Here is a 57,671-nt window from a genome sequence, read left to right as displayed (position 1 = left end):
GGCACTCTGTCAACAATTCCGTCAACGATTTACCGATGAGCTCTTGTCTGAAAATCCCGAGCATATTTTGGCCGGTCTGGTTAATATCAATGATCTCAAAATGATTATTCCATAATATAATTCCTTCAAGTGCACCTTCAAAAATCTTCCGGAACTTCAACTCGCTCTCGCGAAGCTCTTTTTCCATACGATGGCGTTCACTGGCGTTGCGAACAATGGTTATATTAGATCCATCAATATGGAGCTTGGACGTAAATTCAAGTAATTTTTTTTGTCCGTTTGGCATTAGAAAACACAACTCATCACGGATGGCACCCGTTTTCTTTAACAAATCCATTGTTTTATGGAAATGATCATCTTTTGAATAAACAAAATCCGTTAGCTTTCTCCCCAGCAAATTCTCCAATGGACATTCAAATATTTTGCATGCAGCCTGATTGGCCCGGGTCACTATTCCACAGCCATTCCAAAATATGATCCCATCAAGCGCTTCTTCAAATAGATCCTGGTATAAATCTTCATTTTTCCTAATTTTCTTTTCGATGATTTGTTTCTCGGTTACATCCCTCATTATACTAATATACTGATCCTGCCCAACAGGGAGTTGGCTTGTATTAATTTCAAAATAAGTTAATTTTTCATCATAGGCAATCGGCAAAATTCCTCTTGCGCTTCCCTTTTCCTCCAATAGCGCCCAAATCTTCACCAGCTTAAATTGATATTTTTTAGGAATTAAAGATTTCAACGGCATTCCGATTAAAAGGTTGCTGTCAATATTAATATGCTTACAGAAAGCAGAATTCCCAGCCGTTATGTTTCCCTCTCTGTTAAATATAATCATTCCATCTGGAGCATGGTTAAACTGTTCTGTCAACAATCGATTTGCGTGTTCGAGGGCAGCAACTTTTTCTTTCAGGAATTGATGTTCTTCGTGTGATATTGCTCCATTCACTGTCTTGCCTCCTTGCCAATCTTCAATAGATAAATATTTCGACATTTAACAGGGAAAATCCTGTCTTTTCCATCAAGCATTTGCCATTCGCAAACCTTTTATCTTAACTTGAACATAAGCATTTCGTTTGCCTGTACACCGTATCGACGAACTAATTTTCAGAAGTAAATGAAGAAAAGCGATGCCGTTATCTGCATCGCTTCTCCTGATTTTTTTACAGTAAAATATTCTCATGCTTTGCTGATAAACGCTGCCAGCGCTTTTCTACTTCTTCTTCAAAGTCTGCCAACAATTGCTTGTTTTCTTCCTTCAATAAATGCTTCGTTTTCCCCATTAATTTTAACCATTCTGACAGAGGAATGCGTTTATTTTTCTTGTCAGGGTCGTAAGTAATAGCTGTGATTCCCTGTTCGACTTCATATAGTGGAAAGAAACAGGAATTAACGGCAGCCTCGACAATTTTTTCGCCAAGGCGGTCATCAGACTTCCAATTTAATGGACAGGTTATTAATATTTTCCCGTAAACTGTGCCAACATTTTGGGCATACCACTGTGCTTTTGCAGCCTTTTTAATCAAGTCCTGCGGAAATGCTTCTGTTCCGGTAAAAACATACGGGATGTTCGCTGCTGCCATAATTTGTGCTGTATCTTTATGATGAAATGCCTTTCCCTTTTGGCTCTTCCCGACATTGGAAGTGCTTGTCATGTGTCCCAGCGGTGTCGAATAAGACATTTGCGAGCCCGTATTCATGTACCCTTCATTATCATACTCAAGTATGATCAGTTTATGGTTTCGCAAAGCAGTTCCAATCGCTGATCCCATCCCGATATCCATTCCTCCGTCACCGGTAATCATCACAAAGGTCGCATCATCCGATACTTGAATTTCTCCCCTTCGCTTCAACTCCAGAAAAGCTTCAACTGTTCCTGACAAGGTGGCAGCGCCGTTTTGGAAAAGGTTGTGGATCATCGTTTGTTTGTGGGAAGTATGTGGATATGCGGTCGTCACCACATAAGCACAACCAGTTTGGAATAAAACGACCACATCTCCCTCAATTCCTTTAAAAAACAGTTCAAGACCTCCGAAAATTCCACAGCCAGGACATGCCCCGTGCCCGGAAGCAAGCCGCTTCGGTTTGGCTGTTAACGCTCTTAACGGCGGTATTTTCACTCTCAGTTTATTGGTGGCCTCATCTTTTTTCACTTCAATCAATCCGGATTTATAAGCATCGCTGTGCTGCGGGCTAATAACTGGCTGGAGAATTTTATTCGGATCGCCGGGTACATGCCCGTAGTAATCAAAAGGTTTTTCGGCTTTTCCTTTCTCGATTGCATCGATTGCAAATTTGAAAAACTGTTCGGCATCATCCGGATAAAAATCCTTTCCGCCAAGGCCAAAAACTCTGCTTAACACAATCGTACTGTTATCTTTATCTTCCTGCAGAGCCGACTTAACCTCATGAGTCAGATTAGGACCATTTGCACCATAGGAATCTGCTCTTTCGCCAACAAGCAGAGCTTTTACTCCTTTCAATGCGTGGCGGATTTCTTCTGCAGGAAAAGGGCGAATGATATTGGGGCTGATCACTCCTGCTTTGATTCCTTGCTTGCGAAGCCTGTCAACCGTATCCTTCGCCGATTCAGCAGCTGAATTCAGCAAAAATAGCGCTACCTCTGCATCTTCCATTTCGTATAAATCGAGAACAGAATATTTTCTGCCGGACAATTGGGCATACTCAGCTGCTACTTCTTCATAAACTGCTCCAGCCCGGTACATCGCTTCTGACTGCTGGAAATGGTTATTGAGCAGATCATCGCCGTTCATATGGGCACCGATTGTAACCGGTTTTTTCGGATCCCTTGCAAAATGATAGCTGTCAGGGCACTCCCCGACAAACTGCTGGACTGTTTTCCGATCCTTAAAGTATTTGACCTTCCTTTTTTGGTGGGATGTAAAAAATCCATCATAGGCCACGATGACAGGAAGGCGGACTTCTGAATGTTCAGCAATTTTCAAAGCCATGATGTTCATATCATAGACCGCCTGGGGTGTTCTTGCTGTAAGAATGACCCAGCCTGTATTTAAAGCGAAGTACAAATCGGAATGGTCGCCGCGAATATCAAGCGGCCCGCTTATTGAGCGCGTCACCAAGTTCATGACCATTGGGAAACGGGTCCCCGATTGGACCGGCAGCTGCTCAAGCATATACATGAATCCGTTCGCACTCGTCGCATTAAAGACGCGGGCTCCCATTACAGCTGCACCATAGCAAATACCTGCCGAGCCATGTTCACCGTCGGCAGCGATTAATTGGATATCGTGCTCACCGCGGGCTTTCATTTGATCTAAATATTGGGCTACCTCTGTCGAAGGTGTAATCGGAAAATAACCCATGATATGATAGTTAATTTGCGCCGCTGCCATTGCTGCCATTTCATTGCCGGATTCAAACGTAGTTAGCTGCTCTGCCGTTCCGTTCTGTTTTAAGTTTTGTTCCATGATGGCCATTAGACGATTCCTCCATTCACATAAGGAAAGTTTTGTTTAACCCGGTTTATTTGAGCGTATTGGGCCGTCTCACGCAGCTCGCTTAATGCCGTTGTTGGACATGCCTCCACACATTTCAGGCAGCCTTTGCAATATTGATAGTCAATACCCGTTAAAATCATTTGCGGCCTGCCCCGCTTGTCAGTCTCAGACGACCAGACAAAGCAAAAATCAGGACAAACAGTATCACAGGCTGCGCAATTTATGCATTCCTCTCGTACAAACTTCGGAAGAAATCCCTGCCGTGAGCCGCTTAAATCCTTCACAATGCTATTGGCCTGGGCAGTAACAATACCGCCCATTTCCTGAGTTTGATATCCCAATAAAGGAGCAGCCCTTGAGAAAGCTTTCGATTCGGCATTGGCCGGCGCTGGAATCGTTTTGAATTGAACTTCTTCATAGCCTCTGTTAAAAGTACGGATATTTGGCTCAACAAGCTGCGGGTATTTTTTTTCAAACGTTTTGCGTATCACATTTCGCATCGCATTTGCGTCGAGAAAATCACAAACTTTGAATAAGGCTCCGAGCATTGCCGTGTTTACTTTTGTTTTTTCTTCAACCGCAATCCTGAGCGCATCGACAATCGCCAATGTACCGTGTTCAAGCTGAAGATCTTCCTTTATTTCCTCGAATGACCGTACCGAGTTGACTAAAACAATCCCTTCCGGCCCTAAACCGCTGACAACATCGACGGTTTTGTAGAGCGCTTCATGGAAGACGCCAATCACATGTGGCTGTTCAATCGGGCTGTGATCGCGAATTTCAACATGCGGTTCACAGAAGCGGATAAAGCTTTTCACAGGCGATCCTTTCTTCTCTGAGCCATACGAAGAAAAGTTTGCCCCATTTAGCCCGAGGCCCAGCACTCCTGCTTCGGCCAACATTTTTCCGGCAAGATTTGCCCCCAGACCGCCAATCGATTCAAGCCTGATTTCAAAAAAACCCAGTTCATTTTGTTTCGGTAATGTAGCCATGTTTCCCCTCCCCATTCTTTCAAAAGATCTTGATTGTGAATTTCACACTGCTCTTTTGTCATTTTAATGGACTTTTCAGCTTATCGCTGTGACAAATATCAAACATCTTCATATTTTTTATGAAACAGATTTTTTAAAAACGAAATAAATCCAACTCTGTTAATTATGTAAGCGTAATCTCCAGTTGTATAACAGACTTAATATTGTATTAATACAGAAACTACTTGGAAAGATCCATAAATTAACACGCTTTTTTTAGTTTGTTTTATAGTAAGGTGGGTAAATAAATTTAGATGCTTTCGGGGGGTCAAAAATTCGGGAGGATCTTATGAATAAAAGAAATTATTATTTTGACAACGCGAAATTTATCTTAATCTTTTTCGTCGTTTTCGGGCATTTGCTTCAATCATTCATTGCAGATAACGAAACCATTCATGCGTTATATAAAGCAATCTACACTTTCCATATGCCGGCATTTATTTTGGTTTCCGGTTTTTTTGCAAAAGGCTTCTATCAAAAAGGTTATTAGCGGAAAATCACTAAAAAATTAATTTTGCCCTATTTAATTTTCCAGTTGATTTATTCAGTCTATTACTACTATTTATATGGCCAGTCGCATTTAACCGTTGATCCACTTGATCCGCACTGGTCTTTATGGTTTTTGGTCAGCCTGTTTTTCTGGAATATTATGCTGCTTGGTTTTTCGAAAGTGAAAGCAGCAGCAGCGATTTCAGTTTCCCTGGCAATTGCGCTTGCAATCGGCTATATCGATTTCATTTCCAACTATTTAAGCCTGTCGAGAACTTTTGTGTTTTTTCCGCTTTTTTTACTCGGCTACTATTTAAAGAAAGAGCATCTTTCATCTCTTTTTAATGTGAAGATGAGAAGTGTTGCAGCTCTTTCCTTTGTGATTGTGTTTGTCTGGTTTTATTTAAATCCGGACATTAACTATCAGTGGCTCCTCGGCTCAAAGCCTTACGGGGAAATGGGGGCTGCTTCCCTTGCTGCGATGGGGAAAAGGTTTGGGTTTTATTTGTTAAGTTTGGTAATGGTTTTCAGCTTTTTAGCTTTCGTGCCAAGGAAGCAATACTTTTTTACAAATCTAGGCAAAAATACATTATACGTTTATTTGCTGCATGGTTTTTTTGTCAAAACGTTCAGAGAAAGTTCCGTACAAGATTACTTTACAGAACCGGAAAGTTATTTGCTGCTAGCTGCAGTTTCGTTACTGCTTACTTTGTTACTATCAAGTAAAATAGCCACATCCTTTGCCCAGCCTTTCATTGAATTAAGGCTTTCCAGCCTGAAGAGGCTGTCGGTTAGATTTTTTTCCGCGTTGAGATTTTACAAAAAAAAGCTTCAGAACGGATAAGCCGCCTGCAAAAAATTGCAGGCGGCTTGTTTTTACAAATCATCAATCACAATATAAGCTGCTTTAACAGGGCCATGCACGCCGACTACTAGATTCATTTCAATATCGGCGGAATTGCTTGGACCAGTAATAAAGTTCACGCATGACGGAATCAGTTCCCTGTTCGCCACTTTTTCGCGCATCTTTCGCGCTGCTTGAGTCATCCGCGGCACGAGGCTGCTTTTTGGGATAAGAATCACCGAGCACGTTGGCAAAAAGCTTACTGTCCTCCCTTTATCTTTGCTGCTGAACAATACGGCCGTGCCGGATTCTGCGAGGGTTATATCGCTGATCGTTAAACCGATATTGGCTTTTTCGGCAAATTGAATATTTTGCGCACCGATTTCTGAATCCCATATATGGACCGGGACACCTTCTGAAGGCCATTCCGCCTCTAATAAAGATGACACACCATATTCATTAAAGCGCTCGTCCTTCCAGGCGATGATCGGTCCGCCGCCATAATTTGAAACAATATCCTTCAGCGTTTCTTGTAACCTATCTGAGCTCGTCACAACCAGATCGGTATGAATAACCATGCATTGCGTTTTAAGGACCTCAAGCAGCTCATCCGCGTCGGCTTCTTTTAAAACGGCGTCCTGGGGCTGCCATGACCATTTCGGCCTGGCCACTTCTTTCGTATTTGGTGCCCGACCGTGCCGCTCGGCAACTGCAGCAAGAAATGAATCGCGGTTATGAATCAATCCCTTCATCGATGGTTCCCCCCTTTGTCACGATTTTTAAACCAGTCACGGAACCGCTCCTTGTTAGGTGCCGGAAATTCACGGGCCTCTGTCCATGCTTTTAAAGGGCCCGGTCCTTTTGAAATTTTATCTCCTGCTGTAAAAGGATTCATGGCAACAGGAGCCATTTTCGAGCCGATTTTATACAAGGAAGGCGACGCTGCCCCAAGGCCGAATGCTTTCATGGCAAGCTTCTCAGAAATTGGTGCGCGCCCTTCCCGCTCCACAATGATCTGGCGGTGTTTGTGAAGCAGCTCATGCAGCGGAATTTTCACCGGGCAGGCGTCCGTACAAGCGGCGCATAGCGTGGATGCATATGGGAGCTCTTTGTATTCGTCATAGCCGCCAAGCAGCGGTGACAATACAGCACCGATCGGCCCCGAGTAAATTGAGCCATACGAATGACCGCCGACATGACGGTAGACCGGGCAGGCGTTCACACAAGCTGCACAGCGAATGCATTGCAGCACGGATTGGAACTCACCGCCCAAAATTTTTGATCTGCCATTATCGACAATGACGAGGTGAAATTCTTCAGGACCGTCAACGTCCAATTCTTCTTTTGGACCAGTGAGAACCGTGATATAGCTTGTCAACTTTTGTCCGACAGCACTTCTTGTCAGCAAGCTGACAAGCACTTCCATTTCTTCAAATGTAGGAACGAGCCGTTCCATTCCCATTACCGTGATTTGTGTTTTCGGAAGTGCCGTTACAAGGTCAGCGTTGCCTTCATTGGTGACAAGGCTGATTGAACCTGTTTCGGCAACGGCAAAATTACAGCCTGTTATCCCTAAATCGGCACTTAAGTATTCCTGGCGCAGCATTTCTCTGGCGTGCAGGGCAAGCTCTTCAGGTTTTTCCGTATTTTTATAGTTTAGCTTTTCTGCAAAAACATCCCTGATCTGCTCCTTATTCTTATGTAGTGCAGGCGTGACGATATGGGAAGGAGGATCGTGATCGTCGATCTGGAGAATATACTCGCCAAGATCCGTTTCGATGACCTGGCAGCCTGCATCCTCAAGACAGGCGTTTAAACTGATTTCTTCAGTTACCATCGATTTCGATTTAACAACTTTCCTTGCCTTTTTTTCAATAACAACATCTTTAATATATTGGTTTGCTTCTTCCGCAGTCCGGGCGAAAAAGACATGTCCGCCCCTTTTTGCGACATTTTCACTCAATTCATATAAATAATAATCTAAATTTTCAAGAACATGCTGGCGAATTTCTTCACCGAGTGACCGCCACTCCTGCCAATTTCCGAGCTCCTCTGCTGCTGCAAGCCGCCTTGTCTGAAACCGTTCCTGGGCAGCTGCCACCGCGCCGCGCATGAACGAATTATTTATTCCTGTTTCGACGCGCTCTTTAAATTTATCTGTACCGATTTTCATTGCCATTTTCTTTACCCCTCCATTCGAAGCTAATCTCAGGTCAGATTCTCTTAAAATCTTCTATCTGCTGTTCAGTACTTCGGCAATATGCAGAACCTTGACCGGTACCCCTTTTCTGTCAATCCGTCCCCCGATATTCATTAAACAGCCAGCATCTGCACCAATTAAGTATTCTGCTCCAGTTTCTTCAACATGGCATACTTTTTCATCTACCATCTGCTCAGAAATTTGCGCCATTTTCACGGAAAACGTTCCGCCGAACCCGCAACAGTTTTCCTTGCCTGGCAGCTCCGTAAATTCCAACCCTTCCACATTTTTTAATAGTTTGATAGGGGCCTCTTTTACGCCCAACAGTCTTGTCATATGACAGGAGGTATGGAAGGTTCCTTTCCCGCTTAGCCGTGCCCCGACATTCTCCACCTGCAAAACATCAACGATAAATTCCGTCAATTCATACGTTTTATCAGAAAGCGCCTGTGCTTTTGGCCCCCAAACTGGATCATCTTTAAAGATATGCGGATATTCCTTAAACATCGCAGCGCATGATCCTGAAGGCGAAACAACATATTCTGCATCCTGAAACGATGCGATCATTCGTTTCATCGCTTCCTTTGATTCCTTCACATAGCCGCTATTATAGGCAGGCTGGCCGCAGCACACTTGAGATTCGGGAAAATCAATCTTACAGCCAAGCCGTTCCAACACTTCTACTGTCGCTTTCCCGACATCGCCCTGAAACATATCAACCAGGCAAGTAGCAAATAGGGTAACCTTCATTCTTCCATCTCCTCATATAGTAAACTTCCATTCTACTCTCATTCTTTTAATGAACTAATCAGCCGGTCATCTGATGACTAGCTTGAAATAAACTATTAATCGTATAGTACTACAAAACGAAATAATCATGAAAGGGTTTTATTTAATGATTTTTAAAAAACTGCAAATAATCAGAAAAAACGAGACCGATTAATAAATGTATAGTGTGTTGGGCCATTAATTTTTTCCCTTATGTAATTTTTTTTAGGCGATGAAAAACTTCGTTGCATTAGATCACGTCATCCCTTTCCATCGTGCCGGTTTCTTGCCAGTATTTGCTCAGAATCGTTTCGACATTGTTTAAATGGGCTAGAATCGTACTCCTTGCTGCTTCCTCCTCCTGGTTTTTAACTGCTTCGAAGATAGCGAGGTGCTCATTGTACAGCAGTTCAGTGGTCGTTTGCCTGGAAAAGAGCCAGAGCCTGCGTGTTTCTTTCATCGTTTCCACCATCAAACCGGAAACATGACTCATCAGGCTTGCCAATAGCGGATTTTGTGAAGCTGCCGCCAGTGCAAGGTGAAATTCGAGGTCGGCTTTTTCACCTAACTCTTCGTTGCCATGGGCTTGTTTCATTTCGTCCAGTGCATGTGATAACGCAGCCAGATCTTCATTCGTTCTTTGAACAGCGGCTGCGGCTGCGGCCCCGGCTTCCAATATCTTTCGCACTCCCAACAAGTGGGCAACATCTTTTTTGTTCATCAAAATCGCTGTAGATAGCGGAAAGTTTATTTGAGCCGCCTCGAATTCTTTTACATAAGTTCCTTCCCCCTGCCTCATTTCAACAAGACCAATCGCCCTTAAGGCCGATAAAGCTTCACGGATTGCCGAACGTCCGACTTGGAAATTTTCTGACAGTTGTTGAACAGAATCAAGTCTGTCTCCCGGTTTTAATTGTCCCTGGCGAATCATTTCATGAATTGCTTCAGCCACTTCTTCATAAATCTTCTTCGGCTTTATTTTCTTGTAATTAATATTGCTCATTTTCCCTTGTCCCCGTTTCACCGTTTCCTTTTAACTTTTATTATACATTTATGTCTCTATTGTGACATTCTTAAACAAAAAAAATACGAATCTATTAATCAAATTTTAAAATTCAAAAAAATGAAAAAACATATTGTTTTTTTATAGATTCAACTCTATAATTTGTCTCAATAGGTTTCGCTTTCTGGTCATCAGATGACCTAATCACTTGCTAACCGTATTATTGAAAGCGATTTCTTCAAGGAAATTTTTATGGGAGAATTAATTGTTAAAGACTGAAAATGATCAACATGGGGGTAATGCTATGACATTTGTACAAAATTTCACACCGGTAAGGGATAGTCTCGCCCTTTCCGCCGTAGTCGCTTTAATTCCAATCGTCTATTTCTTTTGGGCGCTTGCCATTAAACGTATGAAGGGGTATGTGGCTGGGCTGACGACATTGCTCGTTGCGCTGGCAGTGGCGGTCATTGCATTTAAAATGCCGGCCGGAATGGCTTTTATGTCAGCTACACAGGGTGCAGCATATGGGATTCTGCCAATTGGCTGGATCATCATTACATCAGTATTTCTTTATAAATTAACTGTGAAGACTGGACAGTTTGAAATTATCCGCAATTCAGTCCTGTCGATTACGGAAGACAGGCGTTTACAGGCACTTTTGGTAGCGTTCTCATTCGGGGCATTTCTGGAAGGTGCTGCAGGCTTTGGTGCACCAGTAGCGATATCGGCAGCTTTGCTTGTCGGACTTGGATTTAACCCGCTTTATGCCGCCGGGCTGTGTTTAATTGCCAATATAGCGCCTGTTGCATTTGGTGCGATCGGAATTCCAATTATTGCTGTAGAAGGTCCAACAGGAATTCCGGCGATGGAAATTTCAAAGATGGTTGGCAGACAATTACCATTCTTGTCTGTTTTTATACCTTTCTATTTAGTAGTTATTATGGCAGGATTTAAAAAAGCATTGGAAATTATGCCTGCCATTCTCGTATCCGGCGTTTCTTTTGCTGTTACCCAGTATTTGTCTTCTAACTTTTTAGGACCTGAACTTCCGGATATTTTATCTGCATTGGTGTCATTGTTTGCATTAGCTATTTTCTTAAAGTTTTGGAAACCAAAAACGATTTTCAGATTTTCTGCCGAGCAGGAAATGGCTGCTGCTTCTGCGGTGAGGAAGCCTGTGGAAAAGCAGATTTCTTATACTGGCGGACAAATTTTCAAAGCATGGTCTCCTTTCCTTGTTTTAACAGGGGTTATTTCATTGTGGGGAATTCCAACGCTGAAACTGTCGTTAACGGGCCATTATGAGGGGCCGAACGCAGTTTTAAAAGCCATAAATTCAGTTGGAAACGCGTTAACTGTAATGCCTGAAGTGCCATTGCTCCATAATCGCATTTTAACTGGAGCCGGGACAGAAATTGCCGCTCTCTACAAGCTGGAAATTTTGGGTGCGGCCGGTACAGCGATTCTCATCGCAACGATTATTACTAAATATATAGTGGGGATTGCCTGGAAGGATTGGATCAGAACTTTTGCTGAAACGTTAAATGAACTTAAATTTCCGGTTATTACAATTGGTTCAGTTGTTGGTTTTGCTTATGTAACGAATGCTTCAGGAATGAGTACGACGTTAGGAATGACGTTAGCTAAAACTGGCTTTTTATTCCCATTCTTCTCGCCATTCCTCGGTTGGCTCGGGGTATTCATAACCGGTTCCGATACATCCGCGAACCTGCTGTTTGGAAATCTCCAAAAGGTGACAGCGACTTCAGTTGGCATGGATCCAATCCTCGCGGTTGCCGCAAACTCGTCGGGTGGCGTTACCGGTAAGATGATTTCCCCGCAGTCGATCGCAGTTGCATGCGCGGCAGTTGGTCTGGCCGGAAAGGAATCAGATTTATTCCGCTTCACAATCAAGCACAGTCTTTTCCTAGTCATGTTAATTGGAATATTGACGTTCTTGCAAAATGGCATCCTTTCCTGGATGATCCCTTAAATGATTGTAAAACTGTAAATCACAAATGCGAAAGCCCTCCGATTAGGAGGGCTTTTTGCATGCGGGCTGCTATGTTTTTGCTATACCTTTTTTGTGAACAATACTATATAATAAACAGTTGTTTCAACTAAATAGCCTTAACTCTGAAAAGGAGTCTGAAAACCGAGCATGAATATTGTCTGTACAACTTTAAACGCGAAATATATTCACACAAATATTGCGATTCGTTATTTAAAAGCTTACGCCCGTCCTGAGTTTGACGTGCAACTAACTGAATACACGATCAAAGACCCGATTATGAACATTGTTACGGACCTTATTCGCAAAGAGCCTGATCTTATCGGGTTTAGCTGTTATATTTGGAATATAGAAGAAACTATCAAAGTGATCAAAATGATCAAGAAAATCAATCCATATATCCAGATCGTTGTCGGCGGTCCGGAGGTAACCTATGATGTGCATGAATGGATGAACGAAAACGCTGAATTTGACTTTATTGTCGTTGGCGAAGGGGAAGAAACATTCAAACAATTGTTAACTGAGCTTAACGGCTCTGGGGATTTTTCAAAGGTTCCCGCTCTTGCATACAGGAATGGTGGCAAAACGGTCATCAACCCGCAGCGAAACAAATTAGACCTGCGGGAGCTGCCGTCCCCGTTCCGGTTTGAAGAGGATATTCGCCATTTCTCAAAAAGGGTAACTTATATTGAAACGAGCCGAGGCTGCCCGTTCAGTTGCCAATTTTGCCTTTCTTCAATTGAAGTCGGTGTCCGTTATTTTGACCGTGAAAAAGTCAAAGACGATATCCGTTATTTAATGAAGCATGGAGCGAAAACGATTAAATTTGTTGACCGGACTTTTAATATCAGCCGCAGCTATGCAATGGACATGTTTCAATTCTTAATTGATGAGCATCTGCCTGGGACTGTCTTTCAATTTGAAATTACCGCGGATATCATGCGCCCTGAGGTGATTGATTTTCTAAACCGCGAAGCGCCGCCAGGTTTATTCCGCTTCGAGATAGGTGTCCAGTCAACCAATGACTACACGAACGAGCTCGTCATGAGAAAGCAAAATTTCGAAAAGCTGTCCCGAACTGTCACAATGGTAAAAGATGGCCGGAAAATCGACCAGCATCTCGATTTAATTGCCGGGCTTCCGGAAGAAGATTACGCTACTTTCTCAACTACCTTTAATGATGTGTTCGCCCTCAGACCGGAAGAGCTTCAGCTCGGCTTTTTAAAAATGCTGCGCGGAACCGGTCTGCGATTGCGGGCTGATCAGCATCAATATGTATATATGGACCATTCTCCATATGAAATTTTGGGAAATAATGTCCTGTCCTTTAACGATATTATTCGCATCAAGCAAGTCGAAGATGTACTTGAAAAATTTTGGAATGACCACCGGATGGACGAGACAATTGAATATCTCGTTTCAAAGGTATTTTCGTCTCCTTTTGAGTTCTTCCAGCAATTCGGTTCGTATTGGGAAGAACAAGGCTGGGAACGGATCGGGCATCAGCTCGAGGATCTTTTTAACAGGCTCAGGCAGTTTTTGCAATATAAAAACTTGAGCCAACTCGAAATTATTGAAGGTTTAATGAAATATGACTATTTATCAAATCACAAATATAAGCCAAGGAAACCGTGGTGGCAGGCTTCATTTGAAAAGGCGGAACGAACCGCCATTTACAAGGAATTGCTGCAAAAGCCCGGCTTGCTTGGAAAGGGCTATCTGGAGCTCGGTCTTCAGGAAAAAGAGCTTTATAAGCATACGATGCTTGAAGAAATCCCATTTAACCTTGAAAAATATTTAATAACCGCCGAGATCGAGCTTGAGCCCAGCATGCTGCTGGTCTACTTTTCAGCAACTGAAGAGAGAGCATCTGTCTTCACCTGTAAAAAAAAGCTTCTAAATGGTTCCAATTAAAACGTCCTGAAGGTCTTGAGTGCTAATATCGGCTCAAGACCTTTTTATTATTAGTTCCTCTTCTTGTTTTCCTTCGTGCTTTTCTTATCATTCATAAAAGGAATTTCGTATATTTTGCTTGCATTTATATCCCCAAATTCGCTTCCGAATTCAACATTGGCTTGTTGTGCTTGTTTATCGCTGCTTTTTTTCATTTACTCCCGCCCTCCTCTGTTTGACCATATATTTTTGCCTGCAATGTAACGAAGAAATCCCTGAACATTCATGCGGATATTTACACGCATTGCTCTACCAGCACTACACTCGGCGTTTTGGATTCGCGATATTCATTCAACCTTGTCAGTCCTATTTTTAGCTTCCGTGGAAAAGATATGTATCATCTTTTACCATAGAAAAAATAAAAAAGAAATCCCGGGTACTCGCCCAGAATTTCTTTATTAACCGAGTAAATTTTCGCAATGTAATAAGCTAAACCTCAATTGTCTAAAATAAACAGGAGTATTCTGTACGGAAACGAATAATACTATATCAATTTTGAATAACTTTCGTTTATCAATTAATGCATTGCTTATGAAATTCATTTAACCAATAATTACTTTTTCCTTTGGAAAATGGTATTTTGCCTTTTTTTCTGTACCGCCAAGTAAAAATAAAGATGAAATTAAGCCAATTCTGCCAATGAACATCAGCGCCATAATAATGCATTTTCCCAGTGTCGATAAATCCGGAGTAATTCCCATTGATAAGCCTGTTGTCCCAAACGCTGAGCAAATTTCGAACAAAATTTCAAGCAGGCTATGGTGCTGTTCGGTAATCGATAAAATAACGAGTGACATTAAACATAGAATCATTGCCAGCATCGTAACGGCCAATGATTTGATAATGTCTTCCTCGAAAATCTCACGTTTGAAAATTTTAATGCTGCGGTTGCCTTTCGCAAAGTGGTAAACAAATAAGATATTCAAGGCAAAGGTGGTCGTTCTTATTCCTCCACCGACGGAGCTTGGCGAAGCACCGATAAACATTAAAAGAGACATAATCAGCAAGGTCGGGACCGCAAATTCACTGACATCCATGGTGGCGAGTCCCCCGCTCCGCGTCGAAGCCGACTGGAAGAAGGCATAAAAGAACGATTTATGCCAGGAGACACCCTCAAAGTAATGTTGGCTTTCAATGATTAAGATCAGCAATGTACCGCCGAACAGTAGAGCTGCAAAAGTGACCGTTGTCAGCTTTGTGAACAGGGAAAACCGGAAGTTGCCCCCATTGTTTTTCGGAAATAAATAGGCCTTCACTTCGATTAAAACAGGAAACCCAATTGCCCCCAATGTAATCAAGATAATGTTGATGATTTGAACAAAATAATCGTCCGCAAATGGCTGTAGCGAAGCGCCGGTAATGTCAAAACCGCCATTTGTTGTCGCGCTGACCGCTGCAAAAAGGCCGTGTAGAAAAGCCTCCCCCCACGTCGGGTAATATTTTAAAAAATATAATCCCAAAACTAAAGTGCCGATCAATTCGATTAAAAGAATAATCGTTAAAATTTCCTTTATTAAGTTAACAACACCTGCCAGGTTGGCTTGATTATGATCGGTCATAATTAATCTGCGTTCCCTCAGCCCTATCTTCTTCCCAAGCAGCAGCCAGAAGAATGTTCCGAGTGTCATCACTCCAATACCACCGAATTGGAGGACAAACATCAACATAAAAATACCGAAAACGCTATACGTTTCCGAAATATCAAAAACGGCAAGCCCTGTTACACTCACCGCGCTGACTGCTGTAAAAACTGTGTCAACAAAGCTGATGGAAACACCCGGCTGAAAGACTGCCGGTATGCTTAACAACAGGACAGAGACGCTGACCGCCAGAAAATAATAGCTGACAATTGCCCGAGCAGGTGTGATTTTGTCAAGTCTTTTTTGTACCTTATTCCACATTTCACGTTTGTCCTTTCGACATTTTCCCAACCCTTATCATAAAGAAAATACCCGAATTTGAAAAGCAATATCAGGACAATAGCATGATTTTCTTATAATCTTTATAATAGTTTTAAGAACACTGGGAGGATATGCTATGTTATTGCCGGGGCTTGCCGAAAAAATTATCATCGAAGTAAGAAAGCTATTAAATGAGGATATCATTGTGGCCAATCCAGATGGAACGATTATTGCAAGCACCGATCCTGTAAGGGTCGGAACGTTTCACGAAGGAGCGTTTTTGGTTTTTAAACGGAAAGCAAAGCGGATCATTACAAAAGAAGATGAAACAAGGTTAACGGGGGTTAAAGCCGGAATCAACCTGCCGATATTTTTCAAAAAAGAAGTCATCGGCATCATTGGCATTACCGGTAATCCCGACAAAGTTTCCCCATTTGGAGAAATTATCCGCAAGATGACCGAGCTGCTAATCAGTGAAAACTACTATGCAGAACAACTGGAAATTCAATCAAGGGCGATGGAAGCATTCGTATTTGACTGGATGCAGATTCACGAATGGGATTCATCCTTTTTGGACCGGGCGAAGCTTTTACATATAGACGTCACGATTCCAAGGAGAGTGCTGCTCGGAGAAATCCGCCTGCCGGAATCGATCAGCCAGCGGGAGCTCGGGCAGTCACTTAAAAGCCTCAACGAAGATATCGCAGACGACATCATCATCAGATGGGGCAATGAACGGATTTTGTGGCTGTCGGCGGAAAGCTCAAACCACTCCTTAAAACAAAAGATTTCTAAGGCGGAGCATTTTTGGAAAAAACAATATGGTGCTTCTATTTTAATTGGTGTCGGCCAGCGGGCAGCTCCCGGCCAGATTCATCACTCGTACCGGCAGGCGCTTAGAGCGTTAAAATCGGCACTGGTGAAGGAAACGGTCGTTTTTGATGAGGATTTAACTTTTGAAATGATCCTGGATGACATAAAAAGCGAGACAAAGTCAGCGTTTTTGCAGCGAACAATAAATCCGCTCCTGGATGAGGAAGAACTTTTGCTAACCCTGAAAGAGTTGTTTCGACAAAACCACTCCTTGAAAAATACTGCTGCGGCCCTGCATATTCATATCAATACGCTGCACTACCGGCTTAAAAAAATCAATGATTTAACCGGGCTTGATCCTTCATCGATTGAGGATTTATTGTCGCTGTTTTTGGCGATCGTGATTTTGGACGAACATACAAAAATATAAAAAAATTCACCATAATATTCAGATATAAATCCATAGCGGGACTTTCCCGCTTTTTTTATACTTAAAATTGAGAATATTGGTTAAACAGCTAAGTAAAATTGAAAGCGTTTTAATGTTTTTTTGGGGGGAGAGAGATCAGTGATTACAACTGAAACAAAAAACCAGCTGCTCGACATTGTCGGATCAGAAAATTACGATGATTCCAAAGCAGGCCGCTTAGTTTATTCTTACGATGCAACGCCCAATTTTCAGTCGATGCCGGATGCTGTCATAAGCCCGCGGAACACAAGCGAAGTTGCCGAGATCGTAAAAATATGCAATTCAGCCCGGATTCCTATCGTACCGCGGGGATCGGGCACAAACCTGTGCGCCGGAACCTGCCCGACAGAAGGAGGAATTGTTCTTCTTTTTAAACATTTAAACAAAATTATCGAGATTGATGAAGAAAACTTGACCGTTACGGTTGAACCGGGAGTTATCACCCTGGATTTAATCAATGCTGTTGAGGCAAAAGGTTTATTTTACCCGCCTGATCCGAGTTCAATGAAAATCTCGACGATCGGCGGAAATATAAACGAAAACTCAGGCGGGCTGCGCGGGTTAAAATACGGTGTCACAAGAGACTACGTGATTGCCCTGGAAATCGTGCTTGCAAGTGGGGAAATTATCCGGACCGGAGGAAAATTGGCAAAGGATGTTGCCGGCTATGATTTCACCCGTCTTTTTGTTGGTTCTGAAGGGACGCTTGGCATCATTACGCAAGCGACACTCAAGCTTGTCCCAATGCCGGAAACGAAAAAGACGATGCTGGCACTGTACCAGGATATTGAAGCGGCTGCCAAAACAGTGTCAAAGATTATCGCCAACAAAATTATTCCAACGACGCTTGAATTTCTTGACCAGCCTACACTGGAGGTAGTTGAAGCCCACGCCCAAGTCGGCTTGCCGACTGACGTGAAAGCCGTGCTTCTCATTGAACAGGATGGCCCCGCAGAAGTCGTCGACCGCGATATTTTGCGGATGACCGAAATTTGCAAGCAGGAGCATGCCGTCTCAGTTGAAGTGGCAGAAACAGAGTTTGAGGCTGAGGCGCTTCGCACTGCCCGGCGCGCCGCCCTGTCCGCTTTAGCCCGCCTGAAGCCGACAACGATCCTCGAAGATGCGACTGTTCCGCGTTCCGAAATCGCCAATATGGTTAAGGCCATTAATGACATTGCGTTAAAATATAACGTTAAAATTTGTACATTTGGCCATGCCGGAGACGGCAACCTCCATCCAACCTGCCCGACAGACGCAAGAAACCATGAGGAAATGGAAAGAGTCGAAAAAGCATTTGAAGAAATTTTTATGAAAGCAATCGAACTGGGCGGAACGATTACCGGGGAGCACGGCGTCGGGATGATGAAAGCCCCATATTTAGAGTTGAAGCTTGGCAAAGAAGGGATTTCTGCGATGAAAGCGGTCAAATCCGCACTTGACCCAAATAACATATTAAATCCCGGAAAAGTATTTGCTAAAGACAGCAGGAAGCGTGTGGTGGTAACAAAATGACAACAAGAACTGAACAGGAAGCGATTCAGCAGCAATTCCGGCAACGAATGGATGAAGATGAACTATTAAACTGTATGCGATGCGGGTTCTGCCTGCCATCGTGCCCCACCTACATTGAATCCGGTTATAAGGAATCCCATTCGCCGCGCGGCAGAATTGCCTTGATGAAGGCGGTTGTCGATGGATTGATCGAACCTGATGAGGATGTCGAAAGATCTTTGGATATGTGCCTTGGCTGCCGGGCATGTGAGCCGGTTTGCCCATCGGGTGTCAAATACGGCCATTTGCTTGAAGAAGCCCGGGATATCATCAACCAAAATAAAAAACATTCATTACCGGTTCGGGCGGTCCGAAAGGCAGTCTTTGACGGGCTTTTTCCGCATCAAAACCGGATGAGAACGTTAACGGGCCTGCTTGGATTTTATCAAAGATCAGGATTGCAGAAGGCCGCTCGAAGAACGGGTGTATTAAAACTGCTCCCAGAAAATCTCTCAACGATGGAAAAAGTACTGCCGGACGTTCCGCGCTTAGCGGAAATGAAAAACAGGCCTGAGCATCTGCCGGCTAAAGGCGATACGAAAAGCCGTGTTGCCTTCTTTTCCGGATGCTTAATGGACACGATGTTTTTGGAAACAAATAATGCGACAATGAAGCTTTTGCAGATTGCCGGCTGTGAAATCGTCATTCCAAAGGAACAAGCCTGCTGCGGGGCCCTTCACGGCCACAGTGGTGAAAAGGCGTCTGCCAGGGAGCTTGCAAAAAGAAATATTAAAGCCTTTGAAGACTTAAACGTTGATTATATCATCACAAATGCTGGCGGATGCGGAGCGTTCCTCGTCGATTACGGCCATTTGTTAAAAGACGACCCCGACTGGGAGGAACGGGCCCGCGATTTCTCAATGAAGCTAAAGGATGTGACTGAAATACTTGCTGAATTGGAGTTTCACAAAAAAGTGAAGCTCGAATTGCCACATCAAGTGATTACGTATCAAGACTCCTGTCATTTGCGCAACGTCATGAAAACTGCGTCCGCCCCGCGCAAGCTGATCCAGGCAATTAAAGGGACAGAATACCGGGAAATGAAAGATGCGGATCGCTGCTGTGGATCGGCTGGCATCTATAATATTGTCGAATCAGAAATGTCGATGCAAATACTCGATTATAAAATGAAACAAGCAAAAGAAACGCATGCGGCAACCATTGTCACAGCTAATCCCGGCTGCCTGCTGCAAATGAAGCTCGGGATTGAACGGGAAAACCTGGCAGGACAAGTTCGTGCCGTCCATATAGTCGATCTGCTGCTTGAAGCAGCCGGGGAGACATCTTCCTTACAGTGATTTGTAAATATCGGCGGGCCGGATTTTGGCCCGTCTTTTTTTTATCTTTCATTCCGTGCATTCAAATAAATAGCTAAATCCTTGCTTCCTTCACCGGCTATCTCATCTCTTAAAATCCGGGCAGAAATGATGCTGGAAACCGTTCCGTTTCCCCCATAGCCCATCACAAAGTATGTATTGGGAAACCGTTCATAACGGGCAATGATCGGCAATCCATCATGGGTGTTGCCAAAAAAGCCTGTCCAATAATAATCCGGGTAAACCTTGCCTTTCAGATGCGGAAAAAGCTTGACCAGTTCAGCAACAAGCAAGTCCCGCTTATGATAGAGCATCGTATCACGCTGATCTGATTTTGCTGCTCGTTCATCCAGTCCGCCAATAATAATTCTGTTATCAACCGTCGTTCTCATATACAAATATGGCCTCGCTGTTTCCCAGATTAAAACATGATCTTTCCAGAGATCTTCTTTAACGAGACGGTTTGTTGCAATCGCATATGAGCTGTCGAGCACAGCGTTTTTTTCAGACACTTCTTCCAGTGCCTCGTGGCCTGTTGCCATAATGATATACCTCGCTTTGATCTCCCGATGGTTTGATGTGAACACAGACATATAGCCGTCTTTAAACGTTCGCCCAGTCATTTCTGTATGTTCAAAAATCCGGACACCTTTTGCTTGTGCATATTGGAGCAAGCCATGGGCAAATTTAAAGGTATTAATCTCAGCATCTCCTGTTGTCAAAAGCGCAGCCGGTTTAGAAATCCCGAAGCTGTCTTTCAAATCCGCCGAATTTAAAAACCGAACAGGAAAGTCAAACTTTCGCAAAGTCGCAAATTCTTTTTCCAATCCCGCAACATCTTTTTCAGAGCTGGCAAAATATAAGCTGTCCCGCTGCCTGAAATCCGGATCAAATGGCAGGCTCCGAATAATTGTTTGGCCAAGCTCTGCAAGTGCTTGCCGGCACAATTGGTAATGGCGCGTGCCTTTTCTCTCACCAAACGAATTAATCATTGAAAACAGCGGTTTATCATTTGAAAATTGCAACAAGCCTGTGTTGGCGCTTGAGCACCCTGAAACAACCGTTCTTTTATCTATTACAACAATTTTCAAGTTGGTTTCACTAAAAAAATAAGCACAGCTGGCACCTGATACCCCACTGCCAATAATGAGCACATCGCATTCAATATCCTCTTCCAACGCAGGATATGCAGGAGCAGCAGGAAATGTCATTGGCCAAAAGAACAGCCCCGTTGTCAAGTTCATAACATGACTCCTCTTTCAATTATCCATTAAATATCGTTTTTTACGAAAATTGTTCACCGCTGACTGCCGCTGCTTATTTTCTGCAGCATTTACGGTTTCTAACCATTTTCGAAAAAGATTACCACGCATGTTTGGGAGATTCTGACTCAAACTAAGTTTACAGAGGATTTAAAAGTCCACTGATAAACAGATGAGGAGTTGACTAAAATGGCAGGCAGCCGAAGAAAATTACTTGTACCAGGAGTTGAAGAATATTTAGAGAGTGTCAAATATGAAATTGCCCAGGAATTTGGAATTAATTTAGGTGCACAAACTGTCTCTCGTTCAAACGGATCTGTCGGCGGTGAAATAACAAAAAGACTGGTAGCGCAAGCCCAGTCTGACTTAACCAACCAAAACCGATAGACTAATTTTATATTCATGGATCACCGGCCGTTAACACGGCCGGTATTTATTGCGTGCACCCGTGCCCATTTTATCGGGCAATATCTGTCTGGTTCCTGCGGACTTTTAACAATATAAACCTCAGCGTAAATCCAATCAGCAATCCAACCAATAGAAAAATCATCGGCAAAAAAACCGGGCCGAACAAGATCCCGAACAGCCTTAACCTGGTCGAAAGCATAAGGCCAACAGTGATTGTATAGGCAGCAAATACAAACGGTAAATACGACAGCTGTTCGTCTTCGGGCATAGCTGTTCGGTACGCGTCCCACATGGCAAACATGTATAAACAAGGGTAAAACATCAGCCATTGAAAGTTTGTCACCTCGATCGCCCTGTCGATCTCACCCAAAAAGCTAAATATGATCGCGGCATTAAAATGACTGCATACATTTATGATGATTTCCAAAACGACAAAAAAGGCTCCTTTAAAAAATTGACCAATGAGCAATTGGCTAAAACCCGGTAACGCGATATTCCATAAGACCGCTTCAAGCTTAGACATTTTCTTCATTCATCTTCACGGTTCGTTTCCTTTAAGATTAATTCGTAAATACGAGCATGCCAAAAGGGCCGGACGATCATAGCGGGCTTAAATACAATTGTTTTCGCAGCGTTCATACATAAAATATCATTCATTCACTTTCCTCCAGCACTAGTCGGTAGTTCTAGGATGCACAACGGCAAACGCATTTATTTAACAAGTATAAAAAATCCTTTTTTTTACAAATTCCAATTATCAGCTTGGCGTCTTATCAAAATGATTGATTTTTCGATCGTTATCCGCGAATCATGTTCAACAATAAAATACAAAATATCCCTCTTCCAAAATAGAAGAGGGGCTTGTGTACATATTATAAGTCTTTATTCTTTCTTGATCTTACCCTTGATAGTGGTTCGTCTTCCTTGACGACTTTTAGAAGCTCCTCGAGCATACCAGCCATTTCTTCTCTGTTATATTTGCCTGTCGATTCAACCGTTTCTGATAAAAAGTGGTCTGTTTCTGAAGTTTGGTCCTTGTCTGGCTGTAAATCAAGAAGATAGCCCGGAACGAGATGTCCATCGTGTGTAGCATACAACTTGTTCATCCTCCGTGTTTCTTTATCAAAAAGACTGTAAACAACAGGGATGACAAATAAAGTTAATAAGGTACTGCTAATGAGGCCACCAATTACGGTGATCGCCATCGGCTGGTTGATCTCGGTTCCTTCGCCAATTCCAAGTGCCAGCGGGACCAAACCGAGGATTGTCGTTAACGCCGTCATAAAGATCGGTCTCGCCCTGTCCTTTACAGCAACAACAATCGCATCAAAGGTTTTCATACCGCTATTTTTCTTCTGATTTATATAGTCGACGATCACAATGGCATTATTAACGACGATGCCTGCGAGGACGATAAACCCGATAATCGCTGTTAAGCTGATAGGCGTATCCGTGATCACTAACGCGATTGATACGCCAATGACCATTAGAGGAACCGTAAACATAATGACGAACGGGTATTTTAGCGATTCAAACTGCGCAGCCATGACAAGATATATGAAAACTATTGCCAATCCAAAAGCCATGATCAGATCGTTGATCGAAGAATCAAGAAGCTCTTTGTCACCGCTGTAGACAATTTCTATTCCTTCAGGCAACTTGAGATCGGCTATTCGCTCATCTACTTTATTGGAAATAACCCCGAGATTCGTGGATGTTTTGTATTTCAATGTGAACTGGACCGCGTTCTGTTGGTTAATTCGCTGGATGTTGACAGGACCATTGCCGTTTTCAATCGTTGTAACCTGTCCCAAGGCTACATAGTTTCCGTCGGGTTTCCTGATTAAGAGATTTCGCAAATGATCGAGATTCCGGGTAATGTCGTTATCATATTCGACATCAACACCATAAATCGTTGAATCTTCGGTGGTAATTTGTGTAGCTCTCACTCCCCTTGTGACATCATTTACAATCATCGCGATCTGAGCAGGCGCCAGGCCCTCTTGAAGAGCTCTCTCCCGGTTAACCGTGATTTGAATCTCTTCAACCGTCTCTATTAAGTCTGTCGATAATTCATTTACATCATTCATCTCACTCAATGACGCATATATTTTTTCAACCGATTCATGCAATCTTGCTTCATTCGTGTCACGAACACTAAATGTTAATGTATTCGGCGCAGTGCCGGCAGAGGATTGCAGATTATATGTTAACTCGGCCGTTGGATTTGCATTTTTCGCGGCACTCTGAAAATCGCTTTTTAGATCATCGACAAATTGAAAGGTGGATCGGTCTCGTTTTTCTAAATCGTTCATTTTAATATATAGCTCACCGACATTGGCAGAAGTTCCACCTCTAAACGCAGCTTCCTGGGTTGTGCCGATCAAACTTACATATACTTCAACATCGTCCTGCTCCTTCAACTCGCTCTCAAGGGCAGCCATTACCTTTTCTGTTTCCGTTAAGGCAGCTCCATTTTCCAGATTGACGCGCACGCTGAAAAACCCCTCATCAGTCGCCGGCAAAAATTGTGTTCCGACGATCGTCAATCCATACCCTCCCGCGGCCAGAAGAAGCAATGAAATCAACATAACAATAAAGCGATGCCGTAAAGACCACCTCGTCGATCTTTCAAGCATTTTCAGGAAACCGGAACGCTGCCGTTTTCTTTCAATGTTCTTTTTCGGTGTCTTCAACAAGCGGCTAGCCAGCATCGGTACAACTGTTAATGCCACAATCAGTGAGGCAAACAGGCTGAACGAGATTGTCAGGGCAAACTCTGTGAATAACTCACCAATAATCCCCGAGATGAAGGCAACCGGCAAAAATACGACAACTGTGGTCAGGGTCGATGCCGTTATTGCGCCGCCAACTTCCTTAGCACCAGCATGGGCAGCTTCTTTTGGACCTTTCCCCATCGACAGGTGGCGGTATATATTTTCAATAACAACGATTGAATTATCGACAAGCATTCCGATTCCGAGCGCCAAACCGCCAAGCGTCATGATGTTGAGCGTAAAATCGGAGAAGTACATCAAGACAAACGTGAAAATAACTGAATAAGGAATCGCAATTCCAATAATAAGCGGACTTTTGATGCTCCTTAGAAAAAAGAACAAGACAACCATCGCCAGGGCCCCACCCAAAATAAGCGAATCGGAGATATTCCCGATTGCCTGTTGGATATAATCGCCCTGATTGAAAAGAACTTCTGCCTCTATCCCCTTATACTTGTCCAATTGCAGCTGCTCATTTAATTCATTCACAAACGCTTTCGATACGGCAGCAGTATTGGCATCGGACTGTTGCAGAACACTTATCAGCACAGACGGCGCTTGATTTGCCCTTGTAATCGTGCGGTCATCCTGTTTGACGATTTCAACAGTGCTGACATCCTGTAAGCGAATGTTTTGGCCAGTGGCCGGGTTAACAGTGACAGTCAGATTTTTTAATGTGTCGACAGAATTAATTGTACTGATGATTCTCGTTGTTAATTCTTTTCCATCGGCTAAAATGGTATCGCCAGGGAACGAAATATTATTAGCCTCGATCGTATCGACGATATCTGATTGAGTTAAGTGGTACGCTCTCAATTGATCCTGATTCAATTCAACCCGGACATTTTGCACGGATGTTCCGGAAAGATTAACACTTGCCACTCCATCTACTTTCGTCAGCTCAAGCTTTAAATCGTCGGCAAGTTCTCTTAATGATTCCTCATTACCTTCTGAACTTAACGATAGTTGGATGATTGGAAATAATGAAGGATCGAACTTAAGAAAACGTGGCTTTTCGACATCATCAGGCAATCTCGTTTGATCAATTCTTTGCACGACATCATCCTGAATTTCGTCCATTGACGTCGTCCAGGAAAATTCCATTAGAACAAAGTTGGCCCCCTCTTGCGATGTAGAGGTGATCGTCTTTATTCCCGGAAGTGTTGCAAGATTTTCTTCGAGAGGCTTTGTTACTTTCTCAAGCACTTCCTCCGGGCTTGCCCCAGGATAGTTCGCGACAACGACCCCTACCGGCGGATTAATATCAGGAATCAACTTAATCGGGATATTTAAGAGTGAAACCACCCCCAAAATTAAGACAAGAAACATCGTTACAATCGTAAACACTGGCCTTCTAATCGAAAAATTGCTTAATTTCATTATGTACTCCTCTCAGGGCTCGTCAGACTGGTTGAAAATTAATGGTGCTCCGTTCAAATATCTAGAATTCACTATATAAGAGGGCTTAAAGGTATGCAACTATGGAGCCGCTTGTTATTGTTTCATGTGAAAAAATAAATAATTAAGCGAAAATCAACTTTAATAAGCGAAACCGATGATATGAAAAAATTTCCCACTCAAGTTAAAATCAGAAAGAGAGGCATACAACGATGCCCCTCCCCCCTATTCATCAGCCGAATCCATCGGATTATATAGTTTGATATTCGGATTTTTTTCCTGGAACCAGCGTAATGCGAAGTCATTTTCAAACAAGAACACTTTTTTCTCGTAACGGTCATGAACAAGAAGGCTGCGAGAACTGGAGAGATTTTCATCAATCTGCTCATTTTCGACCCAGCGGGCAATTTTGTTGCCAACACGCTCCATTAGCACCTCTACATTGTATTCGTTCTTCATACGGTGCTCGAATACTTCAAATTGGAGCTGGCCGACCGCTCCAAGCAAATACTCCTCGCTTTTGACCGTTTTAAAAAGCTGGATAGCGCCTTCCTGGACAAGCTGTTGGATCCCTTTGTGGAAATGTTTTTGCTTCATAACATTTTTCGCTGTCACCCGTACAAATAATTCGGGGGTAAACTGTGGCAGCTTGTCATACTGGAACGATTCTTTTCCAGAAGTAAGCGTATCACCGATTTGATAAAGGCCTGGATCGTACAAACCGATAATATCACCGCTGACAGCTTCCTCTACTGTACTTCTGTCATCAGCCATGAATTGAGTAGATTGGGCAAGCTTCATTTGTTTGCCGGTCCGTGCCAGGTTTACGGACATGCCCCGCTCAAATTTTCCTGAACAAATCCGCAGGAATGCAATTCTGTCGCGGTGGGCCGGGTTCATATTTGCCTGGATTTTGAAAATAAACCCTGAGAACTCATTCGAAAGCGGGTCGATTTCGCCTGATGTCGAATGGCGCGGTTGCGGTGGCGGGGCAAACTGCAAATACGTTTCCAGGAATGTTTGCACACCAAAATTGGTCAAAGCACTGCCAAAGAAGACGGGAATCAATGTACCATCTGCAATCTTTTCTTTTGAAAATTCATTGCCTGCTTCATTCAACAGCAGTACTTCTTCAAGTGTCTGGTCATATAACGACGAAGCCTTCAAAGGATGCTCACCGTCAATTTCCCCTTGTTCGTTGAGGCTGATAAACCGGTCTTCTTCATTTGCCCGGAATTGTTCGATTCGCTTATAAAAACGATCGTAAATGCCATAGAATTCCTTGCCCATGCCAATTGGCCAATTCATTGGGTACGATTCAATCCCCAAAACCTCTTCAAGTTCAGCAAGCAGTTCAAGTGGATTTTTACCCTGGCGGTCCAATTTATTGATAAACGTAAAAATCGGAATGCCACGCATCCGGCAAACTTTAAAAAGCTTTAAAGTTTGCGCCTCGATCCCTTTTGCGGAATCAATGATCATGACGGCGCTGTCAACAGCTGTCAGCGTTCTGTACGTATCCTCACTAAAGTCCTGGTGGCCGGGAGTATCGAGGATATTAACGCGGTTCCCCTGGTAATCGAATTGCATCACACTCGATGTAACGGAAATTCCGCGCTGCTTCTCGATTTCCATCCAGTCGCTCGTCGCAAATTTCCCGGTTTTTTTGGCTTTTACTGTTCCCGCATCGCGGATTGCGCCCCCAAACAGGAGCAGTTTTTCCGTTAAAGTCGTTTTCCCTGCGTCAGGGTGGGATATAATTGCAAAAGTGCGTCTTGCAAGCACTTCATCATGTAATTTACTAGACATAAAAATTCCTCTCTCTTTTGACAATCATAAATTTTGCTCATACATTCAATCTTATCGTTCACTACCACAGTTTGCAATAATGCATTATTGTTTTTCTGATCTTCACTTCACGCACCTCACTAAAGAATTATTAAATATCGGTTTTTTAGGGGATGCTACCAGTGTAATTAGATAATGGCCTTTTTGCCAGCAAAAACAGGATTGTTCGTTACTGTCTACATAGTATGTTCGTGTTTAAACAGAAAACCATTCGCAACATGTAATAATTCAAATTATGAGGTGTGATATGAATTTTTTGTGGGGAATATTCGGGATATTGGTTGTGTTAGGATTAGCATTTTTGCTTTCTAATAATAGACGAAAGATTAATTTGCGAACCATCATGGTAGGATTGGCCATTCAAATCGGATTTGCTTTCATTGTTTTGAAATGGGATGTCGGCAGAAGGGTTTTAGAAAACTTCACATTTGCAGTTAATGATATCATTAGCTATGCCAATGAAGGAATCAACTTTTTATTTGGCGGATTGTTTGCCGAAGAAACCGGTGTCGGGTTCGTTTTCGCTTTCCAAGTTTTACCGGTTGTGATTTTTTTCTCCGCCCTCATTTCTGTCCTGTATTATTTAAACATCATGCAGTTTTTTATCAGAATAATCGGTGGCGGACTCTCATGGTTGCTTGGAACAAGAAAAGCCGAATCTATGTCGGCAGCGGCAAATATATTTCTCGGCCAAACTGAAGCGCCGCTGTTGATCCGGCCATTTATACCAAAATTAACAAAATCGGAACTATTCGCTGTCATGACCGGCGGACTTGCGTCTGTGGCAGGCTCCGTTTTAGTCGGTTACTCGCTGCTCGGTGTTCCGCTTGAATACTTGCTTGCCGCAAGTTTCATGTCAGCCCCGGCAGGATTGGTTATGGCAAAAATTATCGTTCCGGAAACAGAGACTTCGGAAGAGCCAAACGAGCTTGATATGGAAGCGGATCAAGAATCAACAAATGTTATAGATGCGGCTGCGAGAGGAGCAAGCGTCGGATTGCAGCTCGCTCTAAATATTGGTGCGATGCTATTGGCTTTCATTGCGCTGGTAGCGACGCTAAACGGGCTGCTTGGCTTTATCGGCGGATTGTTTGGCTTTGATGAGCTGACCCTTGAATTAATGCTTGGCTATTTGTTTTCCCCTCTTGCATTTGCAATAGGTGTGCCATGGGAGGAAGCCGTACAGGCGGGAAACTATATCGGCCAAAAGCTAATTTTAAATGAATTCGTTGCATACTCATCGTTTGCCCCGGAAATCCCGAACTTGTCTGACAAAGCAGTGGCGATCATCAGCTTTGCACTTTGCGGCTTTGCGAACATTTCCTCAATGGCGATCCTCCTCGGCGGCCTCGGAAACATGGCCCCTGATCGCAGGGCCGATATCGCCAGGCTGGGAATAAAGTCTGTTATTGCCGGTGCACTGGCTTCGTTGTTGAGTGCAGCGATTGCCGGGATGCTTTTTTACTAACATGCCCTCTTCAGCTTTGAATAAATTAAAACGACGGTTTTCCCGTCGTTTTTAATTTATTTATTCAGTTGAAAGCAATTCTTTTAATTGAAAAACAAATAAGATATTATTCTTTTCCTGCGGCATATTCCTGTTTATTTATCGTTTTTCGGTTTAGCTTATTACATAGTCAGATGGTAAACAATCGATTCGTAAGGGCGTAAGCGGACATTTTCGAACGAATTTGATGCATCAGGATAGTTTGAAAGCAGAACTTGCGCATTGTATCCTTTTAGATCCACATGATCAGGCAGGATAAATTGCGTTTCTTTACCGTAAAAATTATTTACAACAAGAAGTTTTTCGTTATCACCATTTCTGACATAAGCAAAAATATCGGGATGCTCATCAACAATAAGTTCATAATCACCGTACGTGATAATGTCATACTCTTTGCGGAGCTTGATCAACTCTTTATAATAGTAGAACACCGAATCTTCATCGTTTAAAGCTTTCTCTACATTAATTTCTTTATAGTTGGGAGCGACATTGATCCAAGGCGTGTTGCTCGTAAAACCTGCATGTTTTTCGTCATTCCACTGGACAGGCGTTCTTGAGTTATCTCTTGATTTGCTTTTCAAAATTTCAATAATCTCTTCAGCCGGCATTCCTTCCTCTAGCTTAATATCATAAATATTGAGCGATTCGACATCGCGATACTCGTCGATGGAGTCGAATTTCGGATTTGTCATGCCGATTTCTTCTCCCTGATAAATATAAGGAGTTCCCTGCATCATATGAATAGTCGTTGCAAGCATTTTTGCCGATTCACTGCGGAACTCGCCATCGTCTCCATAGCGGGAAACAATGCGTGGCTGATCATGGTTGCACCAAAATAACGCGTTCCATCCTCCGCCTTCATGCATTTCCACCTGCCAGGTCGATAAAATTCTTTTTAAGGAAAGAAAGTCAAAATCAGCAAGAGCCCATTTTTCTCCGTTTGGATAATCCACTTTTAAATGGTGGAAATTAAAAGTCATGCTCAATTCGTTCCGGTCCGGGTTCGAGTACTTTATACAATTCTCAATCGTTGTCGAAGACATTTCACCGACAGTCATACTATCATATTTCGAGAAGACCTCACGGTTCATTTCATGAATAAACTCATGCACTCTCGGACCGTCCGTATAAAATTTCCGGCCATCCCCGGGAGAAACTGATCCATCATCATCGGGAAAATGCTGATTCTTTGAGATTAAGTTGATTACATCAAGCCGGAAGCCATCGACTCCCTTTTCAAACCAGAATTTCATCATTTCATAGATTTCTTTACGGAGTGCTTCATTCTCCCAATTTAAATCGGCCTGGGTCACATCAAACAGGTGCAGATAATATTGGCCTGTTTTTGCATCATACTCCCATGCATTACCGCCAAACTTTGATTCCCAATTTGTCGGCTCACTACCATCTGGCTTGCCGTCTTTCCAAATATAAAAATCACGATAGCGGTTGTCCTTTGATTTCGAAGCCTCCTGGAACCAGCGATGATCTGTCGAAGTATGGTTAACAACAATGTCCATGATAATTTTGATGCCGCGCTTGTGCGCCTCTGCCAGCAGGCGGTCGAAGTCTTCCATCGTTCCATATTCTTCATGGATTTTAAAATAATCGCTTATATCATAACCGTTATCTTTTTGCGGGGATTGATAGATTGGCGTAAGCCAAATAACATCCACACCCAATTTTTTCAAATAATCGAGCTTAGCTGTAATACCCGGCACATCACCGACGCCGTTTCCCGTTGTATCATAGAAGCTTTTCGGATAAATTTGATAAACGACTGCTTTTTTCCACCAAGGTTGGTTTTGCATTGATAACACCTGCTATTCTTTAATGTTTTAAAATTGATTTACCTTTCCCTGACCCGTTGCTGTATAACCAGGAAATATGGATACCATGGAACGTTTAGATTCCATGGCATACTATTGCCTGATTAAGCTTTTTTTACTCTTGCGAATATCATTGTCAAAACAAATGGAACAATTAACACAATAACCATTCCGATAAAGAAGACACCCCAATACTCGGCCATGATTGAAAAGATCGCCGGCAAACCACCGACACCGATTGATGCAGCTTGTACAGCATTCATCGCAATAAAGATCCCTGCGATAGCTGAGCCAATGATCGCGGCAAAAAACGGATATCGATAACGAAGGTTTACCCCGAACATCGCCGGTTCGGTAACTCCGAGCCATGCTGAAATGGATGAAGTTAAAGCCAATCCTTTCAGTTTGTCATTTTTCCGGTGAATGATCATCATCGCAAACGCTGCTGAGCCCTGCGCAATATTTGATAAGGCTACCATCGGCCACAGGAAGGTTCCGCCAATCGTACCAATCAACTGAAGGTCAACCGCCAGGAATGTATGATGCATGCCTGTGATCACGAGCGGAGCGTATAGCCCGCCGTAAACTAAGCCACCAATCGCAGGTGCCGCATCAAAAATGCCGACGACTCCATCAGTTATGAGGTTTCCGATGTAAAAAGTGATTGGTCCAATCGCGATAAAGGAAAGGGAGCCGGTAACCAGCAATGCGATCGGCGCAACGGTTAACAGTTGAAATCCATCGGCGATTCGCTTTCTTAAAAATATTTCAATTCTGGCAAGTACGTAAGAAGCGACTAATACCGGTAAAACCTGGCCCTGGTAGCCGACTTGTTGCACTTCGAGGCCAAACAAGTTCCAGGTTGGAACCTCTTCGGCTGCGCCATACGTCCAGGCATTTAATAAATCAGGATGTACAAGCATTAATCCGAGAACAATCCCCAGTAATGGGCTTCCACCAAAGCGGTTGACAGCACTCCAGCCAATTAAACCCGGTAAAAATACGAATGCTGTGTTGGCAATCAGGTTAATCATGCCGGCGAGACCAGCCCAGTTTTCATACACGTCAACAAAAGACTGATCATCAAAAAATATATCCGGGGCTGTCATAATATTATTAATCCCCATCAATAAACCCGCGGTAACAATCGCTGGCAGAATCGGAATAAAAATATCTGCAAGTGTTTTGATCGCCTTTTGCAACGGATTAAGCTTTTCAGCAGCGGCTGTTTTTATTTCTTCCTTCGAAGCGCGGCCGATTCCGGTGATGTCTACCATTTCGTTATATACTTTATCAACAGTGCCCTGCCCAATCACCACCTGGAATTGCCCATTGGCAGAAAAAGAACCTTTAACTAGGTCAATATCTTCTAGCTTTTCTTTATCTACTTTATCCTCATCTTTTAATGCAAACCGCAGACGAGTTACACAATGTGTAGCAGCGGCAATATTGTCTTTTCCGCCGACGGCATCGACGATCTGTTCGGCAGATTTCCTGTTATCACTCATTTATCTTTCCTCCTGTGACTGTTTTTCCAAAGGTGAAATGAAATAGAAAACTGCTTTATCCTAATCGTATTATTTGTTAAAAGGTCCAGCTATATCCTGTTAACTATGTAATAAGCAGTTAGCTGATCGCAGTTTATGACACAAACCGAACTTGTATATACATGTCTGTTTACGCTTTCATTTTACATCTATCTATAAGGCGGGTCAACACATAAGTCTTATATTTGATTAAAAACAAGATCACCCTATCTCACACATGATCGACGCAGATACTACTACCCAGGCATAGGCTGCTGTACAATTCTGCTTTTTTTGTTTGGCGGTACATTTAACGGGAATCACCAACTTTCCCCATCCAGGTGACGAAGCACAAAACTGTGCAAGTGAACAAGGGAAATGTCCTTCATCCAGGTCATGAAGGACGAAATTGACAAAGTGACCGGGAGAAATGTCCTTCATCCAGGTCATGAAGGACGACATTAGCTTAGTAACCGGGGGAAATGTCCTTCATCCAGATAATCTAGGACAGCATAATGCACGTGCGCGAATTACTCATTGTGAAAGCGCTTCGGTTGGATTAAGATCAAAAAAAGTGTTAATATCAAAAAAATCATATGTTTATGTTCGATCAATTGAAGGAAAATATATAGAAGAAAAAATCATAAAGTGAGGAATCGGTATGCCAACAGACGAAAAGATTGAAAAAGAACATCAAAAATATGAATCAAAGGCTAGTGGATATGCAAAAGATCCCGCTAAAGCGCAAAATTTGCTTAAAGAGGCCATGAATAAAGCGAATAAGAGTAGAGGGGCTCTGGCTGACGCGTGGGACAAGCTGCAGCTGTTTTTTGAAATGATCCGGATGTGGATAAAAGGCGAATACCGGAAAATCCCAACCCGCTCGCTTATTACGATTTTGGCGGCAATCATTTACTTTGTTTCTCCGATCGATATAATTCCGGACTTTATTATTGGCCTGGGGCTTGTTGATGATGCAGCGGTCATCGTCTATGCTTTTAAACAAATATCCTCTGATATAGACAAATTTAAAGCATGGAAAGCTGCACAGGACCATGTCTTCATTGATCCAAACAAGCCCGGCAGCATAAAGCAATAACCAATAAAGGCCATGACAAAATCCGTCAGGGCCTTTATTATTACTGTTGAATTTTGATGGGAGGGCTACTCAATAAAGCTTATCGGTATTGATTTCTCCTAAAGAAACCGCCAAATCCCCATGTGTTACATGAGATTTATTTTATGCGGTATAAAAGTTTATCAGTTACCCCTTCGAGCCGGAACTGATATTAGATCCTTCAATAAAATATCGCTGAAAGAAGAAGAATAAGAGAACGACCGGCAGCAAGACCATGACTGACATCGACATTAAGTAATGCCATTGGATTTGCACGGTTCCTTTAAAGGTTTGCAGTCCAATTTGCAATGTGTATAAGCTTTCGTCGTTTATATAAAGCAGCGGTCCGAGCAAATCGTTCCATGCGCCATTGAATGCCAGAATCGCTACGGCCACCAGAGCTGGTTTGGTCAGCGGCAAAGCGATATTCCACCAAATGTGGAAATGGTTAGCCCCGTCAAGCACGGCGGCTTCTATCAGCTCATTTGGAATTGACATCATAAACTGGCGCAGCAAAAAGATAAAAAAGGCACTGCCTAAAAAGGCAGGAACGATTAAAGGCAAGTACGTATTTAACCAGCCCAAATTTGAAAACAAAATATACTGAGGGACCATCGTGACGAATCCGGGGATCAGCATCGTTGAGAGAACGATGACGAAAAGGACATTTCTTCCCTTAAAACAAATTTTCGCAAAAGAATAAGCGACCAGCGAATTGACCAACACGCTTCCTAACGTCACACATACAGCAATAAACAGTGTATTTAAAGCCCAGCGCGTAAAAGGAGCTGTTTTCCATGCCTCAATGTAATTTGAGAAGCGGAACTCGCTCGGGAAAAAGGACGGCGGGTATTGGGCGATCTCTTGCGGTGACTTCAATGAAGTCGAAACCATCCACCATAAAGGTGAAAGAATCACAATACTTCCGGCTATTAATAATAACATGACGATATAGTTTTTAAGCTTTGTTTTAAACTTTTTCGACTCATAAAATTTTGGCGCAGAAACCGGGGCAGTCTTCATTTGTTATCTCCCCCTTCATAATGAACCCATCGTTTTCCAAGCTTCAAATTAACAAACGTTAACACCATGACAATGATAAACAGAAGCCAGGCCATTGCCGAAGCGTATCCCATATCGAAAATTTCAAAAGCATTATTCCACATATGAAGATTATAAAAGAGCAGTGAATTTGCCGGCCCGCCATCGCCGTTTTTCGACATGACATAGGCTTCCTGGAACACCTGGAATGACCCAATCGTGCTTGTAATGACGTCAAAGAAAATAATCGGTGATATCATTGGCAAAGTAATGTAGAAAAACTTTTGGAAGGAACTTGCCCCATCGAGTTCAGCCGCTTCATACAAGCTTCCCGATACACCTTGAAGGCTCGCTAAATAAAGCAGCATTCCGCCGCCGACACTCCACATCTTCATTAACAACAGGGCGGGCTTTGTCCATTCAGGGTCAAACAGCCAGGCCGGTCCTTCAATACCAAACCAGCCGAGAAAAGTATTGACCAATCCTGTTGACGGGCTGAGCAGCTGTATCCATAAAAAATAAACAGCGACGCCTGAAAGAATCGCAGGCAAGTAATAAATTGTGCGGAAAACTTTCATTCCTTTTACCTTCTGATTTAAAAGGACAGCAAGCAGGATCGCCCCGATCGTCGTTAAAGGTACCGAGAATAACACGTAATAAAGCGTGTTCCATAAAGAAGTCATAAATAGATCATCGATTGTAAACATGCGGTTATAATTCTCAAGGCCGATAAAATTCATCTTCGAAGTGATATTATAGTCTGTAAAGCTCGTATACAAAGAAAAGAGAAGCGGTCCCAACAGTAATCCAATAAAGCCGACCATCCAGGGGCTTATAAATAAATAGCCGAACAGATTCTCTCTCATCCTTTTCGATAAACGCCTCGGAGCTTGCGTTTGAATGGCTGTTTCTTCACGTTGTTTTGTTCGCTTTTGGACAATGCTTGTTCCAGTTTCCGTATAAGCAGAAGAATCATATGATTTCAAACTCCTCACCCCTCTATTTTTAAGGAAAGAGAGAAGGCGATTTATCCTTCTCTCTTTCACGCACTTATTATTTTTTTATACTTTCAACATCTTTTTCAGCCTTTTCCAATCCTTTTTCAGGAGAGATTTTTCCTCTCATGATATTATCAATCACCGGATTGATGCGGTCATGATATTCAGGATATTCAACTGGGACAGGACCCATTTTTGTTTCCTCGAGATTTCTTACTGTCGCTTCATATACCTCTTTGTCCTTGCCCAGCAATTCGCTCATTGTTGCTTCTGCCGCTTCAATATTGGCAGCATTATCAAAGTTTTCCATTGCCCAATATTTTTGTGCTTCTGGTCCAGTCAAATATTTAATAAATTCAACTGCTTCTTCCGGACTGTCAGAACCTTTTGGAACTTCCGCGACGAATCCGCCGCCTTCAGACCAATGACCCGATCCTTCAGTAAACGAAGGAATCGGGGCCACACCAAAGTCGAGGTGCTGGCCATAATCGCGGATCTGGGTATAGAACGTGCCGACGTCGGTCCACATCGCTACCTTTTCTGCAATGAACGGATTTGACTGTTCACTGCCAAATTCAGCCTTGAAAGCTTGCACATTTTTCGCACCGATGCGGTCCTGCCATTTAAGCAGCCATTCTAATGCTTCAACTTTTTTCGGTGTATTAATCTTTAGTTCACCATCTTCGATATAACCTGTGCCATTATCGGCGTTCATCATCCAGGCTGAAGCATTCGGGTTATCCCAGAGAGGGTAAAAGCCGATTCTTTCATAAGTTTCTCCGTTCTTCTTGTCAAGCTTGATTGCATATTCTTCAAGCTCGGCCCAAGTTTGCGGCGGCTTATTAGGATCCAGCCCTGCTTCCTGAAAAGTTTTTTTATTATAAAACAACATCCTGGTATCTGTATTAAACGGAACTGCGTAAGTTTTATTTTCATAAACGACAGTTTCCCATAAATGCGGGTAAAATTGATTCTTAAACGAATCATCCAAGTATTTACTTATATCTTCAACCTGTCCGTTTTTAGCTCGCTGGCTGACATTGTTAATATCATTAATAATGACATCTGCAGGATTTCCCGCTGCAACGGAAGCGAGGTTTTTTGTCCAAATATCTCCCCATGGAAGATAAGTATGTTTAACCACAATTTTATCTTGAGAGTTGTTGAAGTCCTCAATAATCTTTTCGATTATCGGCCTTCTTGTTTCAGATCCCCAAAAAGTCCAAAAATCGACAACCACTTTACCGTCTTCCGTTTTTTCGGCTTCAGCGCTGTTTCCCCCGGAGCAGCCGGCAAGGGACCCAAGTATTAAAAACACAGCTAGAATTAACAGCATTCGCTTCCTCATTCGTATCCCCCCAGGTGTAGATTTTTAAATTGCACATACAATTGATACCCGCTTGTTCTTCTCTTAAACTTCATAAGGTGAAGTTTTTTGCGAAAAATGTAAATTTCGGGGGATAAAGCTCGAATTCAGCTGCCATCAAAACGATTCTTTTTTAAGGCAAGAAGCTGTTTGTACTCATGATCAAGCGCGCTTATCAAAATTTGACTTTCGTTTCTTTTTGTTTTTCAATTCTTTCATAAAAAAGGATGATTGCCACCTGCAATCACCCCTAACAACTATTAAAATTTAAAACAAGCTGCACCTACAATAATCAGCAGGATAAACAGAACGACGATTAACGCAAAACCGCCGTAGTATCCTCCGGTATGCCCGTAACCGCAGCCGCCATATCCATGGCCGTAGCCGTACATAATAGAACCTCCCTTATACTAGGAATTTTATTAAAATCCTCCGTAACCCCATGATGCTCCAATGATAATCAACAGGATAAACAAAACAACCAGCAGCGCAAATCCGCCGCCATATCCATAGTCGCCTGACATATCAATAACCTCCTTTTTCGAATTTCACTATATCTTATTCAACTTATGGAATAAGTGTTTATAGACACCCGATAAAATTTGGCGATTTTGTCATTGAGAGCAGACAGATGCGGGTTTCAAGGCAGCTGTCATCTCAAAAATAGGCATGTAACCATCACAAACAAAGAAACCTGTTCCACAAAAAATCCGCAACATGCTGAGTCCTATTTATTTCATTGAAACTTGGCCAATATCGACTCCATGCTACCTGCCATTTCGGTAGGCTTGCCAACGGCCTGGTCAATATCGCTAATTGCGTCCAATGGTTATTTTACAATTTTGCAATCATTATTGGGGCTTGGATAACAATCGATAAATATGAAAAAGTACTTGCGAGGCACCCAGCAATATAGAAAAGGGACCGCCGTATCGTACACGCGGTCCCTCTTCTATTCAAATCAACAAATTCCGGCTTTTTCTTTAAAGCCGTCAAGTAAATATTCACAGGCGTCCTTGTCCGATTTAACCGGAAGGGTAAAGGGTCGTTCGTATTCTTCGGGTCCTTTGCCAGTGATGAATACCCATTCGCCTTTCTTGGCAGTACTCCATGCCTTTTGGATGGCAAGTGTCCTGTCTGGCAGGACTTCACCCTTGCCGTTTCCGTACAGCATGTTTAAATGGATAAGCTCCTGTTCCATTTTGTGTTCCTCTTCACCATTCAAGTCGTCGAAGGTCATAATAAAGCGGTCACTCAGCTTAACGGAGGCCGCAATCATGCTTTCCCGTTTTGTCCGGTCCCTTGCTCCCCTGAATCCATAAATGTGGGTAATTTTTGTTGCTCCTTGCTGTCTTGCTGCCTGCAGGCAATATTCAATCGCATCGTCCGTATGGGCATAATCAATGATGAATTTGGCGCCTTCCGGATGTTCAATCACTTCAAATCTTCCTGGTACACCTTTAAACGATTCCAAGGCGGCAAAACTGGTCTCTGGATCAATTCCGATATCAGAGGCTGCCAAAAAAGCGATCGCTGCATTATGGACGTTGTGCAGCCCTGGATACTGCAGTGAGACTTCGTATTTTCGGCCTTGATAATCTAAGGTAAACCGCGTTCGGCCATTAAGACGGATGTTTTCGATCCGTAAATAATCGTTATGGCTGTTCCCAAGCGTGATAACGGGGATATCATCCGTCTTCAACAGGCCCGCAAGCTTATCTCCCCATTCATTGAGACGGTTAATAACAGCTTTGCCGCTTTCTTTTAAATGGCTAAACATCGAGCATTTACTCAAAAAGTAATCATTCATACTGTGATGGTAGTCGAGATGATCATGTCCTAAATTTGTAAAAACACCATAATCGATCTCCAATCCTTCTACCCTGTGTTGGGAAAGGGCATGTGAAGATATTTCAAGAACGACAAACTCATCATTGCTTAACGACAAAAGCCTTTGCAGCTGAAGTGAATCCGGGGTTGTGTTGGTCGGTTTATACTTTTCATTATTAATGATATATGAAACGGTTCCAAGCATGGAACAGGTCCGGCCTGCCGTCTCAAGGATGTGCCTCAGCATATAAGCTACGGTTGTTTTCCCATTCGTACCGGTAATACCGATGATTTTGTGCTTATGGGCAGGCATACCGTAGAAAAAACTGGAAAGCTTTCCTAAAGCCTTTCGGCTGTCAATCACTTGAAAATAAGGCACTGCAGTTTGCAATTCCTTCTCCCCGATGACCGCTACGGCTCCCCTGTTAACCGCGTCATCGATAAAGCTATGGCCATCGGAAGCATATCCTGATATCGCTATAAAAATATCCCCTGGTCTTACTTGTCTGGAATCCATTTCAATACCGAACACCTCGGCGTCGCAAAAATTCATATCGGAGAGGTGGGCCCGGCCATAAAGATGCTGAAGCAGCTGTGACAATCTCATAATTTTAACTCCCTTACTTGCCCTATTTATGTTGTGTTTTCTATATGTGCATATTTGTTCTTCTTTTTTATTCCCTCTCTGCAGAAAACTATGCCGATATTTATACTTCAATACTTTTTTACCAAGATCACTTATGTAATAAGTATCAAGGAATCCTTTAATGAAAGGGTTCTGCCGCTCGCAAGACTTAAGTTAAGGCTACTTGGCATTAATTGCCTGAGCAGGTTAAGCATTAAGAAAACTATTTGAGGATTATTTTTCATTTTTTTCACCGATATCTAAACTAAGAAGAGCATGATAAATCGGAAACCCGTTCTGATTTATCATGCTCTTCTTATTCCAATTTTTTAGTTAAGTCAATTTCACAATGTTATAAGGCAAAACCGAAAAACGAATGAAGTTGTCTAGGTACACAGGAGTATGCCGTAGAAAACGGATAATAATATCTTAATGTAAGTAACTGTTCGTTTTTCAATTAAAGGATAGCTTTATGAAATTCAGGAAAATTGCTGTAAATATTTAAAATTCAAGCGGCTGTACTGGTCGAGCAAATAAGCGGACCGCTGCGGTCTCTCCCTCCGGCGCGTGTTTAAAGCGTTAATCATCTCAGCTTCCGTGGCGACTCCAATACCGTGCCCGTAATACCTGCCTTTACCTAAGTAAACCGCATTCTCCCCCATCCAGATCGGCTCTCGGTAATCAGGATTATAAAAGTAAACAATATCTCCAGGAATAAAATTTTTGCCGGGACGGGTAATAATACCGAGGTCCCAGTCATAATTCCAGTCCCACACAAGCAAGTTGGCAAACAAATAATTGAAAGCTCTTAAATTGATCGAATGAATCAAGGCTTTATAAAAAACAAGCACAATCGCAGTTGAGCATTCAAAGCCATAAATACGGCCATTTTTGAAAATATCATTAATCGCGTCGGATGGTAAAACACCCGGCCTTAATCGGTAGCCTCGACTCGTCCACAACCAAAAATCCGGATTGAATCGCGATTTTTTAAAAGAGGAAAATACAACGCCGCTGCTGTTCAGGCTGAACGAAGCACGGACAATCTGTTCCCTTACCTTTATTTCAAAGAGAAGTTGATCGATTGTATCATATTGATACAAATCCTCGCTGTTGTTCATTTCATTGTAAATATCTCTTTGTAAATCTTTAAGACCGAAGTCGTCTGGACTGGGATAAGCCAGTGAGCGAATTCTAATCAATTTTGTCGTTCCCTCCTTTTTCAATACTATATGCACCCGCAAAATCAATGGGCATATAATTTAGCGGAAACGGGGCGGACCCTTCAAGGTTAACGATGAGCAGCGAAAAAAAAAGACTTAGATTTTGTTCTAAGTCTCTGCTTTGCTTATCGCTTCTTAACTTTACTTTCGGTTTTTTCAGGAACGTTTTGAAAAAATTTTGCGATGCTTGAAAAATTTTCATACAAAAAGAGTAGAATGTCGCCCCGTTTTGACATGTCCCACGCTCGATAAAATGCTTCCAGCTCATCTCTGACGATACAGGTTTGATCCAAAGACACACCTTCGCGAAGCGCTGTTGCCTGAATAATATTGGCTGCCTCAAACGGAGCTCGGCCCCTTAAATCGCCATCCTCCTTGATGACTAAAATGTCGGAGTGCCGCGCAGCGGCTTTTGCAAGGCTAATGATTTCATCATCTATCCGATCTCCTGGTGCCGATATGACCGTTATCAGCCTGTCTCGTTCAAAGGAATGGATCGTATCATATATCGCACGCAAACCTGCCATATTATGTGCATAGTCTACAATGATCAGTCTGTCCTGCTTACTGATTTTATTAAAACGGCCTTTCGATTTATCAAAATCCGGGAGAAATGTTAATGATTTTTCTTTTAGCTCCTCCCAGGTGATTCCTTGTGAAAAGGCGGCCGCCAATGCTTGAAGAAGATTGGCGATATTATGCTTCGCTATTCCATTGATCGTGATCGGAATATCACAGGCTGGAAGAAAATTTGTTTTTCTCCCTTCAGCAGCATAAATAATCATTCCTTGGCTATCAACATACCAAACAGGACGTCCATTCCTCATCCTCGCCTGAATATGTTTGTTTAATGACGTCACAGAGGTATAAATGACTGTGCCTGAAGTGTATTTTTCCATTGAAGCTACATGGGGGTCATCTGCATTTAATATACAAGCCCCGCCCTTGATGACCACTTCTGGAATCAGTCTTTTTAATTTTACAAGCTGGTCAAAGGTTTCGATGCCATCGTGGCCGAGGTGGTCTTCACTGACGTTCGTGACAATCCCGACATCACAATACCGAAAAGCAAGCCCTTCCCGCAGGACTCCGCCTCTTGCTGTTTCAAGGACAGCTGCATCGACCTTCGGATGGTTCAATATCTTTCTTGCGCTAATCGGGCCGCTGCAATCACCTTCATCCAGACATTGGCTGCCAATAAAAATACCATCTGAATTGGACATTCCGACTGTTACACTGCTGCTCTCAAGGAAATGCTTTACGAGTCTCGCCGTAGTTGTTTTCCCATTTGTCCCGGTAATCGCGATGACTGGAATCGCCGCCTCTTCTCGTGTTTCAAACAAGTAACGGACGATTGCTTTGCCAACATCGCGTTTTTTCCCTTTGCTAGGAAAATGATGCATGCGGATGCCAGGTGCTGCATTGACTTCAACGACCGCGAGTTCACCTGGTTTAAACGGTTCACCAATATTTTTGCAAATTAAATCAATACCGGCGATGTCAAGCCCAAGCGCTTTCGCAGATGCCTGCGCTAATTCTTTTATGGCCGGATTAACTTCGTCCGTCACATCGATTGCTTGTCCGCCCGTCGAAAGGTTCGCATTTCCGACAACCTGAACAACCTGACCTTTGTCAGGCACAGAGTTCAGGGTTAAATCAAATTTTTCGAGATAGCAGGTTACTGTATAATTCAGCGGAATTTTTGACATCGGCTTCTCATGGTCATCACCGCGGTTTGGGTTGCGATTTTCAAGTTCGATTAACGTTCTGATTGAATCCTTTCCATTGCCAATAACGAATGGGGGGGTGCGCAGGCTGGCTGCCACTAATTTATCGTTTACAATCAACAGCCTGTAATCATGTCCTTTATGATAACGTTCGATAATAAACTCCTTCACATGCTTATCGAGGCAATTCACAACATTAAACAATTCATCCTTATTTTTGATATTTGTGATCACGCCTTGTCCCTGTCTTCCTTTTAACGGCTTAATTACAAGCGGAAATCCAAGTCTGTCTGCAGCTTGAAAAATTTCCGTAAAAGTTGAAACAACCTCACCCTCTGGAACTGGTACCCCGCAGCTGGACAGAATCAGCTTTGTCATTTGTTTATCACAGGCATTTTCAACAGACAGTAACGAAGTTTGGCTTGTAATCGTTGCCTGGACAAATTTCTGTTTTGAACCGGAACCTAAGCGCAGCAAGCTTTCTTCGCCCACTCTTTCAACCGGAATTCCAGCCTGTTCAGCAGCAAGAAAGATCGCTTCTGTACTTGGCCCGAGTTTATTTTGATAATAAAGCCGTGAAATTTCAGACACATATTGTTCAGTGCTGATCTCGCGACGTCCGGCCAGAATTTGCTCGATAATCGCAACAGATGCTCTAAACGCAAATTCTCCGGAGTTAGGTTCTTTATAATCATAAGTGACGAAATACGTCCCTTTTTTATCGCTCGTTATTGTTTTACCCCTTTTTACGGCAATACCTGCCATCGATTGCAGTTCAATTGCCATATGTTCGAGAATATGTCCCATCCATGTTCCTTCTTCCAGACGTTCAACAAACCCGCCTTCATATCCTAGTGAGCAAGTATGGTTTCTTAAAGTTGGCATAATCGCCAGAAGCGAAGCATTAAAACCGGGAATCAGATGTGAAGGCTGCGATTCCAGTTCTTCAAGATCCAGTTCGATCCACATAGTAGGCCGGATGCTAAAATAATTTGGCCCTTTAAGGTATCTCACTCGGTTAATTTTCATTCTTGACTATCCTCTTTTCTGCTGATTAATTTTCGGGATGAAAGATCGAAGCTGAAACCATCTGTTAACGTATGGAGCTTAAAATCTGTTATCGTTAGCTCTTCTCCGCCATTGTCGGATTTTATGACATCAATTAAATGGCCTTCCTTCCCGTCGACTACAAACACCTGGTGTTCACCAAACACTTTGAACACACTGCCATTAATTAAAATAGCCGTATTTTCATCGATCCCGATTCCAACCAGCTCCGGGTTTTCAGCAATCGCCCCGAGAAGCCGCCCAAATCTTGCCCGCTGCGAAAAATGCTGGTCGATAAGAAAGTTTTCAAGAAAGCCAAAGCCCTTGCCCATTTCTATTTTCAAACCTTTATCATTTTCTTTTGTTTTAGCAGACGCAATCATATCGCTGCCCATAATCGATGCTCCTGCACTTGTACCTGCGAGCACCATGCCGCGTTGTCGTGCTTCTTTAAGCGCATCGAACAGCTTTGTGCCTGCAATAAATTCTGTTAACCGGCTTTGATTTCCCCCTGTTATAAACAGTGCAGAAAGTCCGGACACCATTGCTGCAATTTGATCACTGTCAGCCTTTTCACGCGAGTCAACCTCAAGAACCTTAATGTCATGAATGCCCAAGTTCTTAAATGCTTCTATATAATCGGCACTTACCTGTTCCGGAATTTCCGATGCAGTCGGTAAAATGCCGACCGCACCTCTGCCTTTCCCGGCAAGCTCTGCAAATTTTCTTAAAATCTCTACACCATTAAATTTTTCTTCATGTCCGCCGATAATCAATAATTCTCCTGGATACATCATTGACCACCTAACCTAAATTAAGTAAAAGCACTGTGCAAGCACCTTCCTGGCCACAGAAATTTATTTAAACAAAAAAACCCCCCAAATAATTGGGAGTTATTTGGATTCTTTAAACTAATTTGCTTTCAATATCATGTGCAAAAATGTAAAAGGAAATACGTTGAAAATCGGCTTTTTTCATAAAGATAGTGGAAATATCACTGTTGCCGACAGTTTTACAAAAACAAAAGAACCTTCCGTTTTTAGAAGGTTCAGATTGTGCAGATCGGGAACAGTTTCATGGGGATGTTATCCACCGATAAGGGTTTTTAAAGCTTTCGTTTTTATGCGCTCATACTCCATCGCCCCGCTCAGCTCTTCTGGAAGCATCACGGTCTTTCTTACATACCTTTCGCGGATGATATCATATAGCTCATACGGAAACAGCATATCAATAAACATAATTCTTTTTTGTTCTTCGGTTAACGGGGATACTGTCTCATATGCATCGATCATAATGTCAAAGGTTTCTTGATCCCACGCACCCGTTGTGTCGAGAAGCGGGATAATCATTTTTCTAAGGTCGCGAATCGGCAAATCAAACGAAACAGTATCAAGGTCAATCACCCAAATTTGCCCGTCCTTCCCAAGAAGCGTGTTGCCGGTTCCATAGTCCTGATGGCAAAGATTAGGCGCCTTTTTTACATTTGCTGTCCACGACGGGTAATCCGATGCCAGCAGTTTCTTGTATATTTCTTTTCCGTCGGTAATAAATTCGTCGATTGCTTCCAAATAAAGCTGTGAAAAAGGATCTTCCGGAAAAGCCTTAGCATGAAGCCTCCACGTCTCCATATGCTGGCATCTTTTTACGTAATGATTGGGCCACCGACCCAGCTTTGTAAAAACGGGTACACCTTCGGGCGGCTTATATCCTACCGATGCGGTATGGAATTCAGCCAGCCCTTTCATAATAAATTGCAGATCTTCCTTGACTGTCAGCTCAAATGGTCTTCCTTCAATCCAATCATACACAACAAACAAAAACGGTCCGTATTTTGTAAAGAGCCCGCCATCCTTTGCAGGAATAATTCCCGGTACCCGAAATCCTTTTTTAGCCAGATAATTTTGCGCATTTATGGAAAAGAGAGCTTTTTTTTCAGGCCTGTGAATTCGTTTTAAACAGATAGCACCATCGGAAGTGTGAATTTTCCAGACGAGTGCCATCTGTCCTCCTTGAATCAATTCTATCGAAGTTATGGGGATATCCCAGAATTGCATCATTGATTCAGCAAGTTTGGTGAGTTTTTCTTGTTCTTCTACTGTCAAAATGGCTTCACCATTTTGTTCATTATTCCCATGATGATCCTGTTCATTTTCCAAAATTGTTCACCATCCTCTTCCCTTCTTATTACATAAAGTATGGCAAATCCCTATTCTTGCCCCGGCCGTACAACTATTTTTTTGAATTTTGCCTTCGTTTTCTGGTTTCTGCCCTTTTTTATTTTCTTAAATGTGATTAACTCACCTTGCACTGACAATCCCCGTATCATAATAGAAACATAAATCCTTTCGTCCATATCAGCGAGAATGGAGGTAACAAATGAAAATTGCTCTCGTTGCAACAGAAAAACTTCCTGTTCCAGCTATCAGGGGTGGAGCAATTCAAATTTATCTGGACTCGGTCGCATCCTACATTGGCAAAACCGAGAATGTCACTGTGATCTCGATTAAAGACCCAGATCTTCCCGAGTCAGAGAAACGTTCAAACGTTGAGTATATTCGCTTCGACGAACACCGATATTTGGAAGAAGTCACCCGCCACGTCAGTCAGGTGCACTACGATGTTGTCCATTTATGCAACCGGCCTGCCTGGTTGACGCAGCTAGCAGAAGCTGCCCCGAAGACAAAATTCATTTTAAGTGTTCACAATGAAATGTTCGCACCGGATAAATTATCCGATCAGGAAGGTAAACAGTGTATTTCAGCTGCATCTAAAATTATTACCGTTAGTGATTACATTGGAAAAACAATTACATCAAGGTTTAAGCAAGCCCAAGTAAAAACGAAGACGGTTTATTCTGGTGTAGATCTCGGAGAATACCAGCCGAGATGGAGCTCTGAAGGGGCTAAAACCTACGAACGGGTCAGAAGTGAGTTAGGGTTGGCCGGAAAAAAGGTGATCCTTTTTGTTGGACGTCTCAGTAAAGTAAAAGGGCCGCATATTCTGCTGCAAGCCCTCCCGCATATCATTGAGAACCATCGCGATGCCATGCTTGTTTTTGTCGGGTCAAAATGGTTTGGAGATGATGACATAAACAATTATGTAAAGCATCTTTATACACTGGGGGCCTTGTATCCAGATAACGTGACCTTTATCAAATTTGTGAAACCGCGAGACATTCCGGGACTGTACGCAATGTCCGATGTGTTCGTCTGTTCTTCGCAATGGCAGGAACCGCTGGCACGCGTCCATTATGAAGCCATGGCTGCGGGGCTTCCGATAATAACAAGCAACAGAGGCGGCAATCCGGAGGTAATTGATGAAGGGAAGAATGGATACATCATCGATGACTTCGAAAATCCTGAAGCGTATGCTTTTCGATTAAATCAGTTATTAGCCGATTCAAAAAAGCGCCACCTTCTTGGAAAAAATGGACGGGCAAAAGTAGAAGCAGGCTTTGGATGGCAAACGGTCGCAAATAATCTTTTGCGCGTTTACCAGCAAGCCAACAAACATTTTGATAAGTAAGGGTGAGTTATATGGAAGAACCGAACCATTTGTATGACAGTTATCTCAAAAGTGTGCTGGACCACTACCCTTTTGATGCGGAAGAAATTGTCCTCCTCTCTAACAAGAGCGGCCGGATGACCTGGGAAATCAGCACCGCCGAGGGAGTAAAAGTCTTAAAGCAAGCCGAAATGAATCCGAGGAGAATGCTCTATATAGCAGATGCCCACAATCATCTGTATGAAAATGGCTTGCCGATCGTTCCAATTCAAAAAACGACAAATGGCGCTTCATGCCTGGGAATCGGCAACCATGCGTTTGTTATGTACGATAAAGCCGATGGCAACGAAATGACGTACTACAGTAAAGAGCATCTTGCCCAGGCAATGAAGTTTGCTGCTTTATTTTATCAGGCCTCGAAAGGTTATATCCCCGTACAGGAAAGCAAAAAGCGGGCAAGGCTCAATAAATGGCAAAAACTTTACAGATGGAAACTCCAGGAACTCGAAGGTCATAAAAAAATTGCTCAATCACTGCCGGAAGACCCCTTCTCAATCTTGTTCCTCGAACACGCAGACCAAATGCTTGAACGCGGTTGGAATGCCTTAAGGGAGTTGGAAAACGCCCCATTTCTTAACAGCACTGAAAAAGCCTTAATGGAAGGTGGTTTCTGCCAGCAAGACTTTACTTTTGCCCGTTTAATCGAAGTCGACGGTAAAGCCTATATGAAGGAAATGCATTCTATTACACAGGACCTTCCGACAAGAGATATACGGGTGCTCCTAAATAAAGTGATGAAAAAAATGTCGATCTGGGACCATGATTTAGCTATTCATATGCTAAGTTCCTATGACGAGGCCAACCCGTTAACTGAAGATCAATACCGGGTGTTATGGACAGACTTATCCTTCCCGCATCTTTTTTGTTCGATCATTCATAAATATTATCTTGGCCAAAAGCGCTCCTGGTCAGACGAGAAATATATATGGGCTTTGCAGAACATTACCACCGTTGAAGCATCTAAAAGTCAACTCCTTCATAACTTTGCAGAAACCTTTAGCCAAATAAAAAGAATGAGCGGGGGAAAGAAAAATGGCTAACAAACGAAGCACCTACAGCTTTCCAAAGCTGGAATTATCTAATTTTTCTTTCTCTCCCCCCGGACCAATGGGATGGAGTTTTTCGCAATACGAGAAAATTCTTGAAAAACCGGCTGATATTCTAAATAGCAGCCTGAAAAGATCTACGGGCTTTGAAACATTGCTGGAAGGTCAGAAAATTATTGAATATCCATCCAACCCAGCATATAAACCAGTTGCCCGCGTAAAAAGCCTCAACTTGAAAGCGGAGCCGGAGCCGGAGCTTGGACTATATACTGAGCCTGAACCTGACGATACTGACCTCCCCGATGAAAGTTCTATTGAGCTTATCGAACAAATTTCAGATGAGGAGTCTATCGAAGAGGTTGAGGAAGTCCGTCCAAAAATAAAAATCAGGTTCATCATTAACGATGCAAACACTGCTGCCTGGATTCCATCTAAACTTTGGCGATAACAGCACAAATTCCGATGCGGTGAAGAACGCAGGCAGCAAGATCAGCATATTCTGACATAAAAGTCATTCACATTTAGGAGGGAAACAAATGAGATATAGAGAGGAAAACAACTATGAAATGGAGCTTGAAGAGGAAAGTTACGAATCAAGCGAGGTAACAGAGAGTGAAGAAGCTGAGGACGAAGAATTTAGCAATGCGGAAGAAAATAATGAGTTAAGCTGGGACGAAGCAGACGAGGAAACTGAAGATGAAGAATCCAGCTGTAATTCAAATGAAGAAGAGGATGAAGAATCCAGCAGTGACTCAGATGAAGAAGGCGAGGATGAGGAATCCAGCAGTGACTCAGATGAAGAAAGCGATAATGAGCAATCCAGCAGTGACTCAGATGAAGAAAGCGAGGATGAGGAATCCAGCAGTGACTCAGATGAAGAAAGCGAGGATGAGCAATCCAGCGACAATTCAACTGAAGAAAGCGATGATGACGAATCCAGCGACAATTCAACTGAAGAAAGCGATGATGACGAATCCAGCGACAATTCAGGCGATGAGCAGAAATCTGAACTAGATAACGACGATGAAAATGAAGAATCCAGCAATGAATCAAGTGAGGATACAGAAGAAGAATCGAATGACGATGAAACAGAAGGCTGATTAATTGTTCATATAAAGACCCTCAACAATTTTCAAATGCATAAATAGGACAGCCCAGGAGAATGATGATGCTCCTGGGCTGTCCTATTTGATCTAACTTTAATGCAGAGCGTCCATATAAACCTTTTCAAGCCGTTCAAAGACATGCTTATAAGTGAAATTCAATTCAACCAGCTTTCGGCCTGCCTTTACATACTTAATTGCTTCCAGTCGATTGGAAAACAGATAATCAATAGCCTCGGCAAACCGGTCAGGATTTTGATAATCATCAATAACGATCCCGTTAAACCCATTGATAATGATTTCAGAATTGCCGCCGCGATTCGTGGTGATAACCGGTATGCCAGCTGCCATCGCTTCGTAATGTACTCTCGCCAGCGGCTCATTCCATTGCGAGCTGCAAACAAAAACGTCAGCCATTAAGAAAATCTCGGGTATTTTTTCGGGGGGAATAAATTTAGTGAAAATAATATACTCTCCTAAAGGCTCAGCAAGTTCGTGCAGCATTCTCACATAAGAATTTACTTGATTATCGCTAAACCATTTCCCTCCTGCAATGACAAGGACAACATCACCGTTTTCAATTAAAAGCTTTTCCAATGCATGGATTAATAGATGGGGTCCTTTATTTTTGCTTAGCCTGCCCGCAAATAAAATTATTTTTTCCCCACTGACATTGTATGTTTCCCTGATTCGTGCCCTTATTGCAGCCCCCTCTTTTGTCCAGACAGGGGGGTAACTTGAAAGGTCAACTCCAGAATAAACAACATCGATCTTTCCTTCTCCTTCCGGAAACCGGGCTAAAATTTTATCCTTAATATAATGGCTTACAGCAGTGATTCTTGCAGCATAATTGATTGCATCCTTTCCATCAGCATATGATAGCTTTTTCTCGGAAAACATATCGTTATGAAGGCTTAAAACGATTTTGCTGTAAGGGCATGCTAACTGATATAGCTTTACATTTCGAGGCCTGTTGAAGATATGGATGAGATCAAATTGATGATGCTTCAGCTCTGTGGCAACACTTTCACGATAGTTTTTTCTTGGAAAGCGGATATACTCGATTTGTCCATTTTTTTCATAAGCTGGCAGCTCCTCATCGGCAACTGAAAAAACCGTTACCTCATGTTTTTCCTGCAAATACGGGATCACCCCGTCAATCATCATTTGGATGGCCCCGCCTTTCACTGCCGGGGATGGGAGTTTTTCCGTACACACATACCCTATCTTCATAGTGAACCATCTCTATATCTCGTTAAAAAATATTGATACTCCTGCTCAAGTCCATCCTGTAAAGTGGTTAGCGGATTATATTGCAGCAATGTCTTCGCCCTCGAAATGTCTGCCCATGTATGTCTCGGTTCCCCGGAAGGCTGATTTAAAAAGACGAGCTTTGCTTTCTTTCCGGATATTTCTTCTAGAGACGAAATAATTTCTAAAACAGATGAACGTTCTTTCCCGCCAATATTAATCGTCTCACCAATCATATTGTCTTTTTTGATAACAGCAGCTGTTGCCCTGGCACAGTCGTTTATATAAGTAAAATCCCTCGTTTGCATGCCATCACCATACACGGTCAGCGGCTCGCCTCTAATCAGCTGATGGATGAACCGGTTAAAAGCCATATCCGGCCTTTGCCGCGGTCCATACACTGTAAAATAACGGAGAATCACAGTCGGGATCTGATAAAATTGTTGATAAACTCTGCACAAATGCTCGCCGCCGAGTTTCGTGATTCCATATGGGGACAGTGGGCTTGGCATATGGTCTTCGCCGACTCTCCCCTCCATTTCGCCATAAATTGATGATGTCGACGCATAGACAAATTTTTCGATTTTTGTGTCTTTACATGCCTCCAATAGCCGCTGAGTCGCGAGAATATTATGATCAGTGTACTCGCTGAATTTCTCTCCCCAGCTTGAACGCACTCCGGGAATCGCTGCAAGATGATACACGACATCTGCTTCTGCAACAACGTTTTCCAATTTCATCGTCAACAGGTTATCCTTAATCAGTTTAAATTTATCGTGATGATTCAACGGTTTTATATTATCCTCTTTTAAAGCGGCCGGCGTTGGCCCAATAAAACAGTCAATACCGGTCACTTTTTCAACTTCTTGCTTATTTACAAGCAATTCACATAAATGCGATCCAATAAAACCAGCTGCTCCAGTAATAAGAACCTTCATCCAGTGCCAACTCCTATACAATGAAATCCAAGCTTCTCAAGCGAATTCGAGTCAAGGCAGTTTCGGCCATCGACAATCAATGTTCCTTTCATCTGCTCTTTGACCCGGCGCCAGTCAAGCTTCTTAAATTCGGGCCATTCTGTCGCAACAACAAGGAAATCTGCCTCATGTACACAATCGGCTATGCTTTTTACCTGTACAGCTTTGCCAGTTAAATGATCCGGCAGTAGCGCTTTTGGATCATAGGCTTGAACATGGCACCCCTTCTCGAGCAGCTTTGCAATGAAGGCGACTGCCTTTGAATATCTTGTATCATCCGTATTTGGCTTAAATGATATTCCGAGCACTGCTGCCCTTTTTCCATTGAGCCCCTTTAAAGCAGTTTTCATTTTTTTTATATACAATTCTAATTGCGTATCATTCACAGTTTGTACTGCCTCTAAAATACTCGCGGTTATTTCTTTAGAAACGGCTGCATATTGAAGCGCCTCTAAATCCTTAGGAAAGCATGATCCGCCAAAGCCGATTCCGGCTTGAAGAAAATCCGCACCGATTCTGCGGTCCATGCCAATCCCTTTTGCTACATCGCGGACATCAGCTCCGTAAGCTTCACAAATTCTTGCCATTTCATTTATAAAGGAGACTTTCATCGCTAAAAACGCGTTGTTCGCATATTTGATCATTTCTGCCCCTGTAAGTGTAGTTGCGATAAACGGTGCATCAATTCCTTTGTAGATCGCTTTTAAAATTTGCAGCGATTTCGTATCGGTTTTCTGCAATCCGGCCACTGTTTTGTCAGCATGGAACATATCGTAAACGGCAGAGCCTTCTCTTAAAAATTCAGGATTAGAAACGACGGCAAAAAGGTCGCGTTCCACTCCTTTGTCGAGCAACATTTCGACTATATACTCATTTGTCCCAGGCGGCACGGTGCTTTTTGTGATGATTGTTTTATAGGAGGCAATATTTTTTGCGACATCGTCGATTACAGCCTGAATGTAACGTAAATCCGGTGCTCCTCCTTTTGCGGAGGGTGTTCCAACTGCAATAATAATCACTTCGCACTCGGAAATCGCTTTGTCGCTGTCTGTCGTGAATTTTATGTTTCTTTCATTTTTTATGATCAATTCTTCCAATCCCGGTTCAAAAATAGGAAGCTCCTGACCTTGAAGCTGCTTGATCTTCATAAAATTTTTATCCACACATATTAAATTGTGGCCTAATTCCGCAAGAACAGCTGTTGTTGTAAGCCCGACGTATCCTGCCCCAAGCACACAAATTTTCAATCGAATCCCCTCCACCCACCAATACATTGATATATTGTATTACTGGACAAGAAGGCTGTGTGCCTTTTATAAAGCCCAAAGTTCCAAGCTCAACATTTATATTTCGAAAAAAGTTTTCGAACAGAACCTTAATGAATAATATGTTAAAAACGATTTTTCAAAGGGGAAAATGGCCTTGATAAGAAAAGCGATCATACCTGCAGCAGGATATGGAACACGGAGTCTCCCAATTACAAAAGTGATTCCAAAAGAAATGTTTCCCGTCGGTGTCAAGCCTGCAATCCATTATGTTGTTGATGAAGCGTTCCGCTCCGGTGTTGACCAAATTTTAATTGTTGTCTCGAAAAGAAAAAATTTAATTGTTGATTATTTTGATCATTCGCTTGAGCTTGAAGCGTTTTTAGAAAGGGAAAATAAACAGCATCTCCTTGACCAATATACAATTCCTGATGGCGAAATTTACTACACAAGGCAGCCTTATGCGAAAGGTTTGGGAGATGCAATCAGGATCGGGGAAAAATTTATTGGGGATGAGCCTTTTGCCGTTCTTCTGCCGGATGACATCATACTTGAAAAGGGAACTCCCGGGCTGAAACAGCTTATCGACGATTATACCCGATTTCGTTCGAGCATCATCGGCTTAAATAAAGTGGAACCACATTTACTATCTAGCTATGGAGTCGTAAAAGGAACGGAAATAGAGGCAGGAACATACAAGCTTGACGATATTGTTGAAAAGCCGAAACAAAATCCCCCTTCTAATCTAGCCGTGCTTGGCAGATACATTTTTACTCCGGCTATTTTCAGGCATCTTGCAAAGCTTACTCCCGGTGCAGGCGGTGAAATCCAGTTGACAGATGCCATCAAATCTCTTCTCAAAAGTGAAAAATGCCTGGGGAAAATCATTGCGGGCCAGCGCTTTGATATAGGTTCAAATAAAGAATACATTAAACTCCAAAACTTGATCGGGAACAGCCCTGCATCGCTTTAGATCAGGTGTTCCTTATTTCCTTTTTTTACCAGTTTTCCACGGGATGAAAAGGGTAAATTTCATATATGTCATGTAAAATAGGAGATGATATTGATGACAGGCAAAGATAATAAGCTGCCGAATTCAAAGAAGAATATGGACCATCCCGAACAATATCCAACTGAAAACGAAAGTTTATTTGACCGCTTTGAAAGCGAAAAAAACGTCGACCCAATCCCAATGGAAGATTTAAAGCAGGAACAGCGTGAAGAAAAAGAACATCATAAAACAAAGCAAAATTCATCGACCGAGGAAAAATATAAAGCAGACTATCGCGTTGACAAATTAGAGTAGCTTCGCAGCTTTTTTGGGCGAGTACCTGATATATAAAAACAGCTTCCTTACCGAAACATAAGGGAAGCTGTCTACTGTATTCGACTATATTCCAGCAAAACCTATTAACTAATTTTACTGACAAATCCAAGCCGTGCCGAAATTCGCCGGCCTGTTTCCAGCATTCTAACCTTCAGCTCTTCAAGCCGTTCGTCGGCCATTCGCATCGTTGGCCCGGAGATACTGACAGCGGCAATGACTCGCCCCAAATGGTCAAAGATTGGCACTGCGATACAGGTGATTCCATACTCATTTTCTTCCAGATCAAGGGCATAGCCATTTTGCTTTACTTCGACCAGTTCCTTGAGAAACGGTTCCTTATCTGTAATCGTTTTGTTTGTATGTGCAGGCATTCCTTTGCGGTTGAGAATATCGATAACAACATTTGAAGGCAAATGAGCGAGGATCGCTTTTCCAACTGAGGTGCAATGCATCGGGGCTCTCTTGCCAACCTTCGAATGCATTCGAAGCGTTTCATTTCCTTCTAATTTCTCAATGTAGACAACTTCACCTTGATCATAAACGACAAGATGAATTACCTCGTTTGTGTCAGTTTCTAGTTCCTGTAAATAAGGTTTTGCTTCGGCTCTGAGGTCAATTGACTCAAGCAGCTTCGAGCTCACTTCTAGAAACTTGTACCCCAGCTTATAGCGGCCCGTTTCCGAATCCTGCTCCACATATCCGTATTGGACAAGTGTGGACAGGATACGGTATACAGAGCTTTTATTAATGTCGATCTGTTTAGCAATCTCGGTAACACCGAGGCCGCCTTTTTTTGAACTGACAAGGGTAACAATATCCAGGGCGCGGCTCACTGATTTAACCATATTCTCTCGTTCCACGATTACTCACCTCTAGTGCGAAGCTTTCTTGCAAACATTATAGCACAAACACCGCAAGGCTTTTCGCAGCCTATTGGCAAGTTCCTTCTCATTCTTTTACAGCGACAAATGTATTCTGCAGCATCCCAATTTCTTTTATCTCGCAGTGGATGACATCTCCTGCTTTGACGAACTCGGCTCCCACTGGACTGCCTGTTAAAATCACATCTCCCGGTTTTAATGTCATAACGTTTGTAAGATAGGAAATCATTTTCCGAATCGGTACAATCATTAGCTCTGTTGCACTGTTTTGTTTTTCAACATTGTTCAACTTTGCTTCAACCCTGACAGAAAAAGGGTCAAGTTCGGTTTCAATCACCGGCCCCAACGGTGTAAACGTGTCAAACGATTTACCAATCGTCCAATGGCCGTCACGGTGAAAAAATTGCGGCGCTGTCACATCGTTGCCAACTGTATACCCAAATACATAATCCAATACAGCGGACTCGGGTACATTCTTTGCTTCTTTCCCGATCACAACGGCTAATTCGGATTCGAATTTTACTTCATCAATCCCTGCTGGTATCATGATTTCCTCATCTGGACCGATAACCGATGAGGTTGGTTTAAAGAAAAATACAGGTATTTCCGGCAGCTCATTTGGAAGTTCATCGACTTTTCTTACATAGTTCGCACCGATTCCGATAATTTGATTCGGAATTAACGGGGCAAGAAGCTGGACATCTTTTTTGGAAAAGGTAGTACCTGTGTATTCCCATTCGCCAAACATATCACCGCTAATTTCGCTGATTACGTCTTCTTTGAGCACTCCTGTATAAACGGTAGAATTGACTGCAAATCTAGTAAACTTCATCATTAAGCTCCTATCCAAGTTCAAGATTATAATTTAATTGGCAAGACAGGGCATTCTAAGCGAATAGAATGCCCTGTTATATTTTAAATCTACTGGTTTACTGCAAACTTGGCCTTCGCTTCGATTCGGCGGCGGTGCAAGATTGGTTCAGTATAGCCGTTCGGCTGTTCATAGCCCTTAAAGACTAAATCACATGCTGCCTGAAATGCTACAGAGCTGTCATAGCCTGGAGCCATTGGCCGGTATTCCGGATCACCGCTGTTTTGTTTATCGACTACCTTTGCCATCCGCTGCAAAGTTTCCAATACTTGTTCTTTCGTACAAATTCCGTGGTGAAGCCAGTTGGCGACATGCTGGCTGGAAATACGCAGTGTGGCCCGGTCTTCCATGAGCCCGACATTGTTGATATCTGGTACTTTGGAGCAGCCAATTCCCTGCTCCACCCAGCGGACAACATAACCGAGAATTCCCTGGGCATTGTTATCCAGTTCCTGCTGAATTTCATCTTTGCTCCACTGAGGATTTTTTTCGACCGGTATTTGCAAAATATCATTCCGCAGGTCGCGGTTTTCTTTCATTAGTTCGTTTTGCACTTTTCTTACATCTACTTGATGATAGTGGAGTGCATGCAAGGTGGCTGCAGTTGGTGAAGGAACCCACGCTGTATTCGCACCAGCTTGTAAATGTCCGATTTTTTGTTTAAGCATTTCATCCATCATGTCCGGCATTGCCCACATTCCTTTGCCAACCTGGGCCCGGCCCTGAAAACCGCTTGACAATCCAGTGATTACATTTGACTTTTCATAGCCTTGCAGCCACTTTGAAGATTTCATTTCATTCTTTCGAATCATTGGGCCTGCTTCCATCGAAGTGTGAATTTCATCGCCGGTACGATCGAGGAAACCGGTGTTGATAAAGACGATCCGTTCTTTCACCTCGCGAATACAAGCTTTCAAGTTCAATGTAGTTCGGCGTTCCTCATCCATCACACCGATTTTCAGCGTATTCCGTTCAAGGCCAAGCATATCTTCAACCCTGTCAAACAACTGATTGGCAAAAGCGACTTCTTCCGAGCCGTGCATTTTCGGTTTAACGATATAAACCGATCCTTTAGAAGAGTTTTGATATGGACCGTTACCCAATAGAGAATGCTTGGCAAGCAAGCTCGTAATCACTGTATCGAGAATCCCCTCCTGGATCTCGGATCCATCCTGATCAAGAACCGCATTATTGGTCATCAAGTGACCAACGTTGCGGACAAACATCAATGAACGACCAGATAAAGTAAATTCCTCTCCAGCAGGGGAGAAATAATGACGATCAGGATTTAAGGAACGCGTCATTAATTTATTTCCTTTTTTGAAGGTAGCCGCTAGATCTCCCCTCATTAAGCCAAGCCAATTGCGGTATACGAGTACCTTATCCTCAGCGTCAACAGCCGTTACTGAGTCCTCGCAATCCATAATTGTCGTCAGCGCCGCCTCGATAAGAAGGTCTTTCACACCAGCCTGATCTGTTTTGCCGATTGGGTGGTTGCGGTCGATTTGAATTTCAATGTGGAGCCCGTTATTTTTTAGCAAAACGGCTGATGGGTTTTCCTGATCTCCCTGATAGCCTGCCAGCTTTTCTTCATCTTTTAGCCCCGTTGTTTGGCCATCTTTAAGCGAAGCGGATAATTTTCCGGCAACAATCGCATAGCGAGTGACATCCCGATGTGATGCTATTGCCAGCGGTGCCGCCTCGTCAAGAAAGTTTTTGGCAAATGAAATGACCTTCCCGCCGCGGACTGGATTATAGGCTCCGCCCAGCGTAGCGCCAGCTTCTTCACTAATCGCATCCGTTCCATAAAGGGCATCGTACAAGCTTCCCCAGCGGGCATTGGCAGCGTTAATCGCATAACGGCCGTTATTGACCGGGACAACCAATTGCGGTCCGGCTTGAACAGCGACTTCGTCATCAACCTGTGATGTTGTAATCTGGAAATCTTCCGGTTCAGGTTCCAGGTAGCCAATTTCCTCTAAAAAGGCTTTATATTGATCAAAATCAAGATTATTTTCGCGAT

46 protein-coding genes and 1 pseudogene (2 of these 47 running past the window's edge) are annotated in these 57,671 nt (G+C 42.9%); 15 read left to right on the top strand and 32 right to left on the bottom strand.

What is annotated here, in order from left to right; genetic code table 11:
• The 3 genes from CU635_RS13345 to CU635_RS13335 all read right to left on the bottom strand — a co-directional run.
• A protein-coding gene (locus tag CU635_RS13345) for a PAS domain S-box protein (RefSeq protein WP_245917461.1) crosses the window boundary here: on the bottom strand, nucleotides 1-952 show its 5' portion. 869 nt of this gene lie to the left of the window's left edge; the window shows 952 of its 1,821 coding nt (coding positions 1-952); its start codon is at nucleotides 950-952; its stop codon lies beyond the left edge, outside the window.
• A gap of 214 nt (nucleotides 953-1,166) precedes the next feature.
• Nucleotides 1,167-3,461: a thiamine pyrophosphate-dependent enzyme gene (locus CU635_RS13340; RefSeq protein ID WP_101577862.1), complete on the bottom strand. Its 2,295-nt coding sequence runs from the start codon at nucleotides 3,459-3,461 to the stop codon at nucleotides 1,167-1,169.
• A complete protein-coding gene (locus CU635_RS13335; protein WP_101577861.1) occupies nucleotides 3,461-4,474 on the bottom strand; it encodes a 2-oxoacid:ferredoxin oxidoreductase subunit gamma family protein in 1,014 nt (337 codons plus the stop codon). The genes CU635_RS13340 and CU635_RS13335 overlap by 1 nt, the downstream gene beginning before the upstream one ends.
• Before the next feature lie 328 nt (nucleotides 4,475-4,802).
• On the opposite strand from CU635_RS13335, the pseudogene CU635_RS13330 reads away from it, so the two are divergent.
• A pseudogene (locus CU635_RS13330) lies at nucleotides 4,803-5,846 on the top strand (acyltransferase family protein).
• A gap of 32 nt (nucleotides 5,847-5,878) precedes the next feature.
• On the opposite strand, the gene CU635_RS13325 reads toward CU635_RS13330, so the two are convergent.
• The 4 genes from CU635_RS13325 to CU635_RS13310 all read right to left on the bottom strand — a co-directional run bounded on the left by CU635_RS13325 (nucleotide 5,879) and on the right by CU635_RS13310 (nucleotide 9,808).
• Complete coding sequence (locus CU635_RS13325) at nucleotides 5,879-6,598, bottom strand: LutC/YkgG family protein (protein WP_101577860.1); 720 nt, start codon at nucleotides 6,596-6,598, stop codon at nucleotides 5,879-5,881.
• Complete coding sequence (locus tag CU635_RS13320; RefSeq protein WP_101577859.1) at nucleotides 6,595-8,025, bottom strand: LutB/LldF family L-lactate oxidation iron-sulfur protein; 1,431 nt, start codon at nucleotides 8,023-8,025, stop codon at nucleotides 6,595-6,597. Before CU635_RS13320 ends, CU635_RS13325 begins: the two co-directional genes overlap by 4 nt.
• Nucleotides 8,026-8,079: 54 nt before the next feature.
• Nucleotides 8,080-8,796 carry a (Fe-S)-binding protein gene (locus CU635_RS13315; RefSeq protein ID WP_101577858.1) on the bottom strand — a complete coding sequence of 239 codons (717 nt, stop codon included), beginning with the start codon at nucleotides 8,794-8,796 and terminating at the stop codon, nucleotides 8,080-8,082.
• A gap of 268 nt (nucleotides 8,797-9,064) precedes the next feature.
• Nucleotides 9,065-9,808 carry a FadR/GntR family transcriptional regulator gene (locus tag CU635_RS13310; protein ID WP_373270867.1) on the bottom strand — a complete coding sequence of 248 codons (744 nt, stop codon included), beginning with the start codon at nucleotides 9,806-9,808 and terminating at the stop codon, nucleotides 9,065-9,067.
• Nucleotides 9,809-10,121: 313 nt separating this feature from the next.
• Here CU635_RS13310 and CU635_RS13305 point away from each other — a divergent pair, with 313 nt between their 5' ends.
• Nucleotides 10,122-11,813 carry an L-lactate permease gene (locus CU635_RS13305; protein ID WP_101577856.1) on the top strand — a complete coding sequence of 564 codons (1,692 nt, stop codon included), beginning with the start codon at nucleotides 10,122-10,124 and terminating at the stop codon, nucleotides 11,811-11,813.
• 168 nt (nucleotides 11,814-11,981) lie between these two features.
• Nucleotides 11,982-13,745, top strand: coding sequence for a B12-binding domain-containing radical SAM protein (locus tag CU635_RS13300; RefSeq protein ID WP_101577855.1), 1,764 nt, complete (start codon nucleotides 11,982-11,984; stop codon nucleotides 13,743-13,745).
• A gap of 50 nt (nucleotides 13,746-13,795) precedes the next feature.
• On the opposite strand, the gene CU635_RS23375 is transcribed toward CU635_RS13300, so the two are convergent.
• Both CU635_RS23375 and CU635_RS13295 read right to left on the bottom strand, forming a co-directional pair.
• The gene (locus tag CU635_RS23375) at nucleotides 13,796-13,939 is read right to left on the bottom strand and encodes a hypothetical protein (RefSeq protein WP_180955653.1); all 144 of its coding nucleotides are present in this window, start codon (nucleotides 13,937-13,939) and stop codon (nucleotides 13,796-13,798) included.
• Nucleotides 13,940-14,326: 387 nt separating this feature from the next.
• Nucleotides 14,327-15,685, bottom strand: a complete 1,359-nt coding sequence (locus CU635_RS13295; RefSeq protein ID WP_101577854.1) for a TrkH family potassium uptake protein — start codon at nucleotides 15,683-15,685, stop codon at nucleotides 14,327-14,329.
• Between the two features lie 136 nt (nucleotides 15,686-15,821).
• Here CU635_RS13295 and CU635_RS13290 point away from each other — a divergent pair, with 136 nt between their 5' ends.
• From CU635_RS13290 to CU635_RS13280, 3 genes are all read left to right on the top strand, one after another.
• Nucleotides 15,822-16,928 (top strand): CdaR family transcriptional regulator, encoded by a 1,107-nt coding sequence (locus CU635_RS13290; protein WP_101577853.1) that lies wholly within the window; start codon nucleotides 15,822-15,824, stop codon nucleotides 16,926-16,928.
• A gap of 138 nt (nucleotides 16,929-17,066) precedes the next feature.
• Nucleotides 17,067-18,479, top strand: a complete 1,413-nt coding sequence (gene glcD, locus CU635_RS13285; protein ID WP_101577852.1) for a glycolate oxidase subunit GlcD — start codon at nucleotides 17,067-17,069, stop codon at nucleotides 18,477-18,479.
• On the top strand, nucleotides 18,476-19,816 hold the full coding sequence (locus CU635_RS13280) for a (Fe-S)-binding protein (protein ID WP_101577851.1): 1,341 nt from the start codon (nucleotides 18,476-18,478) through the stop codon (nucleotides 19,814-19,816). The genes glcD and CU635_RS13280 overlap by 4 nt, the downstream gene beginning before the upstream one ends.
• A 41-nt stretch (nucleotides 19,817-19,857) precedes the next feature.
• Here CU635_RS13280 and CU635_RS13275 read toward each other — a convergent pair whose 3' ends face one another.
• The gene (locus CU635_RS13275) at nucleotides 19,858-21,078 is read right to left on the bottom strand and encodes an NAD(P)/FAD-dependent oxidoreductase (protein ID WP_101577850.1); all 1,221 of its coding nucleotides are present in this window, start codon (nucleotides 21,076-21,078) and stop codon (nucleotides 19,858-19,860) included.
• A gap of 207 nt (nucleotides 21,079-21,285) precedes the next feature.
• On the opposite strand from CU635_RS13275, the gene CU635_RS13270 reads away from it, so the two are divergent.
• Nucleotides 21,286-21,483, top strand: a complete 198-nt coding sequence (locus tag CU635_RS13270) for an alpha/beta-type small acid-soluble spore protein (protein WP_101577849.1) — start codon at nucleotides 21,286-21,288, stop codon at nucleotides 21,481-21,483.
• A 70-nt stretch (nucleotides 21,484-21,553) separates the two neighbouring features.
• On the opposite strand, the gene CU635_RS13265 is transcribed toward CU635_RS13270, so the two are convergent.
• The 4 genes from CU635_RS13265 to CU635_RS13255 form a co-directional block, all read right to left on the bottom strand.
• Nucleotides 21,554-22,036: a hypothetical protein gene (locus CU635_RS13265; protein WP_101577848.1), complete on the bottom strand. Its 483-nt coding sequence runs from the start codon at nucleotides 22,034-22,036 to the stop codon at nucleotides 21,554-21,556.
• Nucleotides 22,033-22,161: a hypothetical protein gene (locus CU635_RS24100; protein ID WP_257985649.1), complete on the bottom strand. Its 129-nt coding sequence runs from the start codon at nucleotides 22,159-22,161 to the stop codon at nucleotides 22,033-22,035. The genes CU635_RS13265 and CU635_RS24100 overlap by 4 nt, the downstream gene beginning before the upstream one ends.
• Before the next feature lie 215 nt (nucleotides 22,162-22,376).
• Nucleotides 22,377-25,661 carry an efflux RND transporter permease subunit gene (locus tag CU635_RS13260; RefSeq protein WP_101577847.1) on the bottom strand — a complete coding sequence of 1,095 codons (3,285 nt, stop codon included), beginning with the start codon at nucleotides 25,659-25,661 and terminating at the stop codon, nucleotides 22,377-22,379.
• A 243-nt stretch (nucleotides 25,662-25,904) separates the two neighbouring features.
• Complete coding sequence (locus tag CU635_RS13255) at nucleotides 25,905-27,488, bottom strand: peptide chain release factor 3 (protein ID WP_101577846.1); 1,584 nt, start codon at nucleotides 27,486-27,488, stop codon at nucleotides 25,905-25,907.
• Between the two features lie 286 nt (nucleotides 27,489-27,774).
• On the opposite strand from CU635_RS13255, the gene CU635_RS13250 reads away from it, so the two are divergent.
• A complete protein-coding gene (locus tag CU635_RS13250; RefSeq protein WP_101577845.1) occupies nucleotides 27,775-28,995 on the top strand; it encodes a NupC/NupG family nucleoside CNT transporter in 1,221 nt (406 codons plus the stop codon).
• A gap of 161 nt (nucleotides 28,996-29,156) precedes the next feature.
• Here the strand turns inward: CU635_RS13250 and treC are convergent, their stop codons facing one another.
• Nucleotides 29,157-30,845 carry an alpha,alpha-phosphotrehalase gene (gene treC / locus CU635_RS13245; RefSeq protein WP_101577844.1) on the bottom strand — a complete coding sequence of 563 codons (1,689 nt, stop codon included), beginning with the start codon at nucleotides 30,843-30,845 and terminating at the stop codon, nucleotides 29,157-29,159.
• Nucleotides 30,846-30,967: 122 nt separating this feature from the next.
• The gene (gene treP, locus CU635_RS13240) at nucleotides 30,968-32,371 is read right to left on the bottom strand and encodes a PTS system trehalose-specific EIIBC component (protein WP_101577843.1); all 1,404 of its coding nucleotides are present in this window, start codon (nucleotides 32,369-32,371) and stop codon (nucleotides 30,968-30,970) included.
• Nucleotides 32,372-33,050: 679 nt separating this feature from the next.
• Here treP and CU635_RS13230 point away from each other — a divergent pair.
• Nucleotides 33,051-33,488: a YkvA family protein gene (locus tag CU635_RS13230; RefSeq protein ID WP_101577841.1), complete on the top strand. Its 438-nt coding sequence runs from the start codon at nucleotides 33,051-33,053 to the stop codon at nucleotides 33,486-33,488.
• Nucleotides 33,489-33,653: 165 nt separating this feature from the next.
• Here CU635_RS13230 and CU635_RS13225 read toward each other — a convergent pair whose 3' ends face one another.
• The 10 genes from CU635_RS13225 to CU635_RS13180 all read right to left on the bottom strand — a co-directional run bounded on the left by CU635_RS13225 (nucleotide 33,654) and on the right by CU635_RS13180 (nucleotide 45,468).
• Nucleotides 33,654-34,529, bottom strand: coding sequence for a carbohydrate ABC transporter permease (locus CU635_RS13225; RefSeq protein ID WP_101577840.1), 876 nt, complete (start codon nucleotides 34,527-34,529; stop codon nucleotides 33,654-33,656).
• A complete protein-coding gene (locus CU635_RS13220) occupies nucleotides 34,526-35,413 on the bottom strand; it encodes a carbohydrate ABC transporter permease (protein ID WP_101577952.1) in 888 nt (295 codons plus the stop codon). Before CU635_RS13220 ends, CU635_RS13225 begins: the two co-directional genes overlap by 4 nt.
• Nucleotides 35,414-35,600: 187 nt before the next feature.
• Nucleotides 35,601-36,893: an ABC transporter substrate-binding protein gene (locus CU635_RS13215; protein ID WP_101577839.1), complete on the bottom strand. Its 1,293-nt coding sequence runs from the start codon at nucleotides 36,891-36,893 to the stop codon at nucleotides 35,601-35,603.
• 278 nt (nucleotides 36,894-37,171) lie between these two features.
• Nucleotides 37,172-37,303 carry a YjcZ family sporulation protein gene (locus CU635_RS13210; protein ID WP_101577838.1) on the bottom strand — a complete coding sequence of 44 codons (132 nt, stop codon included), beginning with the start codon at nucleotides 37,301-37,303 and terminating at the stop codon, nucleotides 37,172-37,174.
• 30 nt (nucleotides 37,304-37,333) lie between these two features.
• Entirely contained in the window at nucleotides 37,334-37,435 is a 102-nt protein-coding gene (locus tag CU635_RS13205) for a YjcZ family sporulation protein (RefSeq protein WP_101577837.1), read from the bottom strand.
• A gap of 437 nt (nucleotides 37,436-37,872) precedes the next feature.
• The gene (locus tag CU635_RS13200; RefSeq protein WP_101577836.1) at nucleotides 37,873-39,348 is read right to left on the bottom strand and encodes a UDP-N-acetylmuramoyl-L-alanyl-D-glutamate--2,6-diaminopimelate ligase; all 1,476 of its coding nucleotides are present in this window, start codon (nucleotides 39,346-39,348) and stop codon (nucleotides 37,873-37,875) included.
• A gap of 497 nt (nucleotides 39,349-39,845) precedes the next feature.
• Nucleotides 39,846-40,568, bottom strand: a complete 723-nt coding sequence (locus CU635_RS13195) for a protein-glutamine gamma-glutamyltransferase (RefSeq protein WP_101577835.1) — start codon at nucleotides 40,566-40,568, stop codon at nucleotides 39,846-39,848.
• 146 nt (nucleotides 40,569-40,714) lie between these two features.
• A complete protein-coding gene (gene cphA / locus CU635_RS13190) occupies nucleotides 40,715-43,345 on the bottom strand; it encodes a cyanophycin synthetase (RefSeq protein WP_101577834.1) in 2,631 nt (876 codons plus the stop codon).
• Nucleotides 43,342-44,157 carry a cyanophycinase gene (locus CU635_RS13185; protein WP_101577833.1) on the bottom strand — a complete coding sequence of 272 codons (816 nt, stop codon included), beginning with the start codon at nucleotides 44,155-44,157 and terminating at the stop codon, nucleotides 43,342-43,344. The genes cphA and CU635_RS13185 overlap by 4 nt, the downstream gene beginning before the upstream one ends.
• 291 nt (nucleotides 44,158-44,448) lie before the next feature.
• Nucleotides 44,449-45,468, bottom strand: coding sequence for a spore coat kinase CotI (locus CU635_RS13180; protein WP_373270868.1), 1,020 nt, complete (start codon nucleotides 45,466-45,468; stop codon nucleotides 44,449-44,451).
• A 271-nt stretch (nucleotides 45,469-45,739) separates the two neighbouring features.
• Between CU635_RS13180 and CU635_RS13175 the strand changes: the two genes are divergently transcribed.
• From CU635_RS13175 to CU635_RS13160, 4 genes are all read left to right on the top strand, one after another.
• On the top strand, nucleotides 45,740-46,888 hold the full coding sequence (locus CU635_RS13175) for a glycosyltransferase family 4 protein (protein ID WP_101577832.1): 1,149 nt from the start codon (nucleotides 45,740-45,742) through the stop codon (nucleotides 46,886-46,888).
• A gap of 11 nt (nucleotides 46,889-46,899) precedes the next feature.
• A complete protein-coding gene (locus tag CU635_RS13170; protein WP_101577831.1) occupies nucleotides 46,900-47,967 on the top strand; it encodes a CotS family spore coat protein in 1,068 nt (355 codons plus the stop codon).
• Complete coding sequence (locus CU635_RS13165; protein WP_101577830.1) at nucleotides 47,960-48,421, top strand: hypothetical protein; 462 nt, start codon at nucleotides 47,960-47,962, stop codon at nucleotides 48,419-48,421. Before CU635_RS13170 ends, CU635_RS13165 begins: the two co-directional genes overlap by 8 nt.
• 88 nt (nucleotides 48,422-48,509) lie before the next feature.
• Complete coding sequence (locus tag CU635_RS13160; protein ID WP_101577829.1) at nucleotides 48,510-49,073, top strand: hypothetical protein; 564 nt, start codon at nucleotides 48,510-48,512, stop codon at nucleotides 49,071-49,073.
• A gap of 99 nt (nucleotides 49,074-49,172) precedes the next feature.
• Here the strand turns inward: CU635_RS13160 and CU635_RS13155 are convergent, their stop codons facing one another.
• The 3 genes from CU635_RS13155 to CU635_RS13145 are packed head-to-tail and all read right to left on the bottom strand — an operon-like array spanning nucleotide 49,173 to nucleotide 52,551.
• Nucleotides 49,173-50,309, bottom strand: coding sequence for a glycosyltransferase family 4 protein (locus tag CU635_RS13155; protein ID WP_101577828.1), 1,137 nt, complete (start codon nucleotides 50,307-50,309; stop codon nucleotides 49,173-49,175).
• On the bottom strand, nucleotides 50,306-51,265 hold the full coding sequence (locus CU635_RS13150; RefSeq protein ID WP_101577827.1) for an NAD-dependent epimerase/dehydratase family protein: 960 nt from the start codon (nucleotides 51,263-51,265) through the stop codon (nucleotides 50,306-50,308). The genes CU635_RS13155 and CU635_RS13150 overlap by 4 nt, the downstream gene beginning before the upstream one ends.
• Nucleotides 51,262-52,551, bottom strand: coding sequence for a UDP-glucose dehydrogenase family protein (locus tag CU635_RS13145; RefSeq protein ID WP_101577826.1), 1,290 nt, complete (start codon nucleotides 52,549-52,551; stop codon nucleotides 51,262-51,264). Before CU635_RS13145 ends, CU635_RS13150 begins: the two co-directional genes overlap by 4 nt.
• Before the next feature lie 175 nt (nucleotides 52,552-52,726).
• Between CU635_RS13145 and CU635_RS13140 the strand changes: the two genes are divergently transcribed.
• Both CU635_RS13140 and CU635_RS13135 read left to right on the top strand, forming a co-directional pair.
• Nucleotides 52,727-53,542: a UTP--glucose-1-phosphate uridylyltransferase gene (locus tag CU635_RS13140; protein ID WP_101577825.1), complete on the top strand. Its 816-nt coding sequence runs from the start codon at nucleotides 52,727-52,729 to the stop codon at nucleotides 53,540-53,542.
• Between the two features lie 93 nt (nucleotides 53,543-53,635).
• Entirely contained in the window at nucleotides 53,636-53,875 is a 240-nt protein-coding gene (locus CU635_RS13135; RefSeq protein WP_101577824.1) for a hypothetical protein, read from the top strand.
• A 104-nt stretch (nucleotides 53,876-53,979) separates the two neighbouring features.
• On the opposite strand, the gene CU635_RS13130 is transcribed toward CU635_RS13135, so the two are convergent.
• The 3 genes from CU635_RS13130 to CU635_RS13120 all read right to left on the bottom strand — a co-directional run.
• Nucleotides 53,980-54,756, bottom strand: a complete 777-nt coding sequence (locus CU635_RS13130) for an IclR family transcriptional regulator (protein ID WP_101577823.1) — start codon at nucleotides 54,754-54,756, stop codon at nucleotides 53,980-53,982.
• Nucleotides 54,757-54,844: 88 nt separating this feature from the next.
• Nucleotides 54,845-55,609 carry a fumarylacetoacetate hydrolase family protein gene (locus CU635_RS13125; RefSeq protein ID WP_101577822.1) on the bottom strand — a complete coding sequence of 255 codons (765 nt, stop codon included), beginning with the start codon at nucleotides 55,607-55,609 and terminating at the stop codon, nucleotides 54,845-54,847.
• 89 nt (nucleotides 55,610-55,698) lie between these two features.
• Nucleotides 55,699-57,671, bottom strand: the 3' portion of a protein-coding gene (locus CU635_RS13120; protein WP_101577821.1) for a malate synthase G. The gene runs 202 nt beyond the window's last position; only the last 1,973 of its 2,175 coding nucleotides appear in the window; its start codon lies beyond the right edge, outside the window; the stop codon is at nucleotides 55,699-55,701.

This window comes from Bacillus canaveralius, from assembly GCF_002860125.1.
GTDB classification, from domain to species: Bacteria; Bacillota; Bacilli; order Bacillales; family Cytobacillaceae; genus Bacillus_BJ; species Bacillus_BJ canaveralius.
The sequence above is the reverse complement of the archived record's forward strand: the minus strand, read 5'-3'. Positions and strand labels throughout refer to the sequence as shown.

Excerpts from the sequence above, each read along its gene's own strand:
- CU635_RS13300 (WP_101577855.1), top strand. The coding sequence starts at position 11,982 with ATGAATATTGTCTGTACAACTTTAAACGCGAAATATATTCACACAAAT.
- CU635_RS13170 (WP_101577831.1), top strand. The coding sequence starts at position 46,900 with ATGGAAGAACCGAACCATTTGTATGACAGTTATCTCAAAAGTGTGCTG.
- CU635_RS13320 (WP_101577859.1), bottom strand. The coding sequence starts at position 8,025 with ATGGCAATGAAAATCGGTACAGATAAATTTAAAGAGCGCGTCGAAACA.
- CU635_RS13290 (WP_101577853.1), top strand. The coding sequence starts at position 15,822 with ATGTTATTGCCGGGGCTTGCCGAAAAAATTATCATCGAAGTAAGAAAG.
- CU635_RS13175 (WP_101577832.1), top strand. The coding sequence starts at position 45,740 with ATGAAAATTGCTCTCGTTGCAACAGAAAAACTTCCTGTTCCAGCTATC.
- CU635_RS13220 (WP_101577952.1), bottom strand. The coding sequence starts at position 35,413 with ATGAGAGAGAATCTGTTCGGCTATTTATTTATAAGCCCCTGGATGGTC.
- CU635_RS23375 (WP_180955653.1), bottom strand. The coding sequence starts at position 13,939 with ATGAAAAAAAGCAGCGATAAACAAGCACAACAAGCCAATGTTGAATTC.
- CU635_RS13270 (WP_101577849.1), top strand. The coding sequence starts at position 21,286 with ATGGCAGGCAGCCGAAGAAAATTACTTGTACCAGGAGTTGAAGAATAT.
- CU635_RS13275 (WP_101577850.1), bottom strand. The coding sequence starts at position 21,078 with ATGAACTTGACAACGGGGCTGTTCTTTTGGCCAATGACATTTCCTGCT.
- CU635_RS13160 (WP_101577829.1), top strand. The coding sequence starts at position 48,510 with ATGAGATATAGAGAGGAAAACAACTATGAAATGGAGCTTGAAGAGGAA.
- CU635_RS24100 (WP_257985649.1), bottom strand. The coding sequence starts at position 22,161 with ATGAATGATATTTTATGTATGAACGCTGCGAAAACAATTGTATTTAAG.
- CU635_RS13205 (WP_101577837.1), bottom strand. The coding sequence starts at position 37,435 with ATGTCAGGCGACTATGGATATGGCGGCGGATTTGCGCTGCTGGTTGTT.
- CU635_RS13155 (WP_101577828.1), bottom strand. The coding sequence starts at position 50,309 with ATGAAGATAGGGTATGTGTGTACGGAAAAACTCCCATCCCCGGCAGTG.
- treP (WP_101577843.1), bottom strand. The coding sequence starts at position 32,371 with ATGAGTGATAACAGGAAATCTGCCGAACAGATCGTCGATGCCGTCGGC.
- CU635_RS13150 (WP_101577827.1), bottom strand. The coding sequence starts at position 51,265 with ATGAAGGTTCTTATTACTGGAGCAGCTGGTTTTATTGGATCGCATTTA.
- CU635_RS13295 (WP_101577854.1), bottom strand. The coding sequence starts at position 15,685 with ATGTGGAATAAGGTACAAAAAAGACTTGACAAAATCACACCTGCTCGG.
- CU635_RS13165 (WP_101577830.1), top strand. The coding sequence starts at position 47,960 with ATGGCTAACAAACGAAGCACCTACAGCTTTCCAAAGCTGGAATTATCT.
- CU635_RS13265 (WP_101577848.1), bottom strand. The coding sequence starts at position 22,036 with ATGAAGAAAATGTCTAAGCTTGAAGCGGTCTTATGGAATATCGCGTTA.
- CU635_RS13225 (WP_101577840.1), bottom strand. The coding sequence starts at position 34,529 with ATGAAGACTGCCCCGGTTTCTGCGCCAAAATTTTATGAGTCGAAAAAG.
- CU635_RS13280 (WP_101577851.1), top strand. The coding sequence starts at position 18,476 with ATGACAACAAGAACTGAACAGGAAGCGATTCAGCAGCAATTCCGGCAA.
- CU635_RS13260 (WP_101577847.1), bottom strand. The coding sequence starts at position 25,661 with ATGAAATTAAGCAATTTTTCGATTAGAAGGCCAGTGTTTACGATTGTA.
- CU635_RS13215 (WP_101577839.1), bottom strand. The coding sequence starts at position 36,893 with ATGAGGAAGCGAATGCTGTTAATTCTAGCTGTGTTTTTAATACTTGGG.
- CU635_RS13185 (WP_101577833.1), bottom strand. The coding sequence starts at position 44,157 with ATGTATCCAGGAGAATTATTGATTATCGGCGGACATGAAGAAAAATTT.
- CU635_RS13125 (WP_101577822.1), bottom strand. The coding sequence starts at position 55,609 with ATGAAGTTTACTAGATTTGCAGTCAATTCTACCGTTTATACAGGAGTG.
- CU635_RS13340 (WP_101577862.1), bottom strand. The coding sequence starts at position 3,461 with ATGGCCATCATGGAACAAAACTTAAAACAGAACGGAACGGCAGAGCAG.
- CU635_RS13230 (WP_101577841.1), top strand. The coding sequence starts at position 33,051 with ATGCCAACAGACGAAAAGATTGAAAAAGAACATCAAAAATATGAATCA.
- CU635_RS13255 (WP_101577846.1), bottom strand. The coding sequence starts at position 27,488 with ATGTCTAGTAAATTACATGATGAAGTGCTTGCAAGACGCACTTTTGCA.
- CU635_RS13210 (WP_101577838.1), bottom strand. The coding sequence starts at position 37,303 with ATGTACGGCTACGGCCATGGATATGGCGGCTGCGGTTACGGGCATACC.
- cphA (WP_101577834.1), bottom strand. The coding sequence starts at position 43,345 with ATGAAAATTAACCGAGTGAGATACCTTAAAGGGCCAAATTATTTTAGC.
- treC (WP_101577844.1), bottom strand. The coding sequence starts at position 30,845 with ATGCAAAACCAACCTTGGTGGAAAAAAGCAGTCGTTTATCAAATTTAT.
- CU635_RS13305 (WP_101577856.1), top strand. The coding sequence starts at position 10,122 with ATGACATTTGTACAAAATTTCACACCGGTAAGGGATAGTCTCGCCCTT.
- CU635_RS13325 (WP_101577860.1), bottom strand. The coding sequence starts at position 6,598 with ATGAAGGGATTGATTCATAACCGCGATTCATTTCTTGCTGCAGTTGCC.
- CU635_RS13250 (WP_101577845.1), top strand. The coding sequence starts at position 27,775 with ATGAATTTTTTGTGGGGAATATTCGGGATATTGGTTGTGTTAGGATTA.
- CU635_RS13135 (WP_101577824.1), top strand. The coding sequence starts at position 53,636 with ATGACAGGCAAAGATAATAAGCTGCCGAATTCAAAGAAGAATATGGAC.
- CU635_RS13335 (WP_101577861.1), bottom strand. The coding sequence starts at position 4,474 with ATGGCTACATTACCGAAACAAAATGAACTGGGTTTTTTTGAAATCAGG.
- CU635_RS13200 (WP_101577836.1), bottom strand. The coding sequence starts at position 39,348 with ATGAGATTGTCACAGCTGCTTCAGCATCTTTATGGCCGGGCCCACCTC.
- CU635_RS13315 (WP_101577858.1), bottom strand. The coding sequence starts at position 8,796 with ATGAAGGTTACCCTATTTGCTACTTGCCTGGTTGATATGTTTCAGGGC.